This window comes from Blattabacterium cuenoti (genome assembly GCF_014251715.1).
GTDB classification, from domain to species: domain Bacteria; phylum Bacteroidota; class Bacteroidia; order Flavobacteriales; family Blattabacteriaceae; genus Blattabacterium; species Blattabacterium cuenoti_M.
Map to the genome: position 1 here is coordinate 1 of NZ_CP059198.1, position 57,671 is coordinate 57,671.

42 protein-coding genes, 3 tRNA genes and 1 other RNA gene (1 of these 46 running past the window's edge) are annotated in these 57,671 nt (G+C 23.3%); 33 read left to right on the forward strand and 13 right to left on the reverse strand.

What is annotated here, in order from left to right; all coding sequences use genetic code 11:
- The 3 genes from nusA to aspS are packed head-to-tail and all read left to right on the forward strand — an operon-like array spanning position 1 to position 5,582.
- Positions 1-1,254 (forward strand): transcription termination factor NusA, encoded by a 1,254-nt coding sequence (gene nusA, locus H0H59_RS00005; protein WP_194295615.1) that lies wholly within the window; start codon positions 1-3, stop codon positions 1,252-1,254.
- 24 nt (positions 1,255-1,278) lie between these two features.
- Entirely contained in the window at positions 1,279-3,873 is a 2,595-nt protein-coding gene (gene infB / locus H0H59_RS00010) for a translation initiation factor IF-2 (protein WP_185862142.1), read from the forward strand.
- 8 nt (positions 3,874-3,881) lie between these two features.
- A complete protein-coding gene (gene aspS, locus H0H59_RS00015; protein ID WP_185862143.1) occupies positions 3,882-5,582 on the forward strand; it encodes an aspartate--tRNA ligase in 1,701 nt (566 codons plus the stop codon).
- Here aspS and H0H59_RS00020 read toward each other — a convergent pair.
- Together H0H59_RS00020 and H0H59_RS00025 are read right to left on the reverse strand one after the other, a co-directional pair.
- A complete protein-coding gene (locus H0H59_RS00020) occupies positions 5,568-6,065 on the reverse strand; it encodes an inorganic diphosphatase (RefSeq protein WP_185862144.1) in 498 nt (165 codons plus the stop codon). The two genes, aspS and H0H59_RS00020, sit on opposite strands and share 15 nt — an antisense overlap.
- A gap of 12 nt (positions 6,066-6,077) precedes the next feature.
- Positions 6,078-7,301, reverse strand: coding sequence for a dihydrolipoamide acetyltransferase family protein (locus H0H59_RS00025; RefSeq protein ID WP_185862145.1), 1,224 nt, complete (start codon positions 7,299-7,301; stop codon positions 6,078-6,080).
- 94 nt (positions 7,302-7,395) lie between these two features.
- Here H0H59_RS00025 and H0H59_RS00030 point away from each other — a divergent pair, with 94 nt between their 5' ends.
- Positions 7,396-8,925, forward strand: a complete 1,530-nt coding sequence (locus H0H59_RS00030) for an NAD(P)H-hydrate dehydratase (protein ID WP_185862146.1) — start codon at positions 7,396-7,398, stop codon at positions 8,923-8,925.
- Positions 8,926-8,928: 3 nt separating this feature from the next.
- On the opposite strand, the gene lnt is transcribed toward H0H59_RS00030, so the two are convergent.
- From lnt to H0H59_RS00065, 7 genes are all read right to left on the reverse strand, one after another.
- On the reverse strand, positions 8,929-10,563 hold the full coding sequence (gene lnt / locus H0H59_RS00035; protein WP_238785018.1) for an apolipoprotein N-acyltransferase: 1,635 nt from the start codon (positions 10,561-10,563) through the stop codon (positions 8,929-8,931).
- A 12-nt stretch (positions 10,564-10,575) separates the two neighbouring features.
- Positions 10,576-10,982: a transfer-messenger RNA gene (gene ssrA, locus H0H59_RS00040) on the reverse strand.
- Between the two features lie 59 nt (positions 10,983-11,041).
- Complete coding sequence (gene rodA / locus H0H59_RS00045) at positions 11,042-12,280, reverse strand: rod shape-determining protein RodA (protein WP_185862147.1); 1,239 nt, start codon at positions 12,278-12,280, stop codon at positions 11,042-11,044.
- Positions 12,264-14,171 carry a penicillin-binding protein 2 gene (mrdA, locus tag H0H59_RS00050; RefSeq protein ID WP_185862148.1) on the reverse strand — a complete coding sequence of 636 codons (1,908 nt, stop codon included), beginning with the start codon at positions 14,169-14,171 and terminating at the stop codon, positions 12,264-12,266. The genes rodA and mrdA overlap by 17 nt, the downstream gene beginning before the upstream one ends.
- Positions 14,172-14,174: 3 nt before the next feature.
- A complete protein-coding gene (locus H0H59_RS00055) occupies positions 14,175-14,693 on the reverse strand; it encodes a hypothetical protein (protein WP_185862149.1) in 519 nt (172 codons plus the stop codon).
- Positions 14,693-15,526 (reverse strand): rod shape-determining protein MreC, encoded by an 834-nt coding sequence (gene mreC, locus H0H59_RS00060; protein WP_185862150.1) that lies wholly within the window; start codon positions 15,524-15,526, stop codon positions 14,693-14,695. The genes H0H59_RS00055 and mreC overlap by 1 nt, the downstream gene beginning before the upstream one ends.
- Before the next feature lie 19 nt (positions 15,527-15,545).
- The gene (locus tag H0H59_RS00065; protein WP_185862151.1) at positions 15,546-16,586 is read right to left on the reverse strand and encodes a rod shape-determining protein; all 1,041 of its coding nucleotides are present in this window, start codon (positions 16,584-16,586) and stop codon (positions 15,546-15,548) included.
- Positions 16,587-16,675: 89 nt separating this feature from the next.
- On the opposite strand from H0H59_RS00065, the gene folK reads away from it, so the two are divergent.
- The 7 genes from folK to H0H59_RS00100 all read left to right on the forward strand — a co-directional run bounded on the left by folK (position 16,676) and on the right by H0H59_RS00100 (position 25,230).
- Entirely contained in the window at positions 16,676-17,173 is a 498-nt protein-coding gene (gene folK / locus H0H59_RS00070) for a 2-amino-4-hydroxy-6-hydroxymethyldihydropteridine diphosphokinase (protein WP_185862152.1), read from the forward strand.
- Between the two features lie 41 nt (positions 17,174-17,214).
- Positions 17,215-19,398 (forward strand): putative LPS assembly protein LptD, encoded by a 2,184-nt coding sequence (locus H0H59_RS00075; protein WP_238785020.1) that lies wholly within the window; start codon positions 17,215-17,217, stop codon positions 19,396-19,398.
- 5 nt (positions 19,399-19,403) lie between these two features.
- Complete coding sequence (locus tag H0H59_RS00080) at positions 19,404-19,790, forward strand: Rid family detoxifying hydrolase (RefSeq protein WP_185862153.1); 387 nt, start codon at positions 19,404-19,406, stop codon at positions 19,788-19,790.
- A gap of 117 nt (positions 19,791-19,907) precedes the next feature.
- The gene (locus H0H59_RS00085; protein WP_238785021.1) at positions 19,908-21,515 is read left to right on the forward strand and encodes an OstA-like protein; all 1,608 of its coding nucleotides are present in this window, start codon (positions 19,908-19,910) and stop codon (positions 21,513-21,515) included.
- Positions 21,516-21,532: 17 nt separating this feature from the next.
- Positions 21,533-22,726 (forward strand): aspartate aminotransferase family protein, encoded by a 1,194-nt coding sequence (locus H0H59_RS00090; RefSeq protein WP_185862154.1) that lies wholly within the window; start codon positions 21,533-21,535, stop codon positions 22,724-22,726.
- Positions 22,727-22,738: 12 nt separating this feature from the next.
- A complete protein-coding gene (gene truA, locus H0H59_RS00095) occupies positions 22,739-23,479 on the forward strand; it encodes a tRNA pseudouridine(38-40) synthase TruA (protein ID WP_185862155.1) in 741 nt (246 codons plus the stop codon).
- An 11-nt stretch (positions 23,480-23,490) separates the two neighbouring features.
- The gene (locus tag H0H59_RS00100; RefSeq protein WP_238785022.1) at positions 23,491-25,230 is read left to right on the forward strand and encodes an ABC transporter ATP-binding protein; all 1,740 of its coding nucleotides are present in this window, start codon (positions 23,491-23,493) and stop codon (positions 25,228-25,230) included.
- Here the strand turns inward: H0H59_RS00100 and H0H59_RS00105 are convergent.
- The gene (locus H0H59_RS00105; RefSeq protein ID WP_185862156.1) at positions 25,227-26,426 is read right to left on the reverse strand and encodes a peptidylprolyl isomerase; all 1,200 of its coding nucleotides are present in this window, start codon (positions 26,424-26,426) and stop codon (positions 25,227-25,229) included. The genes H0H59_RS00100 and H0H59_RS00105 overlap by 4 nt on opposite strands.
- Positions 26,427-26,471: 45 nt before the next feature.
- Between H0H59_RS00105 and lptB the strand changes: the two genes are divergently transcribed.
- Together lptB and H0H59_RS00115 are read left to right on the forward strand one after the other, a co-directional pair.
- Complete coding sequence (gene lptB / locus H0H59_RS00110; protein WP_185862157.1) at positions 26,472-27,203, forward strand: LPS export ABC transporter ATP-binding protein; 732 nt, start codon at positions 26,472-26,474, stop codon at positions 27,201-27,203.
- On the forward strand, positions 27,187-27,813 hold the full coding sequence (locus H0H59_RS00115) for a thiamine diphosphokinase (RefSeq protein WP_185862158.1): 627 nt from the start codon (positions 27,187-27,189) through the stop codon (positions 27,811-27,813). The genes lptB and H0H59_RS00115 overlap by 17 nt, the downstream gene beginning before the upstream one ends.
- A gap of 29 nt (positions 27,814-27,842) precedes the next feature.
- Here the strand turns inward: H0H59_RS00115 and mdh are convergent, their stop codons facing one another.
- Positions 27,843-28,766: a malate dehydrogenase gene (mdh, locus tag H0H59_RS00120; protein ID WP_185862159.1), complete on the reverse strand. Its 924-nt coding sequence runs from the start codon at positions 28,764-28,766 to the stop codon at positions 27,843-27,845.
- Between the two features lie 88 nt (positions 28,767-28,854).
- On the opposite strand from mdh, the gene gcvP reads away from it, so the two are divergent.
- On the forward strand, positions 28,855-31,725 hold the full coding sequence (gene gcvP, locus H0H59_RS00125; protein WP_185862160.1) for an aminomethyl-transferring glycine dehydrogenase: 2,871 nt from the start codon (positions 28,855-28,857) through the stop codon (positions 31,723-31,725).
- On the opposite strand, the gene tsaD is transcribed toward gcvP, so the two are convergent.
- Positions 31,722-32,753 (reverse strand): tRNA (adenosine(37)-N6)-threonylcarbamoyltransferase complex transferase subunit TsaD, encoded by a 1,032-nt coding sequence (gene tsaD, locus H0H59_RS00130; protein ID WP_185862161.1) that lies wholly within the window; start codon positions 32,751-32,753, stop codon positions 31,722-31,724. The two genes, gcvP and tsaD, sit on opposite strands and share 4 nt — an antisense overlap.
- 24 nt (positions 32,754-32,777) lie before the next feature.
- Here tsaD and H0H59_RS00135 point away from each other — a divergent pair, with 24 nt between their 5' ends.
- The 6 genes from H0H59_RS00135 (at position 32,778) to H0H59_RS00160 (ending at position 39,580) form a co-directional block, all read left to right on the forward strand.
- Positions 32,778-36,479: a translocation/assembly module TamB domain-containing protein gene (locus tag H0H59_RS00135; protein ID WP_185862398.1), complete on the forward strand. Its 3,702-nt coding sequence runs from the start codon at positions 32,778-32,780 to the stop codon at positions 36,477-36,479.
- Positions 36,480-36,599: 120 nt separating this feature from the next.
- Positions 36,600-37,118: an Lrp/AsnC family transcriptional regulator gene (locus H0H59_RS00140; RefSeq protein ID WP_185862162.1), complete on the forward strand. Its 519-nt coding sequence runs from the start codon at positions 36,600-36,602 to the stop codon at positions 37,116-37,118.
- 127 nt (positions 37,119-37,245) lie between these two features.
- Positions 37,246-39,264, forward strand: coding sequence for an HD family phosphohydrolase (locus H0H59_RS00145; RefSeq protein ID WP_185862163.1), 2,019 nt, complete (start codon positions 37,246-37,248; stop codon positions 39,262-39,264).
- 53 nt (positions 39,265-39,317) lie between these two features.
- Positions 39,318-39,402 (forward strand) — tRNA-Ser (locus tag H0H59_RS00150).
- Positions 39,403-39,408: 6 nt separating this feature from the next.
- Positions 39,409-39,483: transfer RNA gene (locus tag H0H59_RS00155), tRNA-Pro, on the forward strand.
- A 23-nt stretch (positions 39,484-39,506) separates the two neighbouring features.
- Positions 39,507-39,580 (forward strand) — tRNA-Arg (locus H0H59_RS00160).
- Here the strand turns inward: H0H59_RS00160 and clpP are convergent.
- Positions 39,578-40,258 (reverse strand): ATP-dependent Clp endopeptidase proteolytic subunit ClpP, encoded by a 681-nt coding sequence (gene clpP / locus H0H59_RS00165; protein WP_185862164.1) that lies wholly within the window; start codon positions 40,256-40,258, stop codon positions 39,578-39,580. The genes H0H59_RS00160 and clpP overlap by 3 nt on opposite strands.
- 122 nt (positions 40,259-40,380) lie before the next feature.
- On the opposite strand from clpP, the gene H0H59_RS00170 reads away from it, so the two are divergent.
- The 13 genes from H0H59_RS00170 to H0H59_RS00230 all read left to right on the forward strand — a co-directional run.
- Positions 40,381-41,844, forward strand: a complete 1,464-nt coding sequence (locus H0H59_RS00170; protein ID WP_238785023.1) for a lipopolysaccharide biosynthesis protein — start codon at positions 40,381-40,383, stop codon at positions 41,842-41,844.
- A 9-nt stretch (positions 41,845-41,853) separates the two neighbouring features.
- On the forward strand, positions 41,854-42,213 hold the full coding sequence (locus tag H0H59_RS00175) for a dCTP deaminase/dUTPase family protein (protein WP_185862165.1): 360 nt from the start codon (positions 41,854-41,856) through the stop codon (positions 42,211-42,213).
- Positions 42,210-43,241, forward strand: coding sequence for a sugar phosphate nucleotidyltransferase (locus H0H59_RS00180; protein ID WP_238785024.1), 1,032 nt, complete (start codon positions 42,210-42,212; stop codon positions 43,239-43,241). Before H0H59_RS00175 ends, H0H59_RS00180 begins: the two co-directional genes overlap by 4 nt.
- 37 nt (positions 43,242-43,278) lie before the next feature.
- The gene (locus H0H59_RS00185) at positions 43,279-43,473 is read left to right on the forward strand and encodes a Sec-independent protein translocase subunit TatA/TatB (protein ID WP_185862401.1); all 195 of its coding nucleotides are present in this window, start codon (positions 43,279-43,281) and stop codon (positions 43,471-43,473) included.
- 64 nt (positions 43,474-43,537) lie between these two features.
- Positions 43,538-44,632: a lytic transglycosylase domain-containing protein gene (locus tag H0H59_RS00190; RefSeq protein WP_185862166.1), complete on the forward strand. Its 1,095-nt coding sequence runs from the start codon at positions 43,538-43,540 to the stop codon at positions 44,630-44,632.
- A 68-nt stretch (positions 44,633-44,700) separates the two neighbouring features.
- Positions 44,701-45,696, forward strand: coding sequence for a recombinase RecA (gene recA, locus H0H59_RS00195; RefSeq protein WP_185862167.1), 996 nt, complete (start codon positions 44,701-44,703; stop codon positions 45,694-45,696).
- A gap of 10 nt (positions 45,697-45,706) precedes the next feature.
- The gene (locus H0H59_RS00200; protein ID WP_185862168.1) at positions 45,707-46,486 is read left to right on the forward strand and encodes an MBL fold metallo-hydrolase; all 780 of its coding nucleotides are present in this window, start codon (positions 45,707-45,709) and stop codon (positions 46,484-46,486) included.
- A gap of 25 nt (positions 46,487-46,511) precedes the next feature.
- Positions 46,512-49,670, forward strand: a complete 3,159-nt coding sequence (ccsA, locus tag H0H59_RS00205) for a cytochrome c biogenesis protein (protein WP_185862169.1) — start codon at positions 46,512-46,514, stop codon at positions 49,668-49,670.
- 92 nt (positions 49,671-49,762) lie between these two features.
- Positions 49,763-50,485 (forward strand): lysophospholipid acyltransferase family protein, encoded by a 723-nt coding sequence (locus H0H59_RS00210; RefSeq protein WP_238785025.1) that lies wholly within the window; start codon positions 49,763-49,765, stop codon positions 50,483-50,485.
- Entirely contained in the window at positions 50,482-53,151 is a 2,670-nt protein-coding gene (gene alaS, locus H0H59_RS00215) for an alanine--tRNA ligase (RefSeq protein WP_185862170.1), read from the forward strand. Before H0H59_RS00210 ends, alaS begins: the two co-directional genes overlap by 4 nt.
- Positions 53,152-53,213: 62 nt before the next feature.
- Positions 53,214-55,961, forward strand: coding sequence for a 2-oxoglutarate dehydrogenase E1 component (locus H0H59_RS00220; RefSeq protein WP_185862171.1), 2,748 nt, complete (start codon positions 53,214-53,216; stop codon positions 55,959-55,961).
- Positions 55,962-55,999: 38 nt separating this feature from the next.
- The gene (gene odhB / locus H0H59_RS00225; protein ID WP_185862172.1) at positions 56,000-57,193 is read left to right on the forward strand and encodes a 2-oxoglutarate dehydrogenase complex dihydrolipoyllysine-residue succinyltransferase; all 1,194 of its coding nucleotides are present in this window, start codon (positions 56,000-56,002) and stop codon (positions 57,191-57,193) included.
- A 21-nt stretch (positions 57,194-57,214) separates the two neighbouring features.
- A protein-coding gene (locus H0H59_RS00230) for a type 1 periplasmic-binding domain-containing protein (protein WP_238785026.1) crosses the window boundary here: on the forward strand, positions 57,215-57,671 show its 5' end (the start). The gene runs 689 nt beyond the window's last position; 457 of the gene's 1,146 nt are visible here — the first part of the coding sequence; it begins with the start codon at positions 57,215-57,217; its stop codon lies off the right edge, out of view.

Here is a 57,671-nt window from a genome sequence, read left to right on the forward strand (position 1 = left end):
ATGAATAATGAAGCTTTAATAGATTCTTTTTCAAATTTCAAATATGAAAAAAATATAGATAGAGTAAGTCTTATGGCTATTTTAGAAGAATCTATACGATGCGTTTTAAGAAAAAAATATGATTCATCTAAAAATTATGATATTATTGTAAATCCGGATCAAGGAGATTTAGAAATATGGAGAAATCGTATCGTTGTACAAGATGGAAAAATAAAGGATCTAAATAAAGAAATTGAACTATCGATTGCACGTAAAATAGAACCTGATTTTGAAATAGGAGAAGAAGTAACAGAAAAAGTTGAGCTAAAATCTTTAGGTAGAAGAGCAATTTTATCTTTAAAACAAAATTTGCTTTCAAAAATAAATGAATATGATAATACAAATACTTATAAAAAATTCAAAAATAAAATAGGAGAAATTATGAATGTTGAAGTATATCATATTCTACCAAAACAAATCATCATGAGAGATGAAGAACAAAACGAAATGGTTTTACCTAAACAAGAACAAATACCAAGTGATTTTTTTAGAAAAGGAGATCCCGTAAAAGCATTAGTGAAACGAGTAGATTGGAAAGATAATAAGCCTTTTGCAATTCTTACTAGAAAAGATGAAGCTTTTTTGGAAGAACTTTTTAAGTTAGAAATACCAGAAGTTTCTGATGGGTTAATTACAGTTAAAAAAGTAGCACGTATACCAGGTGAAAAAGCTAAAATTGCTGTAGAATCTTATGATGATCGTATTGATCCAATTGGAGCTTGTGTAGGGATGAAAGGATCTAGAATACATCCTATTGTTAGAGAATTAAAAAATGAAAATATAGATGTAATTAATTATACCTCTAATACACAATTGTACATAACAAGATCACTTAGTCCTGCTAAAGTTTCTATGATGGAAGTAAATGAGGAACACAAGTATGTAAACGTATATGTCAAACTTGAAGAAATATCAAAAGCAATTGGAAGAGGTGGGCAAAATATAAAATTAGCTAGTCAATTAACTGGATATAAAATTCATATATTTAGAGATTATCCTTATGAAGATGACGTAGAATTAACGGAATTTTCAGATGAAATAGAACCAGAAGTATTAGAAAAATTTCATAAAATTGGCTTAAATACTGCAAAATCTGTTTTAAATTATAGTAGAAATGACTTAAGTAGATGTACCAATCTTGAAACAAAAATAATCAACAAGATAGTTAATATATTGAAAAAAGAATTTGAGGAGGAATTAAATATAAATACATAAGTTTTTATTACTAAATTTTTATTTATGACGGATAAAATAAGATTAAAAACAGTATTAACCAAATTTAATATTTCTTTACAAAGAGTAATTAATTTTTTACAAAAAAAAGGAATTGAAATAGAACATAATCCTAATACAAAAATAGAAGAAAAGGTATACAAATTTCTTGTTAGAGAATTTCAAACTTATAAAGAAATACGGGATGCCTCTGAAAAAGTTGTTTTACAAAAAAGGATGGAAAAAGAAAAAATAAAAGAAGAATTACTAAAATCAAAACATATTCATGCTCCTCAAATTATACGTGCTCGATCAGAAAATTTTATTAAATTCAAAAAAATAGGAAAAATAAATATTGTAGATAAAAAATATGATACTGAAGAAAAAAAAAATAATAAAGAAAAAAAAATAGAAACAAAATTTATAAATAACAAACCTGAACATATTGATACTATCTATCAAAAATTAGATGGAGTCATGTTAACAGGAGATAGAATTGATTTATCTCAATTTGAAAAAAAAAGAACAAAACAAGAAAATAACATCAAAAAAAAACGAAAAAGAATTAAAAAAGAAATTTTTATTGATGAAATGAAAAATCTTTCTGTAAGAAAAAAACAGGAAAAAGATAAAGAAAAAAAACATTTTTCTTCTAGTTCTAGTGAAAAAAAAATAGAAAAAACTAAAAATAAAAAAAATTTCAAAAAATTAGTAGTTACTGACGAACAAATAGAAAAACAAATAAAAGAAACTTTAGAAAAGTTATCATCTAAAGGTATCAAATCAAAAGCTTCAAAAATTAGAAAAGAAAAACGTCAATACAAAAAAGAAAAAAGACTTATACAAAATGAAATAGAAAATGAAAAAAAGGAAAAAATTCTAAAAGTAGCTGAATTTACTACCGTGAATGAATTAGCATCTATGATGAAAGTTAATGCAACAGATGTTATTATTTCTTGTATGTCTTTAGGAATTATGGTTACTATGAACCAAAGATTAGATGCAGAAATATTAACTTTAGTAGCAGATGAGTTTGGATATAATGTGGAATTTGTTGGATTAGATTTAGAGGAAGCAGTCCAAGATGATAAAGATTTGGAAAAAAATTTACAACCTAGACCTCCAATTATTACTGTAATGGGACATGTCGATCATGGAAAAACATCTTTATTAGATCATATTAGAAAAACAAATGTAATTGCTGGGGAAGCTGGTGGTATTACTCAACATATAGCTGCTTACAGTGTAGCATGTTCAAATAAAGAAAGTATTACTTTTTTGGATACTCCAGGTCATGAAGCATTCACTGCTATGCGTGCAAGAGGGGCTCAAATAACAGATATTGCCATTATAGTTATTGCAGCGGATGATAAAGTTATGCCACAAACTAAAGAAGCTATTAGTCATGCTAAAGCAGCTAATGTTCCTATTATTTTTGTATTTAATAAAATGGATAAAATAAATGCAAATTCTGATAAAATTAGAGAACAATTAGCAAATTTAAATCTTTTAGTAGAGGAATGGGGAGGAAAATATACATCCCAAGAAATATCAGCAAAATTAGGAACTGGAGTCGATAAATTATTAGAAAAAGTTCTTTTGGTCGCTGAATTATTAGATTTAAAAGCAAATCCTAACAAACCTGCAATAGGAACAGTTATAGAAGCTTCTTTAGATAAAGGAAGAGGATATATTACGACTTTGCTGTTGCAAGGAGGAACATTAAAAGTTGGAGATTATGTATTAGCAGGAAGTAATCATGGAAAAGTAAAAAGTATTTTAGATGAACGAGGAAAATCTATTTCTTTAGCAGGGCCATCAAAACCTATTACTATATTAGGATTAAACGGAGCTCCTACTGCAGGAGATAAATTTAAAGTATTTAAAGATGAAAAAGAAGCAAAGCAACTTGCTTCCAGAAGAGAACAATTACAAAGAGAACAAAATATACGAGCTCAAAAACATCTTACATTAGATGAAATAGGAAGAAGAATAGCACTAGGAGATTTTAAAGAATTAAAAATAATTATTAAAGGAGATGTAGATGGTTCAGTAGAAGCTATTGCTGATGCTCTTCAAAAATTATCTACAAATACAATCATGATCAATATTATTTATAAAGGAGTTGGTCAAATAAAAGAATCTGATGTATTATTGGCAAGTGCTTCAGATGCGATTATAATAGGATTTAATGTACGTCCTAATATTGGAGCTAAAAATATAGAAAAAAAAGAAAATATAGAAATACGAACTTACTCTATTATATATGATGTCATTAATGATATTCAAGAAGCTATGGATGGGATGCTATCTCCTGAAATAAAAGAAAAAATTTTAGGAAATGCAGAAATAAGAGAAATTTTTAAAATACCAAAAACAGGAACTGTAGCTGGATGTATGGTTATAGAAGGAAAATTATCACGTCAAGCAAAAGTAAGATTAATTAGAGAAGGCATCGTGATCCATAATGGTGAATTTACTTCTCTTAAACGTTTTAAAGAAGATGTTAAAGAGGTTCATAAAGGATATGAATGTGGATTAGGAATAAAAAATTATCATAATCTAAAATCTGGAGACCTTGTAGAAGTTTATGAAGAGTTAGAAACAGTGAATAAAAGTTAATAACTATAATGTATAGAACACATAATTGCGGTGAATTGTGTAAAAAGGATATTGGAAAAGAAGTCATATTATCTGGATGGATTCAAAAAATAAGAAACTTAGGATCACTATTTTTTATAGATATTCGAGATTATTTTGGAATTACACAACTTATTTTTCCAAAAGAAAGGGTAAATATTTCCTTAGGTAAGGAATTTTTAATTAAAGTTATAGGGAAAGTAGTAGAAAGATTATCTAAAAATTACAATATTTATACAGGAGAAATAGAAATTTTAGTTTCTCATCTAGAAATATTAAATTATTCTTCCCCTATTCCTTTTTCTATAGAAAATAAAACAGATGGAAATGAGGAAATTAGAATGAGATATAGATATCTTGATTTAAGAAGAAATCCTATTAAAAATAATTTGATTCTTCGTCATGATATTGCTTTGGAAACACGAAATTTTCTTTCTAAGAATGGTTTTTTAGAAATCGAAACTCCTATATTGATAAATGAAACTCCAGAAGGGGCTAGAAGTTTTGTTGTTCCATCTAGAACACACGTTGGAAAATTTTATGCATTATCTCAATCTCCTCAACTATTTAAACAATTATTGATGATAGGTGGAATAGATAAATATTTTCAAATAGTAAAATGTTTTAGGGATGAAGATGCTCGTTCTGATAGACAAATAGAATTTACACAAATAGATTGTGAAATGTCTTTTGTAGAAGTGAATGACGTCTTAATTTTTTTTGAACATTTTGTAAAACATTTATTTAAAAAAATGAAGAATATTCAATTAGATCCTTTTCCTTGTATTTCCTATTATGATGCCATTAAAATGTATGGGACAGATAGTCCTGATATTCGTTTCGACATGTCATTTATAGAATTGAATGATTTAGTTCAAAAAAAAAATATCAATTTTTTAAAGGAGCAAGAATTGGTAATAGGGATAAAAGTAACAAAATGTAATAATATTCATGATAAAATTAATTTTTTTTTAAAAAAAATAAAGAATAAAAATTTTTTATGGATTCAATATTTACTGGATAAAACTTTTCTTTATTCTAAACAAAATTTTATGAATAAGGAATTTTTAAAAATTCTTGTAAAACGTTTTCAAGCTAAACCTGGTGATTTATTATTTATTTCTTTCGGAAAAAAAAGAAAAACAAGAGAAATACTTGGAAAAATACGTTTAGAAATAGCTCATTATTTAAATTTAATCAATTATAAAATTTTTAAACCCTTATGGATTATAGATTTACCTCTTTTTGAATGGGAAGAAAAATTTAAAAGGTATAAGGCTGTACATCATCCATTTACTAGTCCAAAAGAAGAAGATATTCATTTATTGGAAAAATCTCCAGAACATATTCGTTCTAAATCTTACGATTTAATTATAAATGGAATAGAAATTGGAGGTGGATCTATACGCATTCATAATAAAAATATACAAAATATAATTTTTAAACATTTAGGACTTTCTACAAAAGAAATAGAATCTAAATTCGGATTTTTTATCAAAGCTTTTGAATATGGTACTCCACCTCATGGAGGAATAGCTTTTGGTTTAGATAGATTTATGAATCTTTTGGAAGGAAATGATAATATAAAAAATTTCATAGCTTTTCCAAAAAATAATTATGGACAAGACATGATGATAAATGCCCCATCTTTTTTAAAAGATGAAAAATTAAAAGAATTACATTTGCGTTAAATTATTTTTATATCGTAAACAAGATTGTTTATATACAAAAATAGCTTCTTTTTGATTTTTCCAATTTCCTATTTTAACTTTTTTGTTTTCTAGATCTTTATAGACCGAAAAAAAATGTTCAATCTCTTTTTTAGTATGTAATGCTATCTCATCAATACTGTTTATTGTATTATAATTAGGATCAGCAATAGGAACGCAAATAATTTTTTCATCTTCTCCTTTTTCATCTATCATAAAAAAAATACCGATAGGTTTTACTTTTATTAAACAACCTGGAATTGTAGGTTCAGTCAAAAATACTAATACATCTAATGGATCTCCATCCATAGAAAGTGTTTTTGGAATAAAACCATAATCCGTTGGATAGCTCATAGGAGAGTATAAAACTCTATCTAATCTCATTCTATTATTTTTTTTATCAAATTCATATTTATTTCTACTTCCTTTTGGAATTTCAATAAATGCATCAAAATTTATTTTCATATTTTATAATTTTTATATTTTTGTATAACAGTTAAATTCTTCTAAATATAAAGCTACTTTTTTTGCGAAACCTCCACCTAAAACTCCATCTATTACACGATGATCATAAGAGTGGGATAAATAAATTTTGTGTCTTATGCCTATTAAGTCTCCATTTTGAGTTTCTATGATAGATAATTTTTTTTGTATTAACCCTATAGCCATAATAGCAACTTGTGGTTGATGTATAATAGGAGTTCCAAAAAGATTTCCAAAACTACCTATATTGCTAATAGTATAGGTTCCTCCTTGAGTTTCTTCAGGTTTTAATTTATTAGATTTTGCTCTTTTTATTAAATCATTAATAATTTTTATTAATCCTACTAAATTGTAAGAATCTGCATGTTTTATTACAGGAACAATTAAATTACCATTTGGTAAAGCTGTCGCTAATCCTATATGAATATTTTTTTTTTTGATTATATTCGTTCCATTAACAGATATATTAATCATAGGAAGATCCTTTATCGCTTTTACTACGCATTCTACAAAAACGGACATTAAAGTCAATTTTTCTCCCGTCTTTTTTTGAAAAGAATCTTTCATTTTTTCTCGCCATTTTATAATATTTGTTACATCCGCTTCAACAAAAGAAGTCACATGCGCAGATATATTTTTGCTAATCATCATATGTTCTGCAGTTAGTTTACGGATTCTATCCATTTTTTCTACAACTTCTTCGTTTTTTTTATTCTTATTTTTATTGCATGATAAAAAAATATTATCATATTTAGGTATAACAATTTTATTTTTTTTTATATGAATATATTTCAATATATCTTTTTTAGTAACACGTCCCCTTTCTCCAGTTCCTTCTATTGAATCCAATTCATAGTAATTAATTCCTTCTATATTAGCTATATTACGGACAAGAGGAGAATAAAAACGTTTATTATTTTCTTCTTTTTTTTCTATAGAAATATTTTTTTCCTCTATAGGAAATATTTTTAATTTTTCTTCCGTTTCTAAAATAGCTATTGAGCTTCCTACTTTAGCTATTTCATTAGGAAAAAATAATTTCTTTTTTAATATTCCATTTACTGGGGAAGAAATTTCAGAATCTACTTTATCCGTAGCTATTTCTACTAAAAGTTCTTCTTTTTTTATAAAATCTCCCTCTTCTTTTAACCAACGAATGATAGTAGCCTCAGCTATACTTTCACCCATGGCTGGAAGGGTCAAATTATACTCGGACATCTAGATAAATCGTTTATATTTGCAGATACAAATAAGATTTTTCTATATAATATAAATACTTATAAAATCAAAAATAATAAATTCATTTTAAAAAATGAAAATTCTTTCTTTAAATCAAATCAGAAAAGTAGATCAATACTGTATTGATTACGAATCTATTTCTTCTATAGAATTAATGGAAAGAGCATCTAAAAGGTGTTTTGATTGGATAATCAATAGTAAATGTTTTCAAGTTCTAAAAGAACCATTTATAATATTAGCAGGAAATGGAAATAATGGTGGAGATGGCCTTTCTTTAGCTAAAATGTTATATTTATACGGAGCAAAAGTTTCTGTATATGTAGTTAATATTTCTAATCACTGTTCAAATGAATTTTTAATAAATAAAAATAAAATATTAAGATATAGAATAGCATTTAAAACTATTGATGAAGGTCAAGAATTCCCATCTTTAGATAATAATAGTTATCTTATTGATGCTATTTTCGGAATAGGATTTAATCGTTCCATAAATAAATATTGGAAATTTTTTTTTAATTATATTAATGAAAAAAAATTTAAATCTGTGATATCTATAGACATTCCTTCTGGACTTTTTATAGAAAAAAATCATAAAAATTTTGAAGGAATAATAAAGGCTACTCATACTTTAACTTTTGAAGTTCCAAAATTACCTTTTTTTTTCCCTAGTTATTCCGATTATGTTGGAAAATGGCGTATTTTAAATATTGGATGGAAAAAACATTTTTTTAATAAAATACATACTAAAAATTTTTATATAGATAATGCATATATTCATACTATATATAAGAGAAAAAGAAAAAAATTTTCTCATAAAGGAAATTATGGACATGGAATTATTATAGGAGGAAGTTATGGAATGATGGGATCTGTTATACTTTCCGCAAAAGCAAGTTTTCGTGCTGGAATAGGAAAATTAAGTATATATGTACCATCTTGTGGATATAAAATTATACAAAAATCTATACCAGAAGCAATTGTAAAAACAGATATAAATAAATATTGTATTGGAAATATTATGATTTCTACTCCTACTGATATCAATGCAATAGGAATAGGTATGGGAATAGGAGAGCATCCAAAAACTGCATATGCTTTAGAATCTTTTTTATTAAAAAATAAAAAAATACCTATGATTATTGATGCAGATGCCATAAATATATTATCAAATAATCTATATTTATTGGATCTTCTTCCAAAAGAAACTATTCTTACTCCACATCCAAAAGAATTTTATAGATTATGTGGGGCATGGAAAAATGATTATCAAAAATTGAATATTTTAAAAAAAATGTCTAAAAAATATAAAATATTTATTGTATTAAAAGGTTCTCATACCGTAATTTCTACTCCTTATGGAAATTTATATTTTAATAGCACTGGAAATCCAGGAATGGCAACAGCTGGTAGTGGAGATGTTTTAACTGGTATGATTATGAGTTTATTATCTCAAAAATATTCTCCAAAAGAAGCATGTATTATGGGAGTTTATTTACATGGATTATCAGGAGATATAGTATCCAAAAAATCAAGCGAAGAATCGATCATTTCTCATGATATTATTAACCATATAGGAACAGCTTATCAGAAAATAAAAATTTAAAATTTATATTTTTTTGATGATGTATATCTTATATATTACAGTGTATAATAAGATTATTATTGTTGTTAACAAACTTATTTTAGCAATAAAATCCCCATGTTTGATATAAAAAGTTTTCTTTTTATTGAGATATATTCTATTGTACAAAATTCCTTCTATTCCATATGGAATAGAAGATATTATTTCTCCTTTTTCGTTTATACAACAAGAAATTCCTGTATTGGCAGATCTAGCTATGTATTTTCTATTTTCAATAGCTCTTAAACGTGCATAAAACATATGTTGTTTATGTCCCTCTGATGATCCCCACCATCCATCATTGGTAATAATAACCATCAATTCAGCATTTTTTTTAAAAAAATTAGAAACGTATTCTCCAAATACAGATTCATAACAGATAATAGGTGCTATTTTTATTCCTAAATAAGGATGTTTAAAAACAGAAGGATAATCTTGTTTACCAAGTTCCATTACAGTTCCTCCAAAATTAAGTAAAATATTTCCTAATATAGGAAAGAAAATTTTTTTATAAGGAAAAGTTTCTACTGCTGGGACTAATTTAGATTTATGATGATACTCTATATTTTCATTAGTTCCTATTTGAATAACTGAATTAAAAATATCTACCCATTTTGTATTGTTAGGAACAGTAGTTTTACTATTATTTTTTTTATACAATGTATATAACTCCATACCTGTAATAAATACAGTATTTGGTGATTTTTTTTTTAAATAATCTATAAATACAGAGATAATTCTATTTTTACTTATATTTTTTGTTGATATTTTATTTCCATTTCCGGGAAATGTAGTTTCAGGAGCTATTATTATGATGGATTTTTTAGATATTTTTTTATCTATTAATTTTTTTAATTTTAAAATTAGTTTATTTGTTGAAATTTTATATTTTTGATAATATGGATCAATATTAGGTTGTAAAATTAATGTATCTACATATTTTTCATATTTTTTACATTCATATTTTATATATATAATATTTGAAACAAAAATCAAAAAAAAAATTTGAGCTATATTAAAAAAAATTTTTTTATAAAAGAAAACTATATTTTTATTTTTTTTATATTCTAAAATAGATTCTATAAATACAATATTTACGATCCATATCCATATAGATCCTCCTAAAGTTCCAGTATATTCATACCATTGAATCCATTCTATATGATTAGAAAAACCATTTCCTAAATTTAACCATGGCCAAGATAATTCCCATTCTAAATGCATTTTTTCAAATAAAATCCACAAACAAACTAAAAATACGTACCCTATTTTTTTACTTTTTGTATATTTTTTTATACACGAATAACAAGTAAAAACAGTTGACATAAAGAAAGAATTAATCAATATAGGAATTAAATAAGCTTCTATAGCAAAAATTCCATTAGTTCTTTTTGCATAGGATAACCACGATGTAGAAATAGCATTCCATGTTAAAAAAGTAATAAAAGAAAAAATAAAAATGTAAAAAAAAGAATGATTTAAGCAATCTTCTATATATAATAAAGGAATAAAAGCTATAAATAAAAATATAGGATTCCCGCTCGTAGGCCAACCAAATACCAATAAAATACCTGAAAAAATACTATATAAAAAAAATTGAATTTTGTTTTTTTGTATCAAAATTGATTAAAAAAATGGAGCTGGCGGGATTCGAACCCGCGTCCAAACAAGTAGTCTAAAAGATTTCTACATACTTATCCAAAAAATATTTTTATCCGTATTTATTCAATTTTTGGATATTGAATAAAAACTTAGATTCAAAATATAGTTTTTAGAAAACTTAAGAATCATCTGTTTTCTTATCCTTAATATTTTTAGTATCTCTAAATCAGAAATTATAAGGATAAATCTCTGAGAGATATTTTGCTTCTGCGTTATTTTTGCAGATTAAGCTATAATGAATTTTACATTAAGCAGCAAAAGCGTACTGTTTTTCGCCGTTTATAATTTGTAACGCTTGATTAACGTGAATAACCTTACGTAACACGGTATGCTTTCTTTTATAACTAATCTTTGCTGTCAAATCCAAAATCAGCCCCTATACTTATGAAGATTAATTTAATTAAAATTTTTGAATTTATAAAAAATTGATCAATATTTAAATCAAACTAATTTTATCTGATGCATCTATTCTGATAAATAAAAATAATAAAATAGTGAAAGACCAAAGAGATGACCCTCCATAACTGAAAAAAGGGAGAACAATTCCTATTGTTGGGAAAAGCCCCATAACCATTCCTAAATTAATGATAAGATGAGTAAAAATCATATTTCCAACTGAATATCCGAAAATTCTTCCAAAAATATTTTTTTGTCTTTCAGATAAAAAATAAATACGACTAATAAATAATAAATAAAATATAATAAAAATAACACTTCCCATAAAACCCCATTCTTCTCCTACAGTACAAAAAATATAATCGGTATGCTGTTCAGGTACAAATTTTCCTTTTGTAACAGTTCCTTTTTGATATCCCTTTCCAAAAAATTTTCCAGAACCAATAGCTGTTTTTGAATATAATAGATTATATCCTACATTATCTCTATATTTTTTATCAAACTCATTCTGAAATATAATATTAATTCTATCTTTATGATGTTTTTTAAAAAATTTTTGAAAAAAAAATGGAGAAAAAATAGAAAAAATAGAAAAACTTATAAATAAAAATAGATAAAAAAATAAATCAATAAATGATGCACTTTTTTTGTAAAAAAAAATAAAAATGAAAATAATTAACAAAAACAATATGATAATACAAGGGGAAATATTTAGTGAAAGAATAAATAAAAAAATAGAAAATAAAAAGTAAAATATAAAAAAAATAGATAACCCTTCTCTATATAAAGTTAAAATAAAAGAAAAAAATACGATAGCAGAACCTGGATCTGGTTGTAAAAATATTAAAAAAATAGGGATTATCAATATAATAGATGTATATAATAATATTTTTTTATTATTTATATTATTATGACTCATAAAATGTGCGATCATCAAAGATGTTGATATTTTTGATAATTCGGAAGGTTGAAAACTAATAAAACCAAAAACATACCAAGATTTTGATCCATTCACATTTTTACCAAAAAAAAATACACCTATTAAAAGAAGTAACGTTAATAAAAAGAAAAAAGGAGTAAAATATTTGTAGTGAATTGGTTTAAACGAAAAAACAATAAATATAAAAATAAAACTTAATAAAATCCATATGAATTGTTTTTCTGCTTTTTCAGGAGAAACAGAATACAAATTCATACATCCAAAAAAAATCATAAAAATATAAATTATTACAATTAACCAGTCTATATTTCTTAATAATATTTTATTTCTTTTTATCAATAGAATTTTTTGTATAATAATTAGTTAATTTTTTCATTTTTGCTATAGTATCGTATACTTTTTGTAATCCTGAAGTCATAATTTTTTTTTCAAGATTTTTTCTATTCACATTATTTTTTATATATTTTTCTGCAATAAGACTAGCGATTGGACCAGCCCAACGAGATCCAAAACCCCCGTTTTCTATTATAACAGAAATAGCAATTTTAGGGTTTTCTACTGGAGCAAATAATATAAAAATAGAATGATCAGGTAAGGAAACTATTTTATTATTTTTAATTTTAATAAAATTTTGAGCTGTTCCTGTTTTTCCAGCCATTCTAATCTCAGATGATTTAAAACTTTTTCCTGTTCCAATTATAAAAACTTTTTCCATTCCATTAATAATAAAATCAAAATATTTACTTTTTACTTTAGTAAATTTAGCTTTAGTATAATTTGGATTGGATATAGGTTGATGATTTATACGTTTTACAATATGTGGAGTATAGAAAAATCCTTTGTTTGCTATAGCACAAACCATATTAGCTAATTGTATAGGAGTTACATTAATCTCACCTTGACCAATACTATTGGAAATAATAGTAATAGCATTCCATTTTGTTGTACCATATTTTTTATTATAATAATCTCCAGAAGGAATAACTCCTTTTTCTCCAGTAGCTAAATCATTATACAAATAATTTCCAAAACCAAAACTTTTGATAATATCACTCCATTCATTAACTCCTTTTGTCAAATTTTTAGGATATTTTTCAATAACACGTTTATAAACTTGTGCAAAATAATTATTACAAGAAACAGCAACAGCCGTTTCTATACCTATAGGAAATCCATGAAGACCAGAATGGCAATGAATTCTTTTTTTTCCATATTTAAACCCCTTGTAACATATAAAAGTAGTATTAGTGTCTACTACTCCCATTTGAAGTCCTGCTAATTCTGTTAGTAATTTAAATGGAGAAGCTGGAGGATAACGAGCTTGTGTAGTTCTATCAAATAAAGGATTATCTATCGTATTTTTCATTAATTTTTTAAATTCTTTAGATCTATTTATTCCTACAAATAGATTAGGATTATTAATAGGACTGGATACTAAAGATAAAATCTCTCCATTTTTAGGATTTATAACAACTATTCCTCCTTTTTTTTGATACATGAGCTGTTCTGCGTAATTTTGTAAATTCCAGTCGATCGTTAAAGAAATGTCATTTCCACTGATAGCTTTTATATTATTTTTTTTATTATTATAAGTACCTGTTATACATCCTTTTCTATTTCTTAACCAATATTTTACTCCTTTTTTTCCTCTCAATATTTTTTCATAAGATTTTTCTACTCCAGCCCAACCTATAAAATCTCCCATTTGATAATAATTAGATTCTTTTTTAATATCTTTTTGGGTAACTTCTCCTATATAACCTAAAACATTAGCAGAACTTTCAACTTTATAATCTCTCAGAGAGCGTTTAGTCCAATCAAATCCTTTAAACTTATAAAGTTTTTCTTGTATAGGAGCGAATTTTTCCTTTGATATAAAAGGAAGAAAAACTGATGGTAAATATTTAGAAAAAGCTTTTGCTTTTTCTAAATTTTTAAAAAAAGTATTTTTTTTAATTCCTACAAGATTACAAAATTCTATAATATTAAAATGTTCATCAATAAGAATTGGAATAATTATTAATTCATAAATAGATTTATTAAAAACTAATAAATTTTCATTTCTATCAAAAATAGATCCTCTTTCAGGAATAATTATTTCTTGTTTAATAGAAGTATTAAAAGCGTTAAGAATATACTTATCCGTATATATTTGTATATAAAATAATCTTATTATAAAAATCAGACCTATAAAACTTAACAAAATGTAAAATTTATATAATTTTTTCAATGTTTAATTTTTATTAAATTTTCTGAAAAAAAAATATATAATACATAAAATAGTTGTAAAACTACTGCTAAATATTGTTTTTAATAAAAAAATTATACTAAAAGTAGTTCCCTTCAATATTTCTAATATTAATAAAGAAAAATGATGTGTAAAAACCAATGAAAATATATAAAATGTTTTTCTAATAAAAGGTAATTCGTAAATTGAAAAATCATTTCTATTTATGAAATTTTTTCCATCAAAAAATTGTAAAAAATTCGTTCTTAAAAAAGCAGATAAAGTAGCAGAAAAAGCATGAATACCTCCTGTATTTAGACAATGATCGATAATATAACCAATAAAAAAAGATAAAAATAAAAACAAAAATTTATTACCATTATATGGATATACTAATATAAAAAGTATATATATATAAGAATAACATCTTAAAATTAAAAATAAAGGATTAAATATTGATATTTGAATCAAACAAAGAAAAATAATATAAAATACAGAAACAAAAAAACTTTTGATCAAATTCATTATTTATTTTCAACTTTATAAAGTTGAACATCATTCCATTCTTTTTTGAATAAATTTTTTACAACATAAGCGTTTTCTATAGTAGAAAAATTAGCCATTAATTTTACTTTTATGATATAATTAGCATGTTCCTCATCAAATTTATAAGAAGAGACTTTTCCAATTAGAATTCCTTCAGGAAAAGTAGCCGATTTCCCATCTGTTTCCACTATATCTCCTTTATGTATAGTGGAATGTCTAGGTATATCATACAAAACGACATATTCATGATCCAATCCATCCCAACTTAGAGTTCCGAAATATTTATTTTTTTTTAATCTAGCATTTACTTTAATTTTAGGATTTAAAATAGAAATGGCTATGCTAAAATGTGGAGAAGTTTTAATAATAATTCCTGCAATTCCATCGGATAATATAATTCCCATATCAGGTCTAATTCCGTCTATACTTCCTTTATTTATAGTTAAATAATTTTCTTGTTCATAAATGCTATTATTTATAATTTGTACCGGAGTAAAAGTGTACTGTTGTAAATAGTTTACATCTTCTTCTTTAAAATCTTTATAAATTTTTTTTATTTTAGAAGAAATGAGTGCATTACGTAGTTTATTATTCTCATTTAAAAGTTTTTTATTTTCAATTTCTAATAAAAAATAACTACGAAATTTATAAATAGTTTCATAAATTTTTCCAATCATAAAATTGGAAGATCCTGCATAAATATATTGGTTAAATTTTGAATTGGAAAAAGAAAGAAAAATAGCGATATATTCTAATAAAATAAAGAAAATAAAAAAACGCCATTTTAAAAAAAAATTAAGAAACTCACGCATAAATTATTTCCCCTTTTCCCTATTTCATTAAAAATGTAAATTTTTCAATATTTTTCAATGCTACTCCAGTTCCTTTAACCACAGCTCTCAAAGGGTCTTCTACTAAAGAAACGGAAAGTCCTGTTTTTTTCGATATTCTTTTATCTAATCCTCTTAAAAGAGCTCCTCCTCCAGCCATATATATTCCTGTTTTATAAATATCTGCTGCAAGTTCTGGTGGAGTTTTAGAAAGGGTTTCCATCACGGCATCTTCAATTCTTAAAATAGATTTATCAAGAGCTGGAATGGTTTCTTTATAAGAAAAATTCATTTCTTTTGGTTTTCCTGTAGATATATCTCTACCTTGTATATGAATATTATCAGGAGGGATATCAAGGGCTTCTATAGCAGATCCTATATCTATTTTTATTTTTTCTGCAGTTCTTTCTCCAATATAAAAATTGTATTTAGATCTAAGGAAATAAGCTATATCATTAGTAAAAACATCACCAGCTATTTTTATAGATTTTTTACAAACTATCCCACCTAAAGCTATTACTCCACATTCTGTAGTTCCGCCTCCTATGTCAATAATCATGTTTCCTTCAGCTTTTGTTACTGAAATTCCGGAACCTATAGCAGCTGCCATAGGTTCTTCAATTAAATAGACTTCTTTAGCATTAAGATGTTGTGCTGAATCTTTTACGGCTCTTTTTTCTACTTCTGTAATACCGGATGGTATGCAAATTACCATTGTTAGTGATGGAGTAAAAAGTTTATTATTGATACCTGGAATTTTTTTTATAAATTCTTTAATCATAAGTTCAGCTACTTGATAATCTGCGATAACTCCATCTTTTAATGGTTTATAAATTTTAATATTTTCATGTGTTTTCCCTTGCATTTGTTTAGCTTCTTCTCCTACCGCTAATACTTTTTTTGTTCTTACATCTATGGCTATTATTGAAGGTAAATCTACTATAATCTTATTATTGTGCATGATAAGCGTATTGGCTGTCCCTAAATCTATAGCTATCTCTTGAGTAAAAAGATTCTTCATAAAATCGATGACTAATCCCATTCATATTTTTTTTTATGAAACTACTTAACTAATTTAAATAAAAATTACAGTTTTTCAGTAAATTAAATATTTTATAAAAATTTTTTGTTTTGAATGAACATCATGTTTTTTTATTGCAAGGGAGTAATAAAGGAAATAGAAAAAAATATTTGGATGAATCTTTCATTTTGATCTTTAAAAAAATAGGAAAAATTATTAAAAAATCTTCGTATTTTGAAAGCGAAGCTTGGAATATGAAAAATTCTCCCTGTTTTTATAACAGGGTTTTACATGTAAAAACTAATCATTCTCCTATTGATCTTTTGAAAAAAATTTATGATATAGAATCTTTTATAGGAAGAAAAAAAAATATAGAAAAAAAATATAAAAATAGAGAAATAGATATAGATATTTTATTTTATGATAATATCATTATAAATAGTTCTATTTTAACCATTCCACATCCTTTATTGCATTTTAGAAAATTTGTATTAGAACCTATGTGTGAAATAATACCAAATAAAAATCATCCTATATTTAATTTGACGCTTTTAGAGATATTAGGAACATGCATAGATAAGTTATACGTAAAAAAAATACCTAAATAGGATACATTTAATAATATTAGTTTTTTTACATTATTTTATTTATGAAATTTTTTATTTACATTAAAATGGTATTATTAATTTCTATTTTTGTTCATGCAAATGAAAAAAAAGAAGAGGATAATATTGCTTCAAATAAACAACAAAATAATTTATTTTCTTTTTTTAAAAATATTGTAAAATACAAATCCAATATACAAGAACATAATATAAAAGAAGGTAAATCTTATTTAAAAGGAGAAGCTACTATAGAATATAATAATACAAAAATTCAAGCAGATAGTATTGAATTTAATTGGAAAAATGGAGATATATATGCCATTAAAAAAGAAAAACCTATTATTTTAAAAATAGGAAATCATCAGTATACTTTTAGCAACATTTACACCAATATAAATAGTAATAAGGTAGAAGCAAAAAATTTTTATCTACAAGAAAAAGATTATATAATTACAGCAACCAATATTACGAAAAAAGATCCAAATACGAGTTTAATAAAAAAAATTACATATATATCAGATCCTTTTTTTTTAAAAAAAAAAGATAATGATCCTGATTTTTACTTAAAAACAGATTACTTAAAATATTTTCATTCTAAAAAGTATATTTTTTCTGGTCCAGTTTTTTTCTTTTGGTATAAAGTACCGATGCCTATATTTATTCCATTTTTATATATTCCTGTTAAAAAGGATACTAAGGATAGTAAAGCTACTTATGGTCTGATAAATCCAAAATTTGAAATTAAAAATAAAAAAATTTTTATAAAAAATATAGGATTCTTTTTTCCAATTTCTAATTGTATGAATTTTAAAATATCTAGTTCTATAGATAGTACAAAAAAATGGGAATTAAAAACTAGAATGGAATATAAATTAAGGTATGCCTACCATGGTTTTATTGATTTTAATTATGATCGATATATGTCAAATAGCAATAATTATCAATTTAAATGGGAACACAATCAAGATATAAAATCAGATTCTGAAATAGATTTTAATGCAAACATAAATTATAACAATAATATACTATTCATTAATCATGATTATGAATATTTTTCGTATATAAACATGAGAAAAAAATTTTCTAATTATTTATTATTTATGAATGCTTATATGATACAAAAAAGTGTAAATAATAAAATGGAAATAAAATTTATAATTCCAGAATTTATTTTTCAGATGAAAAATATCTTTTTAGAAAAAAAATACTTTTTACGTCATGTAAATATAGAAAATAAAGTATCTATTCATAATTCAGTGAATTATACAACAGGACATTTTCATACCGGTTTAAATCATAATATGAACATTTCTACTTATTTTTATTTTTTTTATCCTTATTTAAAAATATTACCAAAATTTTTTTATGAAGAATTTTATACATGGGAACATAAAAATTCCAGTATTTCAGGTTTTCAAAAAATAGATTTTTTAGCAGAGATAATATCTATACCGTTTAATAGAATTTTTGAAATAAAAAAGAATTCTATTTTTTTGAGACATAGAATAGAACCTATGTTTTATTTTCATATGAAATATTTTCCTTCTATTTTTAGAAATGAAAAAAATTATAAAGAAATAAACTTTATATTGAATAATGATTTGGATTTTAAATTTAATGAATTAAAAAAAATAAAAATACTTAATAATTTAAGTACTTCGTTCATTCACAATAAAAATTTTATAAAATGTAAAGATTTACATTTTTTTGGAAAAACGGATTTTTTACAAAATTTAGGATTAAAATATAAAGGAGGAATAAATTTTAGTGAAAAAAAAGAAAAGAATAATATGATATTTTTTGATTTTTCTTTTTATTGTAATTATAATACTAATTTTTTTGAAAAAAATGAATATAAAAAAAAAGGGAAAAATCGTTATGATTGTTTTTTTTTTGATGAAAAAAATTATGCAAAATATTCAATTCCATTAAGTTTAAGAATTGATTTTCATTCTCATTATGAAAATGACATCAATCAAAAAAAATTGTTTAATACTTTTTTATCCATGAATGGATCTGTGAATATTACAAAATATTGGAAAATTAATATAAACACAGATTATGATTTATACAACAATAAAATAACATTTGCTAATATTATTTTTTATAGAGATTTAAGAAGTTTTAAAATGAGTTTTAATTGGATTCCTATGGGAAGTTGGTCTTTTTTTATAGGGATTAAAGATCCAAATTTAAGTAATATTATACAGTATAACGAAAAAAGCTAAATACTATGATACCAAAAAAGTTTTCAATAGAAAAAATACCATCTTATGGACCATATAGTACATGTGTTATTGTAGAAAATTTTTTATTTGTTTCTGGACAAATTGCTGTCGAACAAAAAACTGGAAAAATTATCTATGATACTATAGAAATGGAAACAAAAAAAATAATGGATAATTTAAAAATTATTCTTTTTGAAAATGGAATAGGATTTCAAAATGTTATAAAAACTTCTATTTTCGTAAAAAATATGAATCATTTTTCTAAAATAAATGATGTATATTCTGAATTTTTTCAGAAAGGAAATTATCCAGCTAGAGAAACAATTCAAGTAAGTGGATTACCTAAAAATGCGAATTTAGAAATATCTTTAATCGCATACAAAAAAAATTAAAAAAAATATATTATTTTTCAAATTTTTAAATATTGTTTTTTATTCTTTTTTATTATTTTATTAGGAATAAACAAAGTTTATTCTCATAATTATCATAAACTTAAAAATAAGATAAAATTGGTTCATGCTGATTATATACAAAAAAATAATCATGATGAATCTTTTATTTTAATAGGAAATATTCATATTAAATATAATAAATATCATCTTTTTTGTGATAAGGCGATTTATTATAAAGAAAATAATAGATTTTATGGATATGGAAATGTTCAACTAAAATCAGAAAAAAATAAAATAATTTCTCAAAAAATATATATAGAAGATCATTTTTATCATTTTAAATTATCAGGTAGAGTCGTTTTATATCTATATGAAGATAAAACAAAATTAATGGCTAATGTTATGAATTATAATTTTCGAAAAAAATTACTTCAAGCTATCGATAATGTGGTTTTATTGAAGAATAATATAAAATTAACTACCAATATATTAGAATATAATTTTAAAATTAAAAAAATTCATTACAAAGGATATGGAGTGATTCATTATGACGATTATACTATATCTAGTAAAGAAGGTTTTTTTTTAACTGAAAAAAACAAAGCTAAATTAATAGATAAAATTAAATTGGTAAGTAAAAATTATATTGTATATTCTGATGTTTTGGAATTTTTCTTAAAAAAGAATCAAATAAACTTTAATCATCCTACTATTGTAGTACAAAATACAAATTCAAATAATTTTTTATATACTAAAAAAGCATTATTTTTGATTAAAAAAAAAATATTTTTTTTTAATCAAAATATTAGTATTCATTATAATGGAAAAATTATAAGGGGAAAATATTTATTTTTTGATCAAAAAAAACAAAATGGATTCATTAAAAATGTTTTATTAGAAGATTCTAAAAAAAAATATTTTTTGATGGGAGAATATGGGAAGTTTGATTTCAAACATGATTTTTTTATTTTGAATAAAAATATAAAAATAGTAAAAAGATCGAAAGAAAATTCAATTTTTATTTTTTCTAATATTTTAAAAATAAAAAAAATAAAAAATTCTGCATTTTTTATACAAGCTTTTACTGTTAAAAGTTTTTTTTTGAATGGAAAAATTCAAGGAAAATGCAATGTTTTGAATTATGATTCTTCAAATAATTATATACAATTTGATGGAAATACTATTTTTTGGTATAAAAATAAGCAACTTTCTGGAAATTCTATATTTATACACTTCAGAGAAGGAAATGAAGATTCTTTAAAATATATAAAAATTATAAAAAATGCTTTTTATATAGAAAAAATAAATTCCCTTTATTTTAATCAAGTAGAAGGAGAAATTATGATTGGTTTTTTTAATAAAAAAAATTTTTTGAAAAAAATTTTAATTCAAGGAAATACCAATAGTATTATTTTTCTTCCTTTTCCTTCTTATAAAGGAATAAAATTAATTCATAAATTTTTTTGTGGAACTTTATCATTAAATTTAGATGATTTAGATAATAAAAAAATAAAAATAAAAAAAATTTTATGTACAGAAAATGCTCAATCAGAGTTGATTCCTATATCGCCAATAACTCCTAAAAAGTTTTTTTTTCTTTCTAATTTTGTTTGGAAAGAAAAAGAAAAACCGAAGATGGATTACAAAAAAATTGATCAAAAAATGGAAAAATATAGAAAAGAAAATATGTTAGAACAAGAACAAATTTTAAAAATAAAAAAATAGAACTAAATTCTTGTCTTATGAAAGAATTAGAATTAGAAAAGGACTTTTTTCTATATCAAACTCAAATTAATCCTTATCCTATGAAAATTATGGTGGACCATGCATATGGTAACTATATCTATGGGAAAGATGGAAAAAAATATTTAGATTTTGTAGCAGGTATTTCTGTAAATGTATTAGGACATGGAAATAAAAAAATAAAAGAAGCTATAAAAAAACAAGTAGATAAATATTTACATACTATGGTCTATGGAGAATTTATACAAAATCCTTGTGTAAAGCTTTGTAAAAAAATAGCAGAAAATACTCCATTTCCATTGACTACTACTTATTTAGTAAATTCAGGAACAGAAGCGGTAGAAGTAGCTTTGAAATTAGCTAAATGTTATACTGGAAAAGAAGAAATTATTTCTTGTAAATGGGCTTATCATGGGAGCACCCATGGATCTATGAGTATTATGGGATGTGAAAATAGAAAAAGACCTTTTAGACCTCTACTTCCTTTAGTAAAATTTATAACATTTAATCATATAGAAGAATTAATTGATTCTATCACAGAAAAAACAGCTTGTGTTATTTTAGAAACCATTTCTTGTTCTTATGGAATAAAATTACCAAATGAATTTTTTTTAAAAAAAATTAAGGAACAATGTCATAAAAAAAAAGCTTTAATGATACTTGATGAAGTACAAACTGGATTTGGTAGAACAGGAAAGCTTTTTGCATTTGAACATTATGGAATAGTTCCTGATATTTTAATAATGGGAAAAGGAATGGGGGGAGGGATGCCTATTAGTGGGGTGATTTCATCTAATAAAATTATGAAAACTTTTTGTGATTCTGTTACTTTTGCTCATCTAACTACTTTTGGAGGAAATGCTGTAGCAGCTTCTGCTTCTTTAGCTACTTTAAATCAACTTATCAATTGTAATATAATGGAAAAAGTTTTTATGAAAGAAAAATGGATTAGAAAATATTTAGTTCATGATGAAATAAAAAGTATTAATGGAAAAGGTCTTCTTTTATCTTTTGAACTAAAAAATAAAAATTTAGTGGAAAAAGTATTAAAAAATTGTATAAAAAAAGGATTAATTTTATTTCGTTTTTTATTTAATAGTCATACTTTACGTATTACCCCTCCATTAACTATAACAAAGAAAGAAATCCAAAAAGGATGTTCCATTATTATTGATAGTTTAAATCAAATTTAAAAAAAAATGTAATTGAGATTTTTCATTGAATTAGCTTATAATGGTAAATATTTTTATGGATGGCAAATACAGAAAAAAGTAAGTACAATAGAGGAAAAATTAGAATATTGTTTATCTAAATTATTAAAAATATCTATCAATGTTGTAGGTGCCGGTAGAACGGATAAAGGAGTGCATGCTAAACAAATGTTTGCACATTTTGATTATGAAAAAATAATAAGTAATGATTTTATCAAAAAATTAAATATTTTTTTACCAAAATCTATTAAGGTATTAAATATTTTTCCTGTAAAAGAAAATATTCACGCTAGATTTAATGCCATTAAACGAACGTATAAATATTATTTAACACGTGATAAAGATCCATTTTATCAAGATTTTTCTTGGTATTGTTTTTATCCATTAAATATACAAAAAATGAATATTGCTTCCAGTAAACTGATGCAATATAAAGATTTTAGTTCTTTTTGTAAAAAAAGAACTTCAGAGAACAATATATGTAAAATAAACTCTGCTTATTGGACTGTTTTAAATAATAATATTTTATGTTTTACTATTGAATCTAATAGATTTCTAAGATCTATGGTTAGATCTATTATTGGAACATTAATTCATGTAGGAAAAAACAAAATAAGCATTAGTGAATTCATTAAAATTATAGAATCTAAAAATTCTAATTTTTGTAGACATATAGTTCCTGCATGTGGATTGTTTCTTACCAAAATTATTTATCCAGAAGACATTTTTTTATAAAAAAAAATGGAATGAAAAAGAAAGAATCTTCCTTAAAACAATTATTAAAAATTAGTTTAGATTATAAATTTATACTAATCGCAACAATTGTTACTTCTATATTAATAGCATTTATTTCTGCTTATCGTCCTAAATTAATACAGAAAGCGATAGATATTCATATTCTTTATAAGGATTTTTTTGGACTTAAAAATATATTAATGTTGATTCTTATGCTTCTTTTCTTAGAAAGCATATTTCATTTTATTTTATTGTATCTATCTAATGTATTAGCTCAAAATGTTATTGAAAGAATTAGAATTCTTTTATTTGAAAAATTGTTACATTTTAGAAATTCTTTTTTTAATAAAACACCAATAGGAAAATTGCTATCTTATTCTATTTCAGATATAGAAACTATTACTGTCATATTTAATGACGGAATATTACTTGTATCTGGAGATGTTTTAAGAATCATTATGATTATAATTATGATGTACACAGTACATCATAAATTATCTTTTATTGTTTTTTTAACTATTCCTTTTATCTATATCATTACTCGTTTTTTTCAAACAACATTAAAAAAAACTTTTCATGAAGAACGTGTGCATACTTCACGTTTGAATAGTTTTTTGCAAGAAAATATTATAGGAATGTCTATTATTCAACTTTTTCATAAAGAAAAAGAGGAATACTTAAAATTTAAATCTATTAATAAAAAGTTAATGAATGCTCATTTTAAAACTATTTTTTATTTTTCTATTTTTTTTCCTATAGTAGAACTAGTTTCTGCAGTTACTATAAGTTTTGTCATATTTTATGGAGGATTTCATGCAATTGAAAAAGGAAATGTGAAACCAGGACAAATTATTGCTTTTATTTTTTTTATATATCTTCTTTTTCGTCCTATGCGACAAATAGCAGATAGATTTAATATAATACAAAGAGGAATAGCAGGAATAGAACGCATATTTTCTATATTAAGTTCTGATGAAATTATTATTAATAAAGGAAACTTACGATTAAAAAAATTAAATGGGCATATTGTATTTAACAATGTTCATTTTTCTTATTTTGAAAAAGAAATAGTTTTGAATGGGATTTCTTTTGAAATAAATCCAGGAGAAAAAATTGCTATAGTAGGATCTACAGGTTCTGGAAAATCAACTATTACTCATTTGATTTCTAGATTATATGAAATTAAAAAAGGAAATATTTGTATTGATGGACATTCAATTCAAGATATTGAACTTAAAAATTTAAGATCTCATATAAGGGTCGTTCCACAAGATACTTTTTTATTTAATGATTCTATTATAAATAATGTGACTTTAGGAAATCCTTCAATTAATATTGATCAAATAAAAAATATGGCTAAAAAAATAGGAATACATAGTTTCATAACTTCATTACCAAATGGATATCAATATATAGTAAAAGAACGGGGAGGGTTACTATCACTTGGAGAAAAACAATTAATTTCTTTTCTAAGAGTTCAAATGCATCCTTATTCTATTCTAATACTAGATGAAGCTACAGCATCTTTAAATAAAGAATTAGAAAAAATGATCTACTATGCTACAGATTTTTTAACGAAAAAAAAAACTTCTATTATTATTACTCACCGTATTTATACATTAAAAAATGCGGACAAAATATTAGCCATCAATAAAGGATGTGTTGTAGAAAAAGGGACACATGAAGAATTAATTCAATTAAATGGATATTATGCTGGTTTATATAAAGAATCCTTCAAAAAAAAAAATTAAGTGCAATTAATTTTTATATAAGTTTTTTTTAATACTTTTTGAACCCAATTTTTTATTTTATTTTCTTTTTTTACGTCTTTGACAAAATTTTTTAATTTTGTGTAATCTTTTTCAATAGTAATAGGATAAGAAGGAATGCTATCTAATAATTTAACTATGAAAAATACTTCTTTTCCATTTAAAATTTCTTTATAAGGATTAGATATTTCTCCTTTTTTTAAAAAATGTAATGCTTTTTTCATATTTACTGAAAGTTTATTTTCTTCAAAACAAATTTTATTCGATCCTAAAATATTCACATTTTTTTCATCATATATTTTACTTATTTCCTTATTAGAATTAGAAATACGTTTTTTAATTGATTTTACAAATAATTTTGTTTTGTTCAATTCGTCTTTTGTATATTTAGGTTTAATTAAAATATGTCTTATATCAATTTCATTTTTTCTTTTTCCTTCCAATTTTATTAAATGAAATCCTAAATTTGTTTCAAAAGGTTCAGATATTTCCTTTTCTTTTAAAGAAAAAATAATATGTTCAAATTCTTTTGGAATAGAATTTATTTTTATTCCTTTGATAAGACCCCCATATAATGCAGAATCATCATCTTCAGAAAATAAAATGGCTTTAATAGAAAAATCTACATCATTATGTATTTCTTTTTTTATTTTTTTTAAAAAATTAATAGTTATTTTTTTGTTCGTTAAACTTAATTTTGGATTAAAAACTATATAAAAAATACATATTTTTTTAGGAGAAATAAGGGGTTTTTTTTTAAAAAAATGTTTTACTTCCTCCGGTGATACTTCCACCGTATCCGTTATTTTTTTATAAAATTTTTCTAAATATTGATGGTTCTTTATTGTTTCAATTAGTAAAAAATTTTTTTTTCCAAATTGTGTAAAAAATTCTTTTTTATTATTTGGATATTTTTTTTTCATTTCTGAAACTAAAACTTTAGTTCTGGATTCTAATTCCTTATCGTTTATTTGTATATTTTTATCTTTTTTTGCATAATAAAGCATTAATTTTTTAATTAAAAAATTATTTAAAGCATTACAATTATTGGATCGTATTTCAGAATTCAAAATAATCTCATTTCCTACTACAGCTGTAATTCCATCCAATTTTTCTAAATCAGAAGAATAAGAAAAATAACTATATATTAAAAATAAAAATAAATAAAAGTTTTTCATATTATAAAATGTAATTTCAATAATACATAAAAAAATTATAATATCATGACTTTAAAAGCTAAAAATATATATAAAAAATATAAAAAAAAATATGTTGTTAAAAATGTTTCTTTTAAATTGAATCAGGGAGAAGTAGTAGGATTGATAGGACCAAATGGAGCTGGTAAAACAACCTCTTTTTATATGATTGTAGGACTTATAAAACCAGATGTAGGAAAAATAATAATGCATCAAGAGGATATTACAGGAACTCCAATGTATATACGTTCTAAAAAGGGAATAGGATATTTATCGCAAGAACCATCAATATTTAGAAAATTATCTGTAGAAGATAATATTTTGTGCATTTTAGAAATGCAAAAAATATCTTATAAAGAAAAAAAAAAAAGAACCGAACAATTAATTGAAGAATTAGGATTACAAAAAATAAGAAAAATACGTGGGGATCTTATTTCTGGAGGAGAACGAAGACGTACTGAAATTGCAAGATGTTTAGCTATAAATCCTAAATTTATTCTTCTAGATGAACCTTTTTCTGGAATAGATCCAATTGCTATAGAAGAATTACAAAAAATTATTTTTTCTCTAAAAAAAAAAAATATAGGTATATTAATAACGGATCATAATGTACAAGAAATTTTTACGATAACAGATCGCATTTATTTAATGTTTGAAGGTAATATTTTAAAACATGGCCCTTCTATAGAAATTATGCAAGACTCTATTGTAAAAAAAATTTATTTAGGAAATCGTTTTATAAATGAATCATCGTTTTAAAGGACCAGAAGTAGGATTATTTCTTAATGGAGAAAATACTCCTATTTTTTTAAAAAAATTTTCTTTTTATAAAAAAATATTTGCTGTTGATGGAGCTTTTTATTATTTAAATAAATTAGGAGTTTCAGTGGATTACATTATTGGAGATTTAGATTCTCTTTTAAAAAAAGATATTCCTTCAGAAAATAATTTTATTTATACTTACGATCAAAGATATACTGATTTTGATAAAGCTTTAAATATAATTTATAAAAAAGGATTTCTTAACATTAATGTTTGGGGAGGAAGTGGAAAGGAACAAGATCATTTTTTGGGAAATATATCTACAGCTTTAAAATATAAAAAAAAATTATCTATTATATTTCATGATGAATATTATTATTATTTTTTATCTGAAAAAAAAACCTTTTTTAATCATAAAAAAAATAAAAAAGTATCTTTATTCCCGTTTCCAAAAGTAGAAGGATTACAAACACATGGACTTAAATATTCTATAAACAATGGTTTTTTAAAAATAGGGGGGAATATAGGCATTAGAAATGAATCTAATGAAAAAAGAATAGAAATAATGTATAAAAAAGGTGAATTGTTAATATTTATAGAAAAATAGAGTTTTAAAAAAAATTTAGATAAAATAGTTCAATGATTTAATTGAACTATCATGCTTTTTATATGATCGTAAGATTTTTTTAAAAGATTTTTTTCTTTATTATTTAATTGCAACTCTATTATTTTTTCTATTCCAGATTTACCTAATATAACTGGAACTCCTAAATATATATTTTTCAAATTATATTCTCCTTTTAAAAAAGCAGAACATGAAAAAATACGTTTAGAATCTTTCAAAATAGCTTCTACCATTTGTATGATAGATGCACTAGGAGCTATCCAAGCAGATGTTCCTAATAAATTAACTATTTCTTCTCCTCCTTTTTTTGTTTTTTCAATAATCTCATCGTTTTCTTTTTCGGATAAAAATTCTTGTAGAGGAATTCCGGATATAGATGTGTATCTATATAAAGGAACCATAGAATCACCATGTCCTCCTAATAATAAGGATTGTATATCATGAGGAGAAATTTTTAATTTTTTTGATAAAAAATAACGATATCTTGTTGAATCTAATATTCCTGCCATTCCAATGACACGATGATTATCTATTTTAGCTGTCATATAACTAACGTATGCCATCACATCTAATGGATTAGAAACAATGATTAATTTAGCTTTTGGAGAAAAATAAATAGATTGTTTTGTAACATAACGAATAATTTCTGCATTAGCATTAACTAAATCATCACGACTCATTCCAGGTTTTCTCGGTATTCCACAAGTGATAATAATGATTTCAGAATTTTTTGATTTGGAATAATCGTTAGTAACTCCAATAATTTTAGTATTTGATTGTATAATAGGAATCATTTGAGAAATGTCTAAACTTTTTCCTTCAGAAAATTTTTCTCTAATGTCTAATAAAACAATTTTTTTGATTATATCTTTCTGAACTAATAAATTAGCACAAGAAGCTCCTACGTTTCCTGCTCCAATAATAGTAATTTTCATGTTTTTACTTGGTCTATTTTTTTCTTAGTAAACTTAAATATTTACCTAAATTTGTAAACTATAAAGATAAACACAATTTCTATTTTTTATGAAAGAGGATTACGTTAGAAAAAATAAATTCTATTATAGACATATAGGACCTTCTTCTGATGAAATTAGCGATATGTTAAAAGAATTACAATATACTTCTATTAAGGATTTTATAATGAAAACCATTCCTAAAAAAATACGTTTAAAAAAAAAATTAAACCTTCCCCATTCTATTTCTGAATATCAATATTTAAATCATATTTATAGAATAAGTAAAAAAAATAAAATTTATCGTTCTTATATAGGATTAGGATATAGAAATACCATTACTCCAAGTGTTATTCAAAGAAATATTTTGGAAAATCCAAGTTGGTATACCCCTTATACTCCCTATCAATCAGAAATATCTCAAGGACGTTTAGAAGCTTTAATAAATTTTCAAACTATGATTTCAGATATTACTGGAATGAAAATAAGTAATGCATCTATGTTAGATGAGTCAACAGCAGCAGCAGATGCCATGTTTATGATTTATCAAGAAAAAATAAAAAAAAAACAAATCGATAATAATTATTCCTTTTTTATTTCAGATGATATTTTACCACAAACCTTTTCCGTTTTAAAAACAAGATGTTTTGGTTTGGGAATACATATCATTATAGATACTCATCTGAATCTGTTAAAAAATAAATATAATGGTAAAAAAATATTTGGATTAATAATATCTTATCCTTCTTGTTTAGGAGAAATTTATGATTACAGGGAAACAATAGAATATGCAAAAAAAAATAACATATCAATAATAGTTTCTTCAGATCTATTATCTCTATCTTTATTAAAACCTCCTGGAGAATGGGGGGCTGATGTAGTTGTAGGATCTAGTCAATCTTTTGGTGTTCCTATGGGATATGGGGGGCCTCATGCAGCTTTTTTTTCTACTTATGAAAGATATAAGCGTTTTCTTCCTGGAAGAATTATTGGAATATCTATAGATAAAAAAAATAAAAAAGCATTTCGCATGGCTTTACAAACTAGAGAACAACATATAAAAAGAGAAAGAGCTACTTCTAATATTTGTACATCACAAGTACTTCCTGCTATAATGGCTTCAATGTATGCTTTATATCATGGTAAAAATGGCTTAATAGAAATAGCAAAATGTATTCATGAATATACTAAAAAATTAGAATTTTTATTAGTTCATAATATGAGTAATATTACTCAAGTAAATACATTTTATTTTGATACTATTAGAATAAAAACAGATTTTTTAAAAAAAATAAAAAAAGTAGCAGAACGAAAAAAGACTAATTTCAGATATGTAGATAAAAAACATTTAACTATTACTTTAGATGAAACTACATGTAATGAGGATATCAATCATATTTTATCTATATTTCATGAAGTTTATGGAATAAATAAACATAAGTATAATTGTAATAAAAAAATTAATGATAAATATAAATTTCCTAGTTTCTTAAAAAGAACTTCTAATTTTTTGAATCATCCAATTTTTCATAAATTTCATTCAGAAAATGAATTGATGCGTTATATAAAACGATTGGAAAAAAAGGATATTTCTTTAAATCATTCTATGATTCCACTTGGATCATGTACAATGAAATTGAATGCTTCTACTGAATTATTTTCTTTAAGTCAATATGAATGGAGAAATATTCATCCATTTGTGCCTAATAAACAAGCAATGGGATATCATTTTGTTATTCGTAATTTAAAAAAATATTTTAAGGAAATAACTGGATTTTCCGGAATTTCTTTACAACCTAATTCAGGAGCTCAAGGAGAATATGCTGGCCTTATGGTTATAAAATATTATCATCATTCATTACAAGAATATAAAAGAAATATAGCATTAATCCCTTCTTCTTCACATGGTACTAATCCAGCTTCAGCTAATATGGCAGGAATGAAAGTTATTTCAATTGCTACGAAAAATGATGGATCTATTGATAAAAATGATTTATTGAAAAAAGTAAAAGAAAATAAAGATTTTTTATCCGTATTAATGATTACTTATCCTTCTACTCATGGAGTATATGAAATACATATTCAAGAAATCATAGATATTATTCATGATAATGGAGGACAAGTTTATATGGATGGAGCAAATATGAATGCTCAAGTAGGTTTGATAAAACCGGAACATTTAGGAGTAGATGTTTGTCATCTCAATCTACATAAAACTTTTGCTATTCCTCATGGAGGTGGAGGACCTGGAATGGGACCTATTTGTGTAGCTAAACATTTAAAACCTTTTCTTCCCAATCATCCTTTTATTGAAAAAAAAAAACAGGAACTTACTATTTCCTCTTCTCCATATGGATCTTCTTCCATTTTAACAATTTCTTATGCTTATATTCGTTTATTAGGACCAGATGGTCTAAAAAAATGTACAGAAATATCTGTATTAAATGCAAATTATATAAAAGAAAAATTAAAGAAATTTTATAATATATTATATGTAGGAAAAAATAACACAGTTGCGCACGAATTAATTATAGATTGTAGACTTTTCAAGTCTATAGGAATTGATGTGATAGATATAGCAAAAAGAATGATAGATTATGGATTTCATGCTCCTACTATATCTTTTCCTGTGGAAGGATGTATGATGATTGAACCTACAGAAAGTGAATCTAAAGAAGAATTAGATCGTTTTATTCAAACACTGATCAATATACGAAAAGAAATTAAAGAAATTGAAGAAGGTAAATATTCTAAAAAAGAAAATGTACTTAAAAATGCTCCGCACAGTATAGAATTATTGACTCATAATGATTGGAACTATCCTTATAGTAGAGAAAAAGCAGCATATCCATTATCCTGGGTTAAGGATAGAAAATTTTGGCCATCAGTAAATCGTGTTGACGATGTCTATGGAGATAGAAATTTGGTCTGTACATTTTAAAATTTTTTAAATTGAGAATATGGAGTAACATGAATAGAATCAAATAATTTTTTTTCATATTTTAGCAATCCAGTAATGGCAATCATTGCTCCATTATCTGTAGCATATTTTTTTTTAGGAATAAAAATTTCCCATTTTTTTTCTCTTTTTGTTAGAGATATAAACATATTCCTAATTTCATTATTTGCAGATACTCCTCCTGATAAAGCAACTCTAAAAATACCAGTTTTTATAGTTGCTTTATGTACTTTTTCTAAAAGAATTTCCGCTATGATTTTCTGTATAGAAGCACATAGATCAGATAAATTTTTTTTTATAAAAAATGGATTTTTTTTTGATTTTTTTTGAATAAATTGTAATATATTACTTTTTAATCCACTAAAACTAAAATTAAGTTCGTCTACAGATGGTTTTGAAAAAACAAATTTTTTGCAATTTCCATTTTTAGAAAAAAATTCTATCATAGGACCACCAGGATAATGAAATCCTAATATTCTAGCTATTTTATCCAAAGCTTCTCCTACAGAATCGTCCAAAGTAGTTCCCAATATTTTCATTTGAAAAAAATCGTTTACTTCAATTATTTGAGTATGTCCTCCACTTATTACTAAACCTAAAAATGGGAATCTTGGATAAGAATTACTGATATTCGCATTTTGTATAAAATGAGCCAATATATGCGCCTGAACATGATTTACAGTTAATAAAGGAATTCCTAATCCCATAGAAAAAGATTTTGCAAAAGAAGCTCCTACCAACAAGGATCCTATTAATCCAGGACCTAAAGTAAAGGATACTGCATCTATTTGATTTCGTTTAATTTTTGCGTAATGAAAAGCTTGATGAACAGCTCTTATTATATTTTTATCATGTAATCTAGAAGCTAATTCTGGAACTACCCCACCATATTCTTTATGAATTTTTTGAGAAATGATAATATTAGATAATACATATCTATTTCTAATAATAGAAACAGCCGTTTCATCACATGAAGATTCTATACCAATAATAATAGATTTTTTTTTCATAAAAAAATAACAATATCTTTGAGAATGAATAATGTTTTTTATAATAAATTATTCCTTAAAAAAAACATAATCCTTTTTTTATTTTTTTTATTAGTTTTTTTTACTATTTATAATCAAAAAAAAATACAAAAAAAAGTATCAACATTTTTTTTAGAAAAAGTAATATCTCATTTTGGTAAAAAAGTTTCTATAAAACATGCTTCTATTAATTTATTTAAAAAAGAACTTATTTTACATGATGTAAAAATTAAAGATCATCACCATTTTTCTTTTATTCATTTGTCTAAATGTAGAATATCTATTCCTAATTTATTTTATTTTATTTTCATAAATTCTAAACATTTAAAGATAAAAAATTTGATAATTGAAAATTATTCTTCTTTTTTTATAAAAAAATATTTAAAAGAAAAAGATTATAATATCATTTTTTTGATAAAAAATATTTTGAATAATAAAAAATCAAATAAAATGGATGTCAATTTTATAACTTGTTCTAAGTTAATAATAAATAAATCTCATTTAGTATGTAAAAATATCAATTATTTATTTTATAGTCAAATAAACAATATTTTTATTAATAAAAAACAAATAAAAGCTTCTATACAATCCAAAGGATTTTTTATAAAAAAAAATTTTTTTATCAAAAATTTTTTTTGTAATATAACATATTATTATACTACAAAATTAAAAATTAACAATTTTTTAATAAAAACATCTCATAGTTATATAAAAGGATATTTTACTATTTATAATAAAAAAAATATACAAGGTAAAATTTTTGAAGGATCAAAATTAGGTTCAGATTTCGGAATTTTTTTTTATAAAAAATGGTCTTTTCTATTTTTTATTCAAGGTCGGATCAATGGAGAATTAAATGATGAAAATAAAAAATTTTTTATTTCTGATATTTTTATTAAAGATTTACAAGGAAATAAATTATTTGCGGATAAAATTCATATTTTTTATATAAAAAAAAAATGGAAAGAAATTAAATTTTATAAAATTTTTATAAAATTTAATCCTTATAAAATAAGAAAAATAATACCATATAATTTTTATTCAAAATTTAGATTTATAACTAATATTAAACAATGGATAATATATAAAGGAAGTTTAATTTTTAAAAATCAAAAAAAAAATATAAAAATAGAAGGTATTATACAAAATAATTTTTTTAAAGCTAAAATAGCTACTTTCTTTTATTTTTTAAAAAAGATACAATATACAGGTAAAATTTTAATAAAAAAAAAATATTTAGATTTTTTATTACAAAAAAACTTTTTTTTAATTCCATCAAAAATATCACTATTAACAAGTAAAAATCCAGATTTATGGATTTTTTTTAAAGGAAATTTGGAAACATTCTTTATTACTCTATTTTTTTATCATTCAAAATATAAAATTAGTTTGAAAGGAAAAATTTCTACACATTTTCAAATTAAAAAAATATCTCTATATATAGATAATATTAATAATAAAATTTTAAAAATTATATTAATAAATAATCAACATTTTAAAAAAATTTATATTAATGTATATAACATGATAATTGGTAATATTCATGGATATTTTAAATGGAAACATTTATTTTATGTTATAAAAGAAATTTTTTTTTTAAAAAATTACTGTAGTAAACAAATAATTTCTATTAATTTTAGTTTTTTAATTAAAAAATCCTTTTTTGATTTAATTAAATCAAAAAAGGATAAAAATATATTTTCTGATATTCATATTTCAGGTAAAAAAGAGAATAATATATTGAAAATACTTTTTTTTATAAAAGCAATTCAATTCAATGAAATATTTGTTGATACAGCATGTATAATATTTAATTATTCTTTAAAAAAAAACATACAAATAAATGCAGAAAAAATTTTTATAAAAAATTTTTTTTTAAAAAAAATTAATATTTTTCTTTTAAAAAGAAAAAATTTTTGGATGATAAATTCCAAATTTTTTTTTAAAAAAAAAGAAAAAAAACAAGAATTTCAAGAACAAATATTGAATTTTCTTTGTAAAGAAAAAAACAATTTTTTTATATTTTACCCTTTATTTTCTAAATTAAATATCAATGAATATGATTGGATAATTGATAATGTAGGAACAATAAAAATAGATTTTATCAACAAAAAATATATAATTGATAATATTATTTTGTATTCAGGAAAACAAAAAATTATTATAAATGCGTTTTTTTTTAAAAATAAAAAAAAAATATTTCAACTTTATCTAAATAATGTTCCATTAAAAAAAATCATATTTAAAAAAAATGTTAATGGATTGATTAATGGCTTTATTTTTTACAAAAAAATTGAGAATCAAATTGAACCAAACATTCATATAAAAATTGAAAATTTTTCAATTGAAGAAAACATATTAGGAAATTTTTATATTCATTCTTTTCATAAAAATAAAAATTATGAAATTTATGGAGTTCTTAAAAACAACATTCATGATATTTTAAATATATCTGGAAATATTAACAATCAACTAAAAAATAAATCAAAACTTAATTTTAAAATAAACATAACAAATTTAAGAATGGATAATTTTTCCTTTTTATGGAAAAAAATGAATAGTGAAGCAAGAGGAATTCTTACAGGAAGAATACAAATATTTGGTGATTTGGATCATACTCATTATTTTGGAAAATTAGAAATTAAAAAATTTGGAATAAAAGTCAATTCTACAAATACAGATTATGAAATAATAAGTCCTGCTTATATAAATGTTGTTTCTGAATCCTGCATATTATCTCCTACTTCTTTTATAGAAACAAAATCTAATACTAAAGGTTCTATAAATGGATCTTTTTTACATAAAAATTTTTTTAAATGGCATTTTAAATTGTTTATTTATACAAAAAATTTGCTTGTTTTAAATACAAATAAAAAACAAAATCATTTTTTATTTGGAAAAATATTTACTCATGGAAAAATTAAAATAACTAAAAAAGAAAATAATAAAGTAGACGTATCTATGATAGATGGACAAATTTTGAATTATTCTCATTTATATGTGAATCCAAAAGCTTCAGAATTAATGATGGAAAAAGAAAAAAGTGTTCAAAAAGAGAATAATTTTTTATTTCTAAATATAAAAACTTCTATCAATAATAATACAAAAATATCAATTTTTCTAGATAAAAATTTAGAAAATTTTATTGAATTAAGAGGAAAAGGTTATTTTTTTTTAAAAAAAACATATAAAAAAAATATACAAACTAGTGGAAAATTTTTTATTATAAATGGATTATATCATTTTTATATAAAAAAAATACCAATTTTAAAATTAAAATTTAAAAAAGAATTTAAAATAAAACCAGGAGGATTTATTAGTTGGAAAGAAAATTTTTATCAGTCCAATATTAATTTTATCGCTTATGATACTAAAGAAGTATCCAATGTTATTGAATATATGAATATTTCAAAAAATTTTAAATTTTATAAAAATTTTATTTTTACAGAATTAAAAATGACTTTTAATGGGAGAATACAAAAACCAAATATAAATGTGGAAATTTCATTCCCTAAAAGTAATGAAGAAATACAAAAAAAATTATTAAACAAATTAAATTCTTTTAAAGAAAAAACAATACAATTTGTATCTATTTTAATATTAGGAAAATTTTACACAAAAAATAATATTATAAAAAATTTTTTATATTTTTCTATATACGGAATGATTTTAAAAGAAATCAGAAATATATTATTAAATGTGAATTAATATTTTTTTATAAAAACTATAAAAATATATTGAAAAACAATAAACTATTTCTTAAAAAGAAAGTTTTGTATCTTGGTATTTTTAATACCTTTATTAAAAAAAAAATAAAAATATAAAACAATGATTCTAAGATATCATACAGACGAAATAGACAATACTATTGTCAGAAAACTAAATATAAATGCAAGAACCCCATATACTGAAATAAGTAAACAAATAAGCCAAGAAATAAAACCATTATCCGTTGGAACTGTTCATGTTCGAGTAAAAAAATTAGAAGATGCTGGAATTATTAAGGGAAGTACTTTGATTATTGGATATGAATCGTTAGGATTTCATTTAATAGCTTTTGTAGGTATTTTATCAGATTCTCGTGAGTCTAAATTAGTAAAAGAAGAGTTAAAAAAAATACCTAATGTAGTACAATTATATATTACTTCAGGGAAGTACAATCTTTTTTGCAGAATTATTGCTAGAGACCCTTCAGATGCAAGAGATGTTATTTCTAAAATTGGAGAAATTAAAGGAGTACTTAGAACCGAATCTAACATTTGTTTGGAAGAAAGTATTAATGATGAAAATAGATTGTTATCGAAAATTTTACAAAAAAAAAAATCATCTTATAAAAAAAAAACATGATTATATTATAAAAACTATGATATTATTATAATTCATAATTTTGATCATATTAATCAATATCATACTTCTTCTTTAATTAAAAAATTCCCCCCTTCCGAAAAAATTGCATAGTTACAATTTTTAGGCAATGGCTAACTTCTTAAAATTTTATAAAAATATTGCAGATAAGATTTTAGTTCCAATAATTGCAATCTTATCATTGACTTTTTTTTTACCAAAAAAAGAAATTTTTAAATATGAATTTTCAAAGGGAAAAACTTGGTATTATGGAGATTTATTTTCTCCATTTAATTTTGTTGTTCCCAAAAACAGTATAGACATTAGTTTGGAAATACAAAAATTGAAAAAAAATAAAAAAATATTTTGTATTAAAAACAAAAAAATAGTAAAAAATATAAAAAAAAAGCTAAAAGAGATTCCATTCATAACAATGAATAAATCTTATTCTAGAATTGTTCATCAAATAGTTAATACTGTATACAAATATGGATATATAGATTATATTCCAAAATGGAAACATAATAAAAATACAAAAATTTCTTTTCAAAAAAATAAAAAATGGATTTCTATTCCATACAATAAAATTTACAATCATAATAAAGTAAATCATATTCTTGAAAATAGTTTTATGATGAATAATTATCATGCAAAAATTATAAAAAAAATTTTAAAAAATACTATTATTCCAAACTTTTTCTATAATAAAAATTATACTGAATTTTTTTTTCATGAAAAAATAAAATCTATTCCAAAAATAAAATATTTTTTTACAAAAGGAGACAATCTTATCAATTATAATGATATTATAGACGAAAAAAAATTCCAAATTTTATCTTTTTTTAAAAAAAAATATGAAAATAAAGTATGGAATAAAAAAAAAGATTATTGTATGATCATAGGATATTTTTTCGTAATAAGTATGATTTTTACTCTATTCATATTATATCTTTTTTATTTTCAAAATAAAATTTTTCAAAATAACAGAGAAATCAATTTTTTAATAATCAATATATTATTAATATTAATTATCACTATTTTAACTTTAAAATATCATTCTAAAATATTATATATAATCCCCTTTTGTATACTTCCTATAAGTATTCGTGCTTTTTTCAATTTTCACTTGAGTATTATCATTCACCTAATAACTATTCTATTATTATCCATAATAATACCAAATAGTTTTGAATTTACTTTTATTCAAATAACTACAGGTCTTTTAGTAATGTTAACAAAAAATAACATGTATAAAATGTCTAATCTTTTTATTGCTGTAATAAAAATAACTATCACTTATATAATTACTTTTAGTTTACTTACTTTAATTCGTGAAGGATCTTTAGAAAAAATTTCTTTACATACTTTTTTTTTATTTTTTTTTAGTGGAGTTTTCACTTTGTTTGTTTATCCATTAATATTTATTTTTGAAAAATTATTAAATATTACTTCATATATTTCATTATTAGAATTATCTGATACAAATACTCCTATATTAAGATTATTATCTAAAAAAGCTCCAGGAACTTTACAACATGTTTTAACCGTTGCAAATATTGCAGAAGAAGCGGCTGTAGTAATTGGAGCTAATTCTCTACTAGTAAGAATAGGAGCTATTTATCATGATATAGGAAAAATACAAAATTCTATATTTTTTACTGAAAATCAACAGAATATAATTAATCCTCATGAAAAATTAAGTCCAAAAGAAAGTGCTAAAATTATTTTAGAACATGTATCCATTGGAATTAAGTTAGCAAAAAAATATCATTTACCTAATTCTATTATTGATTTTATACGTACCCACCATGGGAATACCATTGTTCATTATTTTTATGAAAAACAAAAAGAAAAATATCTAAAAGTAGATAAAAAACAATTTCAATATTCTGGGCCTAAACCTTTTTCCAAAGAAACAGCTATTGTAATGATAGCAGATTGCGTAGAAGCAGCTTCAAAAAGTATTAAAAACCCATCCCCTAAAGATTTAGAAAATTTGGTAGAAAATATCATTAATAAGCAAAAAAAAGAAAATCAATTATCCAATACAGATATTACTTTAAAAGAAATAGAAAAAATAAAACAAGTTTTTAAAAAAAAATTAAAGAATATTTATCATACTAGAATAGAATATCCTAATCATGGTTAATTATTATTTGTTTATTTAATGTATCTATTTTAGATTTGTATTCTTTCTTTAGTGGAGAATTGCCAGAGTGGTTAATGGAACAGTTTGCTAAACTGTCGGTATATAGATACCGCGTGGGTTCGAATCCCACATTCTCCGCAATAACGGGGTATAGCGTAGTTTGGTTATCGCGCCTGGTTTGGGACCAGGAGATCGTAGGTTCAAATCCTGCTACCCCGATATCATAAATCCAAAAAATATTGGATCACGTAGCTCAAATGGATAGAGCAACTGCCTTCTAAGCAGTAGGTTACAGGTTCGAATCCTGTCGTGATTATTTTTTTGATATTTTTTTTTCTAATATTTCATCTATCATTCCATATTCTTTAGCTTCTTGAGAAGTCATCCAGTAATCTCTATCTGAATCTTTTTCTATTTTGTCAATAGACAATCCAGAATGATTAGATATAATTTCGTAAAGTTCTCTTTTTAATTTCAAAATTTCACGAACTGTAATTTCAATATCTGAAGCTTGTCCTTGTGTTCCTCCTACTGGTTGATGAATCATAATTCTAGAATGTTTTAATGCAGATCTCTTATTTTTTACTCCTGAACAAAGTAAAACAGCAGCCATGGATGCTGCCATTCCAGTACAAATAGTAGCGACATCAGGTTCAACAATTTGCATTGTATCATATATTCCTAGTCCTGCATAAACATCTCCTCCTGGAGAATTAATATATATTTGTATATCTTTTACCGAATCTACAGATTGTAAAAACAACAATTGAGCTTGCACTATATTAGCTACTTGATCTTCTATAGGAGTTCCTAAAAAAATTACTCTATCCATCATTAAACGAGAAAAAACATCCATTTGAGCTATATTTAACTTTCGTTCTTCAACGATATAAGGAGTCATTAATTTAATATATTCATTCATCATTAAACTATTAATCCTTTTGTGTTTCGTTGCATATAGCATAAAATCTTCTGATTTTTTGTGATAATACATTTTTTTTATGTTGAAAATTTTATTAAAGTTACTCATAGATGCAAAATATTAGAAAATAAATTTATACATACACAAAAAAAAAAAATACAGAAATTAGAAACTTTTAATTAATTATTAAGATATTGAATTTGTACAAAAAATTAGCAATACAAACAATTATCTATTCTATAGGATCCATTTTTCCAAAGATCATTAATTATGCTCTTTTAAAATTTTTTACTATTTCTTTAAAAAGAGAAGAATTTTCTCTTTATACAGATATGTACGCATTATCTTTTCTAGTAATTGGATTTCTTTCTTTTGGATTAGAAAATACTTATTTTAGATTTTTATATAAAAAAAATTATAATAAAGAAATTGTTTTTTCAACTGGTGTTATAATACAATTATTTATCACTTCTTGTTTTTTTATCATTGCTATAAATTCAATAAAATATTTGGTTTTTATTGCTGGATATCATAATCATCCAGAATATTTTTTTATGTTTTTTTTAATTATATTTTCCGATAGCATTTGCATTCTTCCTATGGCATGGCTTCGTGCTCATGATAGACCTTTTAAGCATACTATTATAAATGTATTTAATATATTAATACAATCATTTATCATCATATACATGTTCTATTGTTCTAATAATCTTTACATAAAGAAAACTTGTTTTTTTTCCATTTTTGAATGGATCAATTCTTTTACGGATAAAATAGGTTACATATTTTTTGCAAATATGATATCATCTTTTAGCAATTTATTTTTAGTTCTTCCTATTATTTTTAAAAAAGTAACGGTAAAAAAATTCAACAAAATTCTTGCTAAAAAAATGTTAAATTACGGAATTCCTATTATGCTTGGAACTATATCTTTTTCTATAAATGAAAATTTGGATAAAATTTTGATTAAAAGATGGGTATCCGATGAAATTAATGGATCTTATTCTGCTTGTTATAAAATAGCGTCTTTTATAAATATGTATATCAGAATTTTTCGATTAGGAATCGAACCTTTTTTTTTTAAAAAATCAGAGGATTCTGATGCAAAATACTATTTTGAAGAAATAACTTATATATTTATTCTTTTTGGATTAATTTTTTATGTATTAATATGCAGTAATCTTACTCTATTAATAGAATTTTTTATTGATAAAAAATATCATCTTGCAATATCCATTATTCCTATAATAATGATGGCAAATCTATTTTTAGGTATTTATACAAATTTATCTATTTTTTATAAAATTATAGATAAACCTATTATTGGAACTTATATATCCTTCATAGGGGTACTAATTACCTTTTTATTTAATATTATTTTCATAATAATTCCTAATAATAGTTTCATGATTCCTGCTTGGGGAACTTTTTCATCTTATGGATGCATGCTAATAATTTTATACATTTGGGGTAAAAAAAATTTTTCTAATTTTTTTAAAAAAATCATAAATATTATAATACACTTTATACTTGCCATTTTTATAGTATTTATAATCAATAAAAAAAAAGAAATACTATTTAGCTTTTTTTTTCAATTTTTGTATTTGATAATTGTTTTTTTTTTCGAAAAGAAAAGATTGATGAATTTCATAAAATAATAATGAATTTTGAAATATAAAAAAGAAGATCAATCAACTTTAATTGCCAATATAGAAAAATCTATTTCTATTAATTTTTTGGAAAAAAAATTGATACCAACAGGATTTTTTATTGAATTTTACAAAAATATTAAGTATTGTTTTTTTATAAAAAAACAATTTATTGAAGCTATTTGTATCATTCATATTGAAAAAAAAGAAATTAAAATCATTGTAATCAACATTTTTTTAAAACCGATTATAATTATACCTAATGAAAAACTAGCAATATTAAATATGGTTAAAAAAACCAAAATAAAATGGAATAAATGTACTATTTTAAATAAAAGTATGAGGGGAGATAATAGTTTTGGAAGTAGTGGAATATGAAAAAAAATACGAAAATTATAATTCCTATGGCAGGAAAAGGATCACGTTTACATCCACATACTTTCAACACTCCTAAACCATTCATTTCTATTGCAGGTAAAATAATATTGAGTAGATTGTTGGAAAGTTTATCTAAAGTAATTAAAATTTTTTCCATTCAAGAAATTGTTTTCATTATAGGTAATTTTGAAAAAAAAATAGAAAAACAATTAATAAAATTATCTAATGATGTAGGAGTAAATCCTATTATTTATTATCAAAAAACTCCTCTTGGAACAGCAGACGCTTTACTAAAAGCTAAAGATTCCTTAATAGGAGGACCTATAATTATTGCTTTTTCCGATACTTTATTTTATGGTAATATTGAAAAGGAAATTACTGATAAAGTTGATAATATTATATGGACAAAAAAAATTAAAAATCCTCATTTGTTTGGAGTAGTAAAATGTGATTCTTCAGGAATTATTACTCATTTTGTAGAAAAACCAAATAATTATGTATCTAATTTAGCTATTATTGGTCTTTATTATTTAAAAAATAGTCTTTTTTTTAAAGAAGAATTACAATCTATATTATTAGATAATAATAACAATGAACAAGAATATCAATTGACATATGTTTTAGAAAACATGAGAAAAAAAGGAGAAAAATTTACTAGTAAACAAGTTAAAAAATGGATGGACTTTGGAAACAAAAAAAGAACTATTTATTCAAATTCAAAAATATTATCTATGGAATCCAAACATTCAGAATTAATTAATAAAAAAGCAATCATAAAAAATAGTTTAATTATAAATCCTTGCTCAATAGAAGAAAATACAATTATTGAAAATAGCATTATAGGACCTTATGTTTCAATAGGAAAACATGCAAAAATAAAAAATAGTAATATAAAAAGATCTTTGATTCAGGATCATTCAAAAATTTTTAATGCAAATTTTAATAATTCTATGATCGGAAATCACACTTTTTATATAAAAAAAGAAAAAGAAGTTAGTTTAGGTGATTTTTCAATTTTTAAAAATTGAAAAATAATAATTTTTTTTATATTTGATAAAAAATTCCATTAATTTGATACTACTTGGAACTTTTGGTACCACAGAAATTGTGGTTATTGTCATTCTTGCACTTTTACTTTTTGGTGGTAAAAAAATACCAGAATTAATGAGAGGATTAGGAACAGGATTGAAAGAATTCAAAAAAGCTTCTGAAGGAAAAAATTCAGAATCTGAGGAAAAAGAAGAAAAATCTGAAAAATAAAAATATCTCTCATTTTACGTTTTGTTGATTAGTACTTTTTTTTATACAATTTGAAAAACTAATAATGGCAACGATAACGGTAAAAAATATTATGTTTTTTATGCTCATATTAAAAAGCTTTATTCTTCAGTCTGTATCAAAACAACCGTTTTGGGAACAAAAAAATATCATCAATTTTCATAAAAATATTTCTAATAATAAATTGGATAACATATATATAGAAAAATTATGGAAAAAAATGTTCGTAGGAAAAAAAAGATTTTTATCTGTAAAAAAATTATTTCATAAAAAAAATATTATTATTACTAATATAGATGGGGATAATTTAAGGTTAAAATTAACCTTATTGAATCAAAAATCTCAAATTAAAATACTAAAATACAATAGTATTGTACATGCCGCTATCGAAAGTTATCTTCGTATGGCAAAATATATAGAAAGAATTATTTCATTATCAGATTTTTATTTTCCTATGTTTGAAGAAAAACTTGAAAAGCATCGTCTTCCAAAAGAATTAAAATATTTAGCTATCATAGAATCAAATTTAAATCCTATCATTACTTCCAAAGCAGGAGCACAAGGTATTTGGCAATTTATGCCTGAAACTGGTAAAATATATGATCTTAATATGAATCATATTTATGATGAAAGAAATGATCCTGTTAAATCAACAGAGGCCGCTTGCCGTTATTTAAAATTTTTATATAAAAAAATAGAAAATTGGGAATTAGTTTTAGCTGCTTATAATGCAGGACCTGGTACTGTGTATAAAATTTTACAACGTCATAAAAATAAAAAAGATTTTTGGTATTTATGGGAATTTTTCCCGAAAGAAACACAAAATTATATTCCAAAATTTATTGCTATAAATTATGTAATGAATTACTATAAAGAACATCACATTTCTACATATCATTCTTCTCCTTATAAATACAAGTATAAAGAAACTATATTAATCCCTATAAAAGAAAAAATTTCTTTAAAATTTTTTGCCTATAGTTTAAATATTTCCTATCAAGATTTAATGATTCTCAATCCACAATATCTTGTAGATATTATTACTCCTACTAATACTACTAAAAAAAAGTTTTTTTTAAGATTGCCAAAAAATAAAATTTTTCTTTTAAAAAGGAAGGATTTAATGAATTTAAGAAAATAATAAAAATTAATTGTGTTTAATATAGAAAATATATGATTACTAATTATTTTAATATTATCAAATAATTAATGAACAAAAAAATGGAACACAAAAGAAAATCCTTAAAACTTGTACTAGAAAAAATGGATAAAATATATGGAAAAGGGACTGTAATGCAAATGGGAGATTCTCATATAGAGAATATAGAAATTATTTCTTCTGGATCTATAAGTTTGGATATTGCTTTAGGTATTAAAGGATTTCCCAAAGGACGGATAATTGAAATATTTGGTCCAGAATCTTCAGGAAAAACTACTTTAGCTTTACATTCTATATCAGAATCACAAAAATTAGGCGGTTTTGTTAGCTTTATAGATGCAGAACATGCTTTTGATTGTATTTATGCTAAAAAAATAGGAATAAATATAAAAGAATTAATAATATCTCAACCAGATAATGGAGAACAAGCATTGGAAATAGTAGATAATTTAATTAGATCTGGAGTTATTGATATGATAGTGGTTGATTCTGTAGCGGCTTTAACTCCTAAAAGTGAAATAGAAGGAGAAATGGGGGATTCAAAAATAGGACTACAAGCAAGATTGATGTCTCAAGCATTGAGAAAACTAACTTCTAGTATAGGAAAATCAAAAAGCATACTCATCTTTATTAATCAATTAAGAGAAAAAATTGGAGTATATGGAAATCCGGAAGTAACAACAGGAGGAAACGCCTTGAAATTTTATTCATCAATAAGATTAGACATTAGAAAAGGCTCTTCCATTAAAAATGGGGAAAAAATATTAGGAAATAGAACAAAAGTTAAAGTAGTTAAAAATAAATTATCTCCTCCTTTTAAAATTGCGGAATTTGATATTATATATGGGGAAGGAATTTCAAAAATAGGTGAAATTTTGGATATAGGAGTTGATTTAGGAATTATTAAAAAAAATGCATCTTGGTTTAGTTATGGAGATATTAAGTTAGGACAGGGTAGAGATACTGTCAAAGAATTTTTAAAAGGAAAAAAAAACATTATAAATGAAATACAAAAAAATATATTGAATCAATATATTCAAAAATAGTAAAAAAAATATGAAAATTACTTTTTTGGGAACTGGGAACTCTCAAGGAATTCCTATTATTGGTTCTAACCATCCAGTATGTTTATCTAAAAATCCAAAAGATAAGAGACTTAGAAGTTCTGTTTTAATTGAAAAAAATAAAAAATGTTTTTTAATTGATTGCGGTCCAGATTTTCGTTATCAAATGTTGCGAAGTCATCATTCTAAATTGGATGCTATTTTTATAACACATGAACATCAAGATCATATAGGTGGATTAGACGATATAAGACCGATTTATTTTAATATGAATTCCCCTATCCCTATTTATGGATTACGTAGAGTTTTAAAAAATATAAAAAAAAGATTTTTTTATATTTTTTCTTCAGAAAAAAAATATAAAACATCAAAAATTTACATATCTATACATGAATTAGATAATTCAAAAGATTTCTTTTTTGTAGAAAATTTTAAAATTTTCCCTTTGTCCATATGGCATGGACATTTACCTATTTTGGGATTTCGTATCGAAAATTTTGCATATATCACAGACGCAAGCTCCATTCCCATTGAAACAATTAAAAATATAAAAGGGATAGACGTTCTAGTATTAAACGTATTAAGAAAAGTACCAAAAAATATTTATCCCTTTACGCTTAACGAATCTTTAAATACTATTCAAATCATTCGTCCTAAAAAAACTTACTTAACACACATTAGTCATATGCTTGGATTTCACGAAAAAATTGAAATTAAATTACCTAAAAATGTATACCTTGCTTATGATGGATTAATCATCAATCAAAAATAATATTTTTGCATATAATTAAAATAATATGCAAACATTAAAAAAGATTCTTTTATACATACTTTCTCCAAAAATAACTTCTTTTTTGTTCTTATTATTAGCCTTAGCTATGGCTATAGCTACTTTTATAGAACAAAAATACTCCACTGATGTTGCAAAAATATTTATTTATGAATCTACTTGGTTTGAAATTATAATGTTATTAATGATAATAAATTTAATAGGCAATATATGTAAATATAAATTATGGAATCATAATAAGTTTCCTTTATTCATTTTTCATCTATCATTCGTATTTATTTTTATTGGAGGAATTTTATCTAGATATTATAGTTTTGAAGGGATGATATCTATAAGAGAAGGGGAAATTAATAGAAAAATTATTTCTCTAAAAAATTATATCAAATTAAAAGTTAATCAAGGAAATTATACTAAATTTTATCATGATCCTTATATTCTTTCTTCTTATCATAAAAAATATAAAGAAAAAATTTATTTTAAAAATAATCCTTTGATTATCAAAATTTTAGATTATATACCATGTGCAAAAGTAATTTTATCAAAAAAAAAACCAGAAGAAAAAATTATAAAAATTATTTCAAAAAATAAAAAAGGAATAATAGAAAATTTTATTAAAAATGGTTTTTATACCAAAATAAATGGTATTGTATTTTCTTTAAATAAAAAAATTCCTTTTGGAATACAAATTTTAGAAAAAAAAAATAAATTATATATAAAATCTTCTTTTACAATAAAATGTATAAATCTGATTAATAATAAAACTAGTTTTTTATTAAAAAATACTTTTAATTTATTGAATTTTAAAATATTATATAAAATTCAAATAAATAATAAAATCATGCAATGGATCATTCCTGAAGGAATTGTAAAAGGAAAATTAGAATATGTAGAATCATGTGATCAAGAAGAAAAAAATAATTTATTAAGTGCTATAACAGCGGAAATATATTTTAAAAAAAAATACAAACTAATTACTTTTCTAGGAGGGAAAAATTCAACAGAAATGAGCGATCCTTTATTGTTTAATGATTGCAGAATATCCATTGGATATGGATCTATATTTTGTAATCTTCCTTTTTTTTTACGATTAAATAAATTTCAAGTAAAAAACTATCCAGGTTCAGAATTTCCATCTTCTTTCATGAGTAATATCACACTCATAGATCACATAAATAAAAAGAAAAAAAATTATTTGATTTACATGAATAACGTTTTAAACTATAAAGGATTTAGATTTTTTCAATCTGGATATGATCCAGATGAAAAGGGAACTCATTTTTCTGTAAATAATGATTATTTAGGAACTTACTTTTCCTATATAGGTTATATTTTTATGAGTATAGGGATGTTTTTTACTTTATTTTGGAAAGGAACTAGATTTAGTTATCTTAAAAAAAAATTGAAATATTTATATTCTAAAAGTTATTTATTTTTATTCCTCATCCTCATGATAGGAAGTAACAGTTTCGCTTTTTCTAAAATTACAAAAATTCCTTTGGAAAACGTTTCTGATGCAATTCATATTCCTAAAAAACATGGAGATCAATTCGGTCGTTTGCTAGTACAAGACGATAGAGGTAGAATTAAACCTATCAATACTATAGCTATTGAACTCCTTAGAAAAATACATAAAAAAAATTATATAGAAAATTTAGATGCAAATCAATGGTTTATATCTATACATCAAGATAACATATTTTGGACAAAAATTCCTTTTATTAAAGTTGATAAAAAAGGAGGAGATAATTTTTTAAATAAAGTGAAAGCCAATTCAGAATATTATGTATCTCTGATAGATCTTTATAGTATAGATTCCAAAACGGGAAAATTAAAATTTCTTCTTCAAGAAGATTATGAAAAAACTTTTTCAAAAAATCCCATGAAAAGAAATAAATATGATAAAGCAGTACTTAGTCTTAGTGAACGTGTAGGAATTTTACATAATATTTTTCAGGGAAAATACATTCGTATTTTTCCTATTCCAAATGACGTCAATAATACTTGGTCAAGTTGGATCATTTCAGATTCAAATAGGTTAAATCCTGAAGGATTTTCTATGTTTAATAATTATCTAAAATCTTTATTATTTTCTCAAAATGAAAAAAATTGGCGTATTGCAGATAATGAAATAAAAAAAATACGATTATATCAACTTAAATATGCTAAATCTATTTTACCTTCAGAAAATAAAATATCCATAGAAATTATTTATAATAAATTAAATATATTTTATATTTTATCTTTTATATATGCTTTTTTTGGGATAATTATTATCATTAATTTTTTTTTGATTATGATATTTCAAAAAAAATATATGTATTTTTTTTCTAAAATATTTTTCTTCATTTTATTTTTTCTATTTATTATAAATTTTATAGGTTTAATTTCTAGATGGTATATTTCTGGACATGCTCCATGGACTAATGGATATGAATCATCTATTTTCATTAGTTGGATTTTAGTTGGGATAGGTTTTTTATTTTATAAAAACAAATTTATTTCAGGAATCACAGCTTTAGTAGCATCTATTTTATTAATTATAGCACATGGAAATATCATGGATCCAGAAATAAACAATTTAGTCCCAGTTTTGAAATCTCACTGGTTGATTATACATGTAGCTATAATAACATCTAGTTATGGTTTTTTTTTCACAGGAGCATTTTTAGGATTTTTTGTATTGATTTTGTATATATTAAAAGCATATCTTCATTATTATAGTAAAAGAATTCAAATTAATATTGAAAAATTTACATTAATTAATGAAATGTGTCTTATTATAGGACTTTTTTTATTAACAATAGGAACTTTTTTAGGTTCTGTTTGGGCAAATAATAGTTGGGGACGTTATTGGAGCTGGGATCCAAAAGAGACTTGGGCTCTGATAAGTATTATGGTTTATGCTTTTGTATTACATATTCGATTAGTTCCATGCATGAAAAGTATATTTACTTTTAATTTTTTGAGCATATTATCAATAAGTTCTATTCTTATGACTTATTTTGGAGTAAATTATTATTTATCTGGATTACACTCTTATGCTAAAGGAGATCCTGTAACTATACCTTTTTGGATATATTATAGTTTATTAATTTTGTTAGTAGTTACAAGTTTTTCCTTTTATTCTACAAAATTTAATAACATTAAGAAAAAAATAGACAAATAATCAGTGAATTTTCATTCATCTTTTTTAAAAAAAACAAAAAAAAAACATTTAAAAAAAAAAAAAGCACTTTATTTAGAGATGCATTTGGAAATTTGCATTTTATAAAACGTTTTTTAATCTTTACTTTTGGTTGTATTTCCTATAATCGTTATAATGGTTTTAATAAATTACAATTGAAAGGTACAGAATTTATTAAAGATTTACCTGATACAAAAGTTCTTTTTGTATCCAACCATCAAACTTATTTTGCAGATGTTTTTGCTATGTTTCATGTTTTTTGTAGTGTAAAAAATGGATTTATAAATAGCATAAAAAATCCTATTTATCTTTTGAATCCAAAAGTAAATCTTTACTATGTAGCAGCTAAAGAAACCATGGATAAAGGTTTAATTACAAAATTATTAACTTATTCAGGAGGTGTTACTGTAAAAAGAACGTGGAAAAAAGTAGATAAAAAAATAAATAGTACGGTAGATATTTTATCTGAAATAACTCGTATGGGAATAGCTCTTAATGATGGATGGTTAATTACTTTTCCTCAAGGTACAACTAGAGAATTTGCTCCTGGACGAAGAGGAATAGTTCATGTTATTAGAAAATATAATCCTATAGTTGTTCCTATTGTAATAGATGGATTTAAAAAAGCTTATGATAAAAAAGGAATTCGAATTAAAAAAAAAGGAGTATTAAATAAAATGAAATTTAAAAAACCTATTCAATTGGATTTTAAAAAAGAGACTCCTGATAACATCATGGAAATAATTATGGATGCTATAGAACAATCTCCTAAATATTATATAAAAAAAAATTTATGAAATATCAATTGATTAGAGAAACTTTTCTAAGTTTTTTTAAAAATAAAAAACATAGAGTTATTTCTTCTTTTCCTATTTGTTCAAAAAATGATCCTACTATTTTTTTTATAAATGCAGGAATGAATCCTTTTAAAGATTATTTTTTAGGGAATATTCAACCAATGAATTCAAGAATTGTTAATATTCAAAAATGTCTTAGAGTAACAGGAAAACACAATGATTTAGAAAATGTGGGATATGATAATTATCATCACACCATGTTCGAAATGTTGGGGAATTGGTCTTTTGGAGATTATTCAAGAAAAGAAACGATAGAATGGGCTTGGGAATTATTAATAAAAGTGTATCAGATACCAAAAAAAAATATTTATGTATCCATTTTTATTGGAGATAAAAAAGAAGGATTATCTATGGATAAAGAAACCTTAAAATATTGGAAAGCTTTATTAAGCGATAATAATATACTTTTTTTTGGTAAAAAAGAAAATTTTTGGGAAATGGGGGATACAGGTCCTTGTGGCCCTTGTACTGAAATTCACATTGATTTACGTAATGATAAAGAACAAAAAAAATTATCTGGAAAATATCTTATTAATAAAAAACATCCTCAAGTAATAGAAATTTGGAATCTTGTTTTTATAGAGTTTTTACGTAAATCAGATGGAAAATTAGAAAAACTTTCTACAAAACATGTAGATACAGGTATGGGATTGGAGAGATTATGTATGGTATTGCAAGAAAAATTTTCCAGCTACGAAACTGATATTTTTTTTCCCATTATTCAAGATATAAAAGAATCGTTGGGGAATGTTTATAAAGAAGATTTTAATCAAAAAATATCCATTCGTATTATAGCAGATCACTTAAGAGCTGTTGTTTTTTCTATTTCTGATGGACAATTACCATCTAATAATGGAGCTGGTTATGTTATAAAAAAAATATTAAGAAGAGCTATTTTTTATTCTAATCGTTTTTTATATCAGAAAAAACCTTTTATTTATCAATTTGTAAATTCTTTAGTAAGAGAAATGAAAAGTTCTTTTCCAGAATTGGAAAATAAAAAAAAATACATACAAAATGTTATTAAAGAAGAAGAAATGTCTTTTTTAAAAATTATTGAAAAAGGAAGTAAAAAAATGAAACATATCATCATAAAAACTAAAGAAAAAAATGAAAAAATTATTGATGGGAAAACTATTTTTCAATTATACGATACTTATGGGTTCCCTATAAAATTATCTAAAATGTTAATTGAAAAAAATGATTTATTTTTTGATGAAAAATTACTTAATAAAAAATTATTAGAACAAAAAAAAAGATCTAAAAAAGAAAGTAATACAATAATGAATACTGATTGGATAAAAGTACATAATCATCAATTTATTAAAGAAAATTTGGTAGGATTTGTAGGGTATGAAATGATAGAATGTGATATTTTAATCATAAAATATAGAAAAGTAGAAAATAAATCAGATAAAACTCATTATTATGAATTAGTTTTTTCGAAAACTCCTTTTTATCCTGAAGGAGGAGGACAGTTGGGGGATACAGGTTATATAAAAAGTAAATTGGATCAAATTTTAGTTTTTAATACTAAAAAAGAAAATTCTATTATTATACATTCTGTTAAAAAATTACCTTTGGATGTTTATTCTTCTTTTAAAGCTATAGTAAATAAAAATAGAAGAGAAGAAATTGAAAAAAATCATACTTCTACTCATTTATTGCATTTTTCTTTGAAAAAAATTCTAGGAAATCATATTCAACAAAAAGGTTCTTATGTAGGAGATGATTATATAAGATTTGATTTTTCTCATAATAAAAAAATAACGATTAAAGAATTGCATAAAATAGAAAACTTAGTTCAAGAGCTAATTTTTTCAGATCTTTTTATGCAAGAAAAAAAATATACTTCTTTACAAGAAGCTAAAAAAAATGCTTTTTTTAGTGAAACGTTTGAAGATAAATATAAACAAGAAGTAAGAGTCATTACTTTTGGGAATTCTTCTGAATTATGCATAGGAACACATGTAAAAAATACTGGATTAATTCAAGTTTTTGAAATAATATCAGAATCTTCTATTTCATATGGAATACGAAGAATTAAGGCTATTACTTCAAAAAAAGCAATACTACATTTAAAATCGGTTCATGATAAATATCAAGATTTAAAAAGTATGATGAGAGGATCTCCTACAAAAAATTTTATTTTTTTACAAGAGTCTAATAAAAAATTAAAAAAAGAAATATCAAAAATACATTCACAGCAAATTAAAATTTTAAAAAAAGAATATTTTTTAAAAGCGATTCTACTGTCATCTTCTATAAAATATATATGTGATATTGATTTTTTGCAAGAAAAAGAATTAGATATGAATATTATTAAAAAAATAGTTTTGGATTTAAGACATGAAATATCTAATTTGTTTTTTATTATAGGATTTATAAAAAATAGAAATCCAATTATTTTTATATCTATTTCAGATTCTATCATTAAAAATAATAATGTTCATGCTCATAAAATAATATCTACAATGGCGGACAATATACATGGAAAATATTGGGGGAAATCTTTTTTCGCTACAGCTATAGGGACTAAAAAAGATGGACTTAGATTAGTTTTAAAAGAGACAATAAATATAAAAAATCGTTTAATAAATAATTAAAAATAAACTTTGATAGATATTTAAAATGTTTAAATTTGAAGTAAAAAAAATAGTGAGAGTATATGAGTGATCAATATTCTTTTCTAAATACCATTCATTTTAAATATTTAGAATTTTTATACAAAAAGTATAAAGAAAATCCTAATTTAATAGAGCCAAGTTGGAGCGCTTTTTTTCATGGATTTGATTTTGGAGAAAAAAACTATAAAAAGGAATCAATTAATACGGATAAGGAACGTTATAAAGAATTTTTAGAACAAAAAAATGAAAATATACATACAGAGTTTTTAGTATATAATTTAATTCATGCTTATAGAAGTAGAGGTCATTTTTTTACTAAAACAAATCCTATACGAAAAAGAAGAAAACATTTTCCTTCTTTAGATCTGAAAAATTTTGGATTATCTGAAAAAGAACTTGATACTTATTTTGAATCTGGAAAATTAATTGGTATTGGAAATACTTCATTAAGAAATATAATTAATTATTTAAAAAATATTTATTGTGGATCTATAGGAATAGAATATATGTATATTTCTAATCCTAGAAAAATTCAATGGATAGAAAAATGGTTTCAAAAAGAAAAATTACAATTTTCTACAGAAGAAAAAAAATTTTTTTTAAAAAAATTAAATGAAGCAGTCGCATTTGAAAATTTTGTTCATACAAAATTTATAGGGCAAAAAAGGTTTTCTATAGAAGGGAATGAGTCTACTTTACCTGCATTGGAAGAAATGATAGAATATACATCCAATAAATATTTAACCGAAGATATTATAATTGGGATGTCGCATAGAGGACGTTTAAATCTTCTTTCTAATTTTTTTAAAAAAAATTATTCTCAAATATTTAGTGAATTTCAAGGTAAAGAGTATAAAGAAAAAATTTTTTCTGGTGATGTTAAATATCATTTAGGATTTTCAAAAATAAGAAAGACTCGTAAAGGACGATATATAAAAATAAATTTAGTTCCTAATCCCTCTCATTTAGAATCCGTAGATGCCATTGTAGAAGGAATTACACGAGCAAAAATAGATATTATTTATAATAATAATATTAATTCTGAAAAAGTTATTCCTGTTCTCATTCACGGAGATGCTGCATTATCCGGTCAGGGAATTGTCTATGAAGTTCTTCAATTATCTAAATTAAAAGGATATAAAACTGGAGGAACAATTCATATCGTAATTAATAATCAAATAGGATTTACCACAAATTATACTGAAGGACGTTCTAGCATTTATTGTACTGATATAGCAAAAATAGTGTTAGCTCCAGTATTACATGTTAATGCAGATGATGTAGAATCTGTTATAAAAGCTATTCATTTTGCTGTAGATTTTAGAATGCGTTATCATGAAGATGTTTTCATAGATTTACTAGGATATAGAAAATATGGACATAATGAAGGAGATGAACCTAGATTTACTCAACCATCTTTATATAAAGCTATTTCAAAGCATCCTAATTCTTATCATTTATACAAAAAAAAATTAGAAGGTATTATTAATAAAAATGATATAATGAGCATGGAAAAAGAATATGAAAAGATTCTTAATGGAGGATATGATGAAGCAAAAAATATTAAATGGAATATTTTGAATTCTTTTTTAGAAGAAGAATGGAAAAATTTTCCTATAGTATATAATAATGAAGAAATTTTTAAAAAAGTAGATACACGATTTCCAATAGATAAAATTATAAAAATATCCAATACTATTTTTACTCTTCCAAAGAAAAAAAATTTTTTTAAAAAAACGGAATACATTTTTCAACAAAGATTGGAAATGATTAGAAAAAAATTGGTAGATTGGAGTATGGCTGAATTATTAGCTTATGGAACACTTTTAGATGAAGGAGTTCATATTCGTTTATCAGGAGAAGATGTGGCTAGAGGTACATTTTCTCAACGTCATTCTGTTATAAAAACGGAAGAAGAAGAAGAAATTATTCTTCTAAATAATATAGGGAAAGGGCATATTAAAATTTATAATTCTCCTCTTTCGGAATATGGAGTTTTGGGCTTTGATTATGGATATGCAATGTATTCTCCTTATGTTTTAACTTTGTGGGAAGCTCAATTTGGAGATTTTGGGAATGGAGGACAAATTATAATAGATCAATATATTTCCTCTGGAGAAAATAAATGGAAAATTAGTAATGGAATTGTATTATTACTACCTCATGGATATGAAGGACAAGGACCGGAACATTCTTCTGCACGTGTTGAACGTTATCTACAACTTTGTGCTAATAATAATTTATTTGTAGTAAATTGTACAACTCCAGCTAATTTTTACCATCTTTTGAGGAGACAAATGAAGTTAAAGTATCGTAAACCTCTTATAATTTTTACTCCTAAAAGTTTACTTAGAAATACGAAATGTTTATCCACAATAGAAGACCTTTCTGAAGGATTTTTTCAAGAAATTTTTGATGATACTTATGTTATGGATGTTAATAAAATTACTAGATTAATTTTTTGTTCTGGTAAAATATATTATGATTTACTAAATAAAAAAGAAACCCTTCAAGATGATAAAACAGCATTGATTCGTATAGAACAGATTTATCCATTAAAAATAAAAAAAATTCAATACTTACTTAATAAGTATAAAAATAAAAAAGAAATTTTTTGGGTACAAGAAGAACCAGAAAATATGGGATTATGGAGTTTTATTTTAAGAAAATTAGGAGATATTATTTCATTTAGATTAATTGCTCCATATGAATGTTCTAGTCCATCTACAGGATCTTATCCAGATTTTTTAAAAATTCAAAATAAAATATTAGAAAAAGCTTTTCTTTGATTTTATATGATAATATTTAAAATTTAAATAATTCTATTATGACAATAGAGGTAAAAGTCCCTTCTCCAGGAGAATCAATTACAGAAGTGGAGGTTTCAACATGGATGGTTAAAAATGGAGATTCCGTTTTTAAAGGTCAAACAATAGCAGAAATAGATTCAGATAAAGCTACTTTAGAGATTTCTGCAGAAGAGAATGGAATAATAACCTTAATGGCAAAAAAAGGAGAAAAAATACGAGTTGGAGACGTTTTATGTATTATTGATACTTATCAAGAAGACAATAAAAAAACTAATAAAAACAAGATGGAGAAAAATGATTTTAAAAATATTAAAATCCCTTCTCCAGCTTCAAAAAAAATTTTAAAAGAAAAGAATATTCCTATAGAATCTATTAAAGGGACAGGAAAACATGGAAGAATTACAAAAGCAGATTGTATTTTTTTGGAAACTAAAACTTCTTTTCCATCTATGGAAAATACGAATAAAATACCCGTATATAGATCAAAAACCGTAACTCGTCTTTCTTCTCTTAGAAGAAAACTTTCTGAAAGATTAGTTTTTATAAAAAATGAAACAGCAACACTTACAACTTTCAATGAAGTTGATATGAAAGAAATTTTTCTTATAAGAAAAAAATATAAGGAAATATTTAAGGATAAACATGGAGTAAATTTGGGTTTTATGTCTTTTTTTACTCTTTCTTGTGTTAGAGCTTTGCAACAATATCCAGATGTTAATGCTATGATTAGTGGAGAAGAAAAAATTAATTTTGAATATTGTGATATTAGTATTGCTATCTCTGGACCTAAAGGGTTAATGGTTCCTGTCATTAGAAATGCAGAACATTTATCATTTCGTGGTATAGAACAGGAAATAAATAGATTATCTACACGTGTTCATAATGGTAATATATCTATAGATGAAATGATAGGAGGAACTTTTACTATTACTAATGGAGGAATTTTTGGATCTATGTTATCCACTCCAATTATAAATCCACCACAAAGTGCTATTTTAGGAATGCACAAAGTAATGGAAAAACCTGTAGTTATCAATGGAACTATTGAAATACGTCCTATGATGTATTTGGCTTTATCTTATGATCATAGAATCATTGATGGAAGAGAATCTGTTGGATTTTTAGTATCTGTAAAAGAATCTATAGAAAATCCAATAAAATTTTTAATGGGAGGATGTGATAAAAATATTTCTAAAATATTAGAATTATGACAGATATAACCAAAAAATATTATGAAAATGATAAAAATTTTTTTTATTACTTTTTCTTTTATTATTTTTTCTTTTTCGAAAGGAAAAGGAATAAAAAATAAAGAATGTAATATTTTTAATAAAAAAATTCATTTAATAACAAAAAATAAAGAAGAAGAAACTCCTCCCATTAATATAATTTTTATGTTACCTTTATTTTTTGGTTCCGACGAAATAGAAGAAGAAATTCATCATGATAATAAAAAATTGAGTGAGAATGCTTTATCCTTTTATTTTGGAGCTAAAGCAGCTATAGATTTATTTAATAAAAAACAAAAAGTAAATATTCAAATTTTTGATACTAAAAATGAAAAAATTAGGATAAAAAATTTTATGCGTTCATATGATTTATCAAATACTCATGCAATTATAGGACCTTTTTTTCGTTCTTCTTTGGAAGAAGTAGCTAAAAATAACAAAAATATACCTATAATTTCTC

Bases quoted from the DNA above. Each gene is read 5' to 3' on its own strand.
- nusA (WP_194295615.1), top strand. From the start codon at position 1: ATGAATAATGAAGCTTTAATAGATTCTTTTTCAAATTTCAAATATGAA.
- infB (WP_185862142.1), top strand. From the start codon at position 1,279: ATGACGGATAAAATAAGATTAAAAACAGTATTAACCAAATTTAATATT.
- aspS (WP_185862143.1), top strand. From the start codon at position 3,882: ATGTATAGAACACATAATTGCGGTGAATTGTGTAAAAAGGATATTGGA.
- H0H59_RS00020 (WP_185862144.1), bottom strand. From the start codon at position 6,065: ATGAAAATAAATTTTGATGCATTTATTGAAATTCCAAAAGGAAGTAGA.
- H0H59_RS00025 (WP_185862145.1), bottom strand. From the start codon at position 7,301: ATGTCCGAGTATAATTTGACCCTTCCAGCCATGGGTGAAAGTATAGCT.
- H0H59_RS00030 (WP_185862146.1), top strand. From the start codon at position 7,396: ATGAAAATTCTTTCTTTAAATCAAATCAGAAAAGTAGATCAATACTGT.
- H0H59_RS00055 (WP_185862149.1), bottom strand. From the start codon at position 14,693: ATGAATTTGATCAAAAGTTTTTTTGTTTCTGTATTTTATATTATTTTT.
- mreC (WP_185862150.1), bottom strand. From the start codon at position 15,526: ATGCGTGAGTTTCTTAATTTTTTTTTAAAATGGCGTTTTTTTATTTTC.
- H0H59_RS00065 (WP_185862151.1), bottom strand. From the start codon at position 16,586: ATGGGATTAGTCATCGATTTTATGAAGAATCTTTTTACTCAAGAGATA.
- H0H59_RS00075 (WP_238785020.1), top strand. From the start codon at position 17,215: ATGAAATTTTTTATTTACATTAAAATGGTATTATTAATTTCTATTTTT.
- H0H59_RS00080 (WP_185862153.1), top strand. From the start codon at position 19,404: ATGATACCAAAAAAGTTTTCAATAGAAAAAATACCATCTTATGGACCA.
- H0H59_RS00090 (WP_185862154.1), top strand. From the start codon at position 21,533: ATGAAAGAATTAGAATTAGAAAAGGACTTTTTTCTATATCAAACTCAA.
- H0H59_RS00100 (WP_238785022.1), top strand. From the start codon at position 23,491: ATGAAAAAGAAAGAATCTTCCTTAAAACAATTATTAAAAATTAGTTTA.
- H0H59_RS00105 (WP_185862156.1), bottom strand. From the start codon at position 26,426: ATGAAAAACTTTTATTTATTTTTATTTTTAATATATAGTTATTTTTCT.
- lptB (WP_185862157.1), top strand. From the start codon at position 26,472: ATGACTTTAAAAGCTAAAAATATATATAAAAAATATAAAAAAAAATAT.
- H0H59_RS00115 (WP_185862158.1), top strand. From the start codon at position 27,187: ATGAATCATCGTTTTAAAGGACCAGAAGTAGGATTATTTCTTAATGGA.
- mdh (WP_185862159.1), bottom strand. From the start codon at position 28,766: ATGAAAATTACTATTATTGGAGCAGGAAACGTAGGAGCTTCTTGTGCT.
- gcvP (WP_185862160.1), top strand. From the start codon at position 28,855: ATGAAAGAGGATTACGTTAGAAAAAATAAATTCTATTATAGACATATA.
- tsaD (WP_185862161.1), bottom strand. From the start codon at position 32,753: ATGAAAAAAAAATCTATTATTATTGGTATAGAATCTTCATGTGATGAA.
- H0H59_RS00135 (WP_185862398.1), top strand. From the start codon at position 32,778: ATGAATAATGTTTTTTATAATAAATTATTCCTTAAAAAAAACATAATC.
- H0H59_RS00140 (WP_185862162.1), top strand. From the start codon at position 36,600: ATGATTCTAAGATATCATACAGACGAAATAGACAATACTATTGTCAGA.
- H0H59_RS00145 (WP_185862163.1), top strand. From the start codon at position 37,246: ATGGCTAACTTCTTAAAATTTTATAAAAATATTGCAGATAAGATTTTA.
- clpP (WP_185862164.1), bottom strand. From the start codon at position 40,258: ATGTATTATCACAAAAAATCAGAAGATTTTATGCTATATGCAACGAAA.
- H0H59_RS00180 (WP_238785024.1), top strand. From the start codon at position 42,210: ATGAAAAAAAATACGAAAATTATAATTCCTATGGCAGGAAAAGGATCA.
- H0H59_RS00190 (WP_185862166.1), top strand. From the start codon at position 43,538: ATGGCAACGATAACGGTAAAAAATATTATGTTTTTTATGCTCATATTA.
- recA (WP_185862167.1), top strand. From the start codon at position 44,701: ATGAACAAAAAAATGGAACACAAAAGAAAATCCTTAAAACTTGTACTA.
- H0H59_RS00200 (WP_185862168.1), top strand. From the start codon at position 45,707: ATGAAAATTACTTTTTTGGGAACTGGGAACTCTCAAGGAATTCCTATT.
- ccsA (WP_185862169.1), top strand. From the start codon at position 46,512: ATGCAAACATTAAAAAAGATTCTTTTATACATACTTTCTCCAAAAATA.
- alaS (WP_185862170.1), top strand. From the start codon at position 50,482: ATGAAATATCAATTGATTAGAGAAACTTTTCTAAGTTTTTTTAAAAAT.
- H0H59_RS00220 (WP_185862171.1), top strand. From the start codon at position 53,214: ATGAGTGATCAATATTCTTTTCTAAATACCATTCATTTTAAATATTTA.
- odhB (WP_185862172.1), top strand. From the start codon at position 56,000: ATGACAATAGAGGTAAAAGTCCCTTCTCCAGGAGAATCAATTACAGAA.